Origin of the sequence: Lysinibacillus sp. NPDC093210 (assembly GCF_044753985.1) — a bacterium.
Taxonomy (GTDB): domain Bacteria; phylum Bacillota; class Bacilli; order Bacillales_A; family Planococcaceae; genus Lysinibacillus.
This window is the reverse complement of record NZ_JBIVOE010000002.1, coordinates 538391-596061: the sequence shown is the minus strand read 5'-3', so window position 1 is coordinate 596061 and position 57671 is coordinate 538391. Positions and strand designations below refer to the sequence as shown.

The 57671-nt window shown below is 37.3% G+C and carries 51 protein-coding genes and 1 riboswitch (1 of these 52 cut by a window edge); of the genes, 34 read left to right on the top strand and 17 right to left on the bottom strand.

Features of this window, described 5'->3' with window-relative positions:
• A protein-coding gene (locus ACIP9C_RS08395) for a vWA domain-containing protein (protein ID WP_401009634.1) crosses the window boundary here: on the top strand, positions 1 to 1458 show its 3' portion. It extends 288 nt beyond the left edge of the window; 1458 of the gene's 1746 nt are visible here — the last part of the coding sequence; its start codon lies beyond the left edge, outside the window; it ends in the stop codon at positions 1456 to 1458.
• Positions 1442 to 4039, top strand: coding sequence for a VWA domain-containing protein (locus ACIP9C_RS08390; RefSeq protein WP_401009633.1), 2598 nt, complete (start codon positions 1442 to 1444; stop codon positions 4037 to 4039). Before ACIP9C_RS08395 ends, ACIP9C_RS08390 begins: the two co-directional genes overlap by 17 nt.
• A gap of 59 nt (positions 4040 to 4098) precedes the next feature.
• Here ACIP9C_RS08390 and thiW read toward each other — a convergent pair whose 3' ends face one another.
• The 7 genes from thiW to ACIP9C_RS08355 all read right to left on the bottom strand — a co-directional run bounded on the left by thiW (position 4099) and on the right by ACIP9C_RS08355 (position 10844).
• A complete protein-coding gene (gene thiW, locus ACIP9C_RS08385; RefSeq protein ID WP_401009632.1) occupies positions 4099 to 4590 on the bottom strand; it encodes an energy coupling factor transporter S component ThiW in 492 nt (163 codons plus the stop codon).
• A 220-nt stretch (positions 4591 to 4810) separates the two neighbouring features.
• Positions 4811 to 4918, bottom strand: a riboswitch (TPP riboswitch).
• A 55-nt stretch (positions 4919 to 4973) separates the two neighbouring features.
• Positions 4974 to 6170, bottom strand: a complete 1197-nt coding sequence (locus tag ACIP9C_RS08380; RefSeq protein ID WP_401009631.1) for an MFS transporter — start codon at positions 6168 to 6170, stop codon at positions 4974 to 4976.
• Between the two features lie 344 nt (positions 6171 to 6514).
• Entirely contained in the window at positions 6515 to 7588 is a 1074-nt protein-coding gene (locus ACIP9C_RS08375) for an ABC transporter substrate-binding protein (protein ID WP_401009630.1), read from the bottom strand.
• Positions 7585 to 8382: an ABC transporter permease gene (locus tag ACIP9C_RS08370; RefSeq protein WP_401009629.1), complete on the bottom strand. Its 798-nt coding sequence runs from the start codon at positions 8380 to 8382 to the stop codon at positions 7585 to 7587. The genes ACIP9C_RS08375 and ACIP9C_RS08370 overlap by 4 nt, the downstream gene beginning before the upstream one ends.
• The gene (locus tag ACIP9C_RS08365; RefSeq protein ID WP_401009628.1) at positions 8379 to 9188 is read right to left on the bottom strand and encodes an ABC transporter permease; all 810 of its coding nucleotides are present in this window, start codon (positions 9186 to 9188) and stop codon (positions 8379 to 8381) included. Before ACIP9C_RS08365 ends, ACIP9C_RS08370 begins: the two co-directional genes overlap by 4 nt.
• The gene (locus ACIP9C_RS08360) at positions 9178 to 10284 is read right to left on the bottom strand and encodes an ABC transporter ATP-binding protein (RefSeq protein WP_401009627.1); all 1107 of its coding nucleotides are present in this window, start codon (positions 10282 to 10284) and stop codon (positions 9178 to 9180) included. The genes ACIP9C_RS08365 and ACIP9C_RS08360 overlap by 11 nt, the downstream gene beginning before the upstream one ends.
• A 17-nt stretch (positions 10285 to 10301) precedes the next feature.
• Positions 10302 to 10844 carry a helix-turn-helix domain-containing protein gene (locus ACIP9C_RS08355; RefSeq protein ID WP_024362223.1) on the bottom strand — a complete coding sequence of 181 codons (543 nt, stop codon included), beginning with the start codon at positions 10842 to 10844 and terminating at the stop codon, positions 10302 to 10304.
• A gap of 403 nt (positions 10845 to 11247) precedes the next feature.
• Between ACIP9C_RS08355 and ACIP9C_RS08350 the strand changes: the two genes are divergently transcribed.
• From ACIP9C_RS08350 to ACIP9C_RS08325, 6 genes are all read left to right on the top strand, one after another.
• Positions 11248 to 11790, top strand: a complete 543-nt coding sequence (locus ACIP9C_RS08350; RefSeq protein ID WP_401009626.1) for a peroxiredoxin — start codon at positions 11248 to 11250, stop codon at positions 11788 to 11790.
• Between the two features lie 234 nt (positions 11791 to 12024).
• Positions 12025 to 12477 carry a TlpA family protein disulfide reductase gene (locus ACIP9C_RS08345; RefSeq protein ID WP_340826099.1) on the top strand — a complete coding sequence of 151 codons (453 nt, stop codon included), beginning with the start codon at positions 12025 to 12027 and terminating at the stop codon, positions 12475 to 12477.
• Between the two features lie 299 nt (positions 12478 to 12776).
• Positions 12777 to 13439, top strand: a complete 663-nt coding sequence (locus ACIP9C_RS08340) for a potassium channel family protein (RefSeq protein WP_024362220.1) — start codon at positions 12777 to 12779, stop codon at positions 13437 to 13439.
• Between the two features lie 66 nt (positions 13440 to 13505).
• Entirely contained in the window at positions 13506 to 16028 is a 2523-nt protein-coding gene (gene mprF / locus ACIP9C_RS08335) for a bifunctional lysylphosphatidylglycerol flippase/synthetase MprF (protein WP_401009625.1), read from the top strand.
• Positions 16029 to 16212: 184 nt separating this feature from the next.
• On the top strand, positions 16213 to 16779 hold the full coding sequence (locus ACIP9C_RS08330; protein WP_401009624.1) for a GNAT family N-acetyltransferase: 567 nt from the start codon (positions 16213 to 16215) through the stop codon (positions 16777 to 16779).
• A 191-nt stretch (positions 16780 to 16970) separates the two neighbouring features.
• The gene (locus ACIP9C_RS08325; protein WP_401009623.1) at positions 16971 to 17468 is read left to right on the top strand and encodes a GNAT family N-acetyltransferase; all 498 of its coding nucleotides are present in this window, start codon (positions 16971 to 16973) and stop codon (positions 17466 to 17468) included.
• Between the two features lie 359 nt (positions 17469 to 17827).
• Here ACIP9C_RS08325 and ACIP9C_RS08320 read toward each other — a convergent pair whose 3' ends face one another.
• Positions 17828 to 20917, bottom strand: coding sequence for an efflux RND transporter permease subunit (locus ACIP9C_RS08320; protein ID WP_401009622.1), 3090 nt, complete (start codon positions 20915 to 20917; stop codon positions 17828 to 17830).
• Positions 20918 to 21016: 99 nt separating this feature from the next.
• On the opposite strand from ACIP9C_RS08320, the gene ACIP9C_RS08315 reads away from it, so the two are divergent.
• The gene (locus ACIP9C_RS08315; protein WP_401009621.1) at positions 21017 to 21850 is read left to right on the top strand and encodes a TetR/AcrR family transcriptional regulator; all 834 of its coding nucleotides are present in this window, start codon (positions 21017 to 21019) and stop codon (positions 21848 to 21850) included.
• 405 nt (positions 21851 to 22255) lie between these two features.
• Here ACIP9C_RS08315 and rnjA read toward each other — a convergent pair whose 3' ends face one another.
• Both rnjA and ACIP9C_RS08305 read right to left on the bottom strand, forming a co-directional pair.
• On the bottom strand, positions 22256 to 23923 hold the full coding sequence (gene rnjA, locus ACIP9C_RS08310) for a ribonuclease J1 (RefSeq protein WP_401009620.1): 1668 nt from the start codon (positions 23921 to 23923) through the stop codon (positions 22256 to 22258).
• Between the two features lie 5 nt (positions 23924 to 23928).
• Entirely contained in the window at positions 23929 to 24138 is a 210-nt protein-coding gene (locus ACIP9C_RS08305) for a DNA-dependent RNA polymerase subunit epsilon (protein WP_173477924.1), read from the bottom strand.
• A 438-nt stretch (positions 24139 to 24576) separates the two neighbouring features.
• On the opposite strand from ACIP9C_RS08305, the gene ACIP9C_RS08300 reads away from it, so the two are divergent.
• Complete coding sequence (locus tag ACIP9C_RS08300) at positions 24577 to 25347, top strand: Cof-type HAD-IIB family hydrolase (RefSeq protein ID WP_401009619.1); 771 nt, start codon at positions 24577 to 24579, stop codon at positions 25345 to 25347.
• 178 nt (positions 25348 to 25525) lie between these two features.
• Here ACIP9C_RS08300 and ACIP9C_RS08295 read toward each other — a convergent pair whose 3' ends face one another.
• Positions 25526 to 26290 (bottom strand): DeoR/GlpR family DNA-binding transcription regulator, encoded by a 765-nt coding sequence (locus ACIP9C_RS08295; protein WP_401009618.1) that lies wholly within the window; start codon positions 26288 to 26290, stop codon positions 25526 to 25528.
• A gap of 147 nt (positions 26291 to 26437) precedes the next feature.
• Here ACIP9C_RS08295 and ACIP9C_RS08290 point away from each other — a divergent pair, with 147 nt between their 5' ends.
• Genes ACIP9C_RS08290 through phnX form a run of 5 tightly spaced genes read left to right on the top strand, consistent with a single transcriptional unit; the run spans position 26438 to position 31687 of the window.
• Positions 26438 to 27190: an ABC transporter ATP-binding protein gene (locus ACIP9C_RS08290; protein WP_401009617.1), complete on the top strand. Its 753-nt coding sequence runs from the start codon at positions 26438 to 26440 to the stop codon at positions 27188 to 27190.
• Positions 27183 to 28811, top strand: a complete 1629-nt coding sequence (locus ACIP9C_RS08285; protein WP_401009616.1) for an ABC transporter permease subunit — start codon at positions 27183 to 27185, stop codon at positions 28809 to 28811. Before ACIP9C_RS08290 ends, ACIP9C_RS08285 begins: the two co-directional genes overlap by 8 nt.
• The gene (locus ACIP9C_RS08280) at positions 28811 to 29794 is read left to right on the top strand and encodes an extracellular solute-binding protein (RefSeq protein ID WP_401009615.1); all 984 of its coding nucleotides are present in this window, start codon (positions 28811 to 28813) and stop codon (positions 29792 to 29794) included. Before ACIP9C_RS08285 ends, ACIP9C_RS08280 begins: the two co-directional genes overlap by 1 nt.
• Positions 29795 to 29808: 14 nt before the next feature.
• Complete coding sequence (gene phnW, locus ACIP9C_RS08275) at positions 29809 to 30909, top strand: 2-aminoethylphosphonate--pyruvate transaminase (RefSeq protein WP_401009614.1); 1101 nt, start codon at positions 29809 to 29811, stop codon at positions 30907 to 30909.
• Positions 30899 to 31687: a phosphonoacetaldehyde hydrolase gene (gene phnX / locus ACIP9C_RS08270; protein ID WP_401009613.1), complete on the top strand. Its 789-nt coding sequence runs from the start codon at positions 30899 to 30901 to the stop codon at positions 31685 to 31687. The genes phnW and phnX overlap by 11 nt, the downstream gene beginning before the upstream one ends.
• A 319-nt stretch (positions 31688 to 32006) precedes the next feature.
• Here the strand turns inward: phnX and def are convergent, their stop codons facing one another.
• Positions 32007 to 32564 (bottom strand): peptide deformylase, encoded by a 558-nt coding sequence (gene def / locus ACIP9C_RS08265; protein WP_401009612.1) that lies wholly within the window; start codon positions 32562 to 32564, stop codon positions 32007 to 32009.
• 395 nt (positions 32565 to 32959) lie between these two features.
• Here def and pdhA point away from each other — a divergent pair, with 395 nt between their 5' ends.
• From pdhA to ACIP9C_RS08230, 7 genes are all read left to right on the top strand, one after another.
• Positions 32960 to 34075 (top strand): pyruvate dehydrogenase (acetyl-transferring) E1 component subunit alpha, encoded by a 1116-nt coding sequence (gene pdhA / locus ACIP9C_RS08260; protein WP_401009611.1) that lies wholly within the window; start codon positions 32960 to 32962, stop codon positions 34073 to 34075.
• Between the two features lie 3 nt (positions 34076 to 34078).
• Complete coding sequence (locus ACIP9C_RS08255) at positions 34079 to 35056, top strand: alpha-ketoacid dehydrogenase subunit beta (protein WP_401009610.1); 978 nt, start codon at positions 34079 to 34081, stop codon at positions 35054 to 35056.
• A gap of 47 nt (positions 35057 to 35103) precedes the next feature.
• On the top strand, positions 35104 to 36450 hold the full coding sequence (locus ACIP9C_RS08250; protein WP_401009609.1) for a dihydrolipoamide acetyltransferase family protein: 1347 nt from the start codon (positions 35104 to 35106) through the stop codon (positions 36448 to 36450).
• 4 nt (positions 36451 to 36454) lie between these two features.
• The gene (lpdA, locus tag ACIP9C_RS08245; RefSeq protein WP_401009608.1) at positions 36455 to 37870 is read left to right on the top strand and encodes a dihydrolipoyl dehydrogenase; all 1416 of its coding nucleotides are present in this window, start codon (positions 36455 to 36457) and stop codon (positions 37868 to 37870) included.
• A gap of 122 nt (positions 37871 to 37992) precedes the next feature.
• Entirely contained in the window at positions 37993 to 38775 is a 783-nt protein-coding gene (locus ACIP9C_RS08240; protein ID WP_401009607.1) for an SDR family NAD(P)-dependent oxidoreductase, read from the top strand.
• A gap of 232 nt (positions 38776 to 39007) precedes the next feature.
• Positions 39008 to 39451: a CidA/LrgA family protein gene (locus tag ACIP9C_RS08235; RefSeq protein WP_401009606.1), complete on the top strand. Its 444-nt coding sequence runs from the start codon at positions 39008 to 39010 to the stop codon at positions 39449 to 39451.
• Positions 39444 to 40121 (top strand): LrgB family protein, encoded by a 678-nt coding sequence (locus ACIP9C_RS08230; protein ID WP_401009605.1) that lies wholly within the window; start codon positions 39444 to 39446, stop codon positions 40119 to 40121. The genes ACIP9C_RS08235 and ACIP9C_RS08230 overlap by 8 nt, the downstream gene beginning before the upstream one ends.
• 66 nt (positions 40122 to 40187) lie before the next feature.
• On the opposite strand, the gene ACIP9C_RS08225 is transcribed toward ACIP9C_RS08230, so the two are convergent.
• Positions 40188 to 40784 (bottom strand): class I SAM-dependent methyltransferase, encoded by a 597-nt coding sequence (locus tag ACIP9C_RS08225; RefSeq protein WP_401009604.1) that lies wholly within the window; start codon positions 40782 to 40784, stop codon positions 40188 to 40190.
• 190 nt (positions 40785 to 40974) lie between these two features.
• On the opposite strand from ACIP9C_RS08225, the gene ACIP9C_RS08220 reads away from it, so the two are divergent.
• The gene (locus ACIP9C_RS08220; protein ID WP_401009603.1) at positions 40975 to 41763 is read left to right on the top strand and encodes a helix-turn-helix domain-containing protein; all 789 of its coding nucleotides are present in this window, start codon (positions 40975 to 40977) and stop codon (positions 41761 to 41763) included.
• A gap of 310 nt (positions 41764 to 42073) precedes the next feature.
• Here ACIP9C_RS08220 and ACIP9C_RS08215 read toward each other — a convergent pair whose 3' ends face one another.
• Positions 42074 to 43543 (bottom strand): aminotransferase class I/II-fold pyridoxal phosphate-dependent enzyme, encoded by a 1470-nt coding sequence (locus ACIP9C_RS08215; RefSeq protein WP_401009602.1) that lies wholly within the window; start codon positions 43541 to 43543, stop codon positions 42074 to 42076.
• Between the two features lie 146 nt (positions 43544 to 43689).
• On the opposite strand from ACIP9C_RS08215, the gene ACIP9C_RS08210 reads away from it, so the two are divergent.
• Both ACIP9C_RS08210 and ACIP9C_RS08205 read left to right on the top strand, forming a co-directional pair.
• Positions 43690 to 44649: an NAD(P)H-dependent flavin oxidoreductase gene (locus ACIP9C_RS08210; RefSeq protein WP_401009601.1), complete on the top strand. Its 960-nt coding sequence runs from the start codon at positions 43690 to 43692 to the stop codon at positions 44647 to 44649.
• Between the two features lie 21 nt (positions 44650 to 44670).
• Positions 44671 to 44958: a UPF0223 family protein gene (locus ACIP9C_RS08205; protein ID WP_340826054.1), complete on the top strand. Its 288-nt coding sequence runs from the start codon at positions 44671 to 44673 to the stop codon at positions 44956 to 44958.
• Between the two features lie 543 nt (positions 44959 to 45501).
• Here the strand turns inward: ACIP9C_RS08205 and ACIP9C_RS08200 are convergent.
• Positions 45502 to 46128, bottom strand: a complete 627-nt coding sequence (locus ACIP9C_RS08200; RefSeq protein WP_401009600.1) for a YktB family protein — start codon at positions 46126 to 46128, stop codon at positions 45502 to 45504.
• A gap of 123 nt (positions 46129 to 46251) precedes the next feature.
• Between ACIP9C_RS08200 and ACIP9C_RS08195 the strand changes: the two genes are divergently transcribed.
• On the top strand, positions 46252 to 46449 hold the full coding sequence (locus tag ACIP9C_RS08195) for a hypothetical protein (protein ID WP_173477904.1): 198 nt from the start codon (positions 46252 to 46254) through the stop codon (positions 46447 to 46449).
• Positions 46450 to 46781: 332 nt separating this feature from the next.
• On the top strand, positions 46782 to 47579 hold the full coding sequence (locus ACIP9C_RS08190) for an inositol monophosphatase family protein (protein ID WP_401009599.1): 798 nt from the start codon (positions 46782 to 46784) through the stop codon (positions 47577 to 47579).
• Positions 47580 to 47637: 58 nt separating this feature from the next.
• Here ACIP9C_RS08190 and ACIP9C_RS08185 read toward each other — a convergent pair whose 3' ends face one another.
• Entirely contained in the window at positions 47638 to 48936 is a 1299-nt protein-coding gene (locus ACIP9C_RS08185) for a hypothetical protein (RefSeq protein WP_401009598.1), read from the bottom strand.
• Positions 48937 to 49084: 148 nt separating this feature from the next.
• Between ACIP9C_RS08185 and ACIP9C_RS08180 the strand changes: the two genes are divergently transcribed.
• The gene (locus ACIP9C_RS08180; protein WP_401009597.1) at positions 49085 to 50611 is read left to right on the top strand and encodes an AbgT family transporter; all 1527 of its coding nucleotides are present in this window, start codon (positions 49085 to 49087) and stop codon (positions 50609 to 50611) included.
• Between the two features lie 13 nt (positions 50612 to 50624).
• Entirely contained in the window at positions 50625 to 51818 is a 1194-nt protein-coding gene (locus tag ACIP9C_RS08175) for an amidohydrolase (protein WP_401009596.1), read from the top strand.
• Positions 51819 to 52042: 224 nt separating this feature from the next.
• On the opposite strand, the gene ACIP9C_RS08170 is transcribed toward ACIP9C_RS08175, so the two are convergent.
• The gene (locus tag ACIP9C_RS08170) at positions 52043 to 52228 is read right to left on the bottom strand and encodes a DUF5325 family protein (protein WP_401009595.1); all 186 of its coding nucleotides are present in this window, start codon (positions 52226 to 52228) and stop codon (positions 52043 to 52045) included.
• 141 nt (positions 52229 to 52369) lie between these two features.
• Here ACIP9C_RS08170 and typA point away from each other — a divergent pair, with 141 nt between their 5' ends.
• From typA to ACIP9C_RS08145, 5 genes are all read left to right on the top strand, one after another.
• Entirely contained in the window at positions 52370 to 54214 is a 1845-nt protein-coding gene (gene typA, locus ACIP9C_RS08165) for a translational GTPase TypA (RefSeq protein ID WP_401009594.1), read from the top strand.
• 30 nt (positions 54215 to 54244) lie between these two features.
• Positions 54245 to 54643: a YlaH-like family protein gene (locus tag ACIP9C_RS08160; protein WP_340826042.1), complete on the top strand. Its 399-nt coding sequence runs from the start codon at positions 54245 to 54247 to the stop codon at positions 54641 to 54643.
• Between the two features lie 287 nt (positions 54644 to 54930).
• Complete coding sequence (locus ACIP9C_RS08155; RefSeq protein ID WP_401009593.1) at positions 54931 to 55923, top strand: ABC transporter substrate-binding protein; 993 nt, start codon at positions 54931 to 54933, stop codon at positions 55921 to 55923.
• Complete coding sequence (locus tag ACIP9C_RS08150; protein ID WP_401009592.1) at positions 55923 to 56690, top strand: ABC transporter ATP-binding protein; 768 nt, start codon at positions 55923 to 55925, stop codon at positions 56688 to 56690. Before ACIP9C_RS08155 ends, ACIP9C_RS08150 begins: the two co-directional genes overlap by 1 nt.
• The gene (locus ACIP9C_RS08145; protein ID WP_401009591.1) at positions 56683 to 57477 is read left to right on the top strand and encodes an ABC transporter permease; all 795 of its coding nucleotides are present in this window, start codon (positions 56683 to 56685) and stop codon (positions 57475 to 57477) included. The genes ACIP9C_RS08150 and ACIP9C_RS08145 overlap by 8 nt, the downstream gene beginning before the upstream one ends.
• Positions 57478 to 57671: the final 194 nt, after the last annotated feature.

The window sequence follows — 57671 nt, the reverse complement described above, 5'->3', positions numbered from 1 at the left end:
TCTGCTACAATGCTAGCCGGTAAAGAGCAATCCACATTTGATGCACATAAAAAAGAAATGCAATCATTAGTGGACCAACTTGACGGACGACCTGTCACATTGATAACATCTGGCAATACGCCACAAGCAGTACTACAGCAGGAAACGAATGTGAAAAATATTGAAAAAGCGATACAAGATTTACATGTAACATATGAAACTGCGCAAATGAATAAGGCACTTGATGTTGCACAAGCATTTGTTGGTGATTCGCAAACATCGATTTATGTCTTTACAGATTCACTCGATAAAAAACAATTACCAATGGAGAAAGATTCAGTGAAATGGCTCGTTTATGGTTCTGAAAAGGGATTAGCAAATGTTGCGATTACACGCTTTGCTGCAACCACAGATGGTAAATCTACGATGGCGTTAGTGCAACTACAAAACGATACCGACCAGGAGCATGAGCTGACAATTACCCTTCAAAATAATCAAGGTGAAGTGATAATAGACGAGCAAATATCTTTAACAGCGAATGAGGCTACGACTAAAACATTTAAAGATTTACCCTTAATGGATACTATAACAGCGAAGATTGATGTGAAAGATGATTATGCTGTGGATAATACACAATCGGTTGTGCTTCAAACTGCTACCTCCAATATCGTTATCGATCAAAACATGCATCAACTTATTCAAAAGGGCTTTCAATCTATTAACGATAATGTAAAGATTGTGCCGTCATTACAACTAGCGGATAACCAAAATGCTACCATCGTAACAAATCAAACATCATTACTTCAAAAAATACAGAGACCGTTAGTGTTAATTGGACGTGATGATGTTGAAAAAAAGGAAATCAATGGTGAGGTAAAAACAACGAGCGATGCTTTATTTGCATTTAGTGAGTTAAATGATATTTATGTAAGTGCTCTGTATCCGTCTTTTGATGGTTATAAAACAATTGCTACAGTAGGTGATAAACCGTTTATTCAACGATCACCACAAGGGGATATTATCGTTCTAGCTGATATTGCAGATACGGATTGGCCATTATATCCTTCGTTCCCTTTATTTTTATGGAGTGCGGAACAACAATTATCTGAAACAGTAGGATCTCTTGGCATTTTCGCACCAAATGAGCAACGTTCAGTTGCGTTAGCACAGGGAGAATGGAGTGTCTATTCTCAGGACGATGAATTTTTATCGACAATCACTAACGGTTTATTAACTGCACCGATGCAGCCAGGTATTTACATGGCTCGTTCAAGTAATGAAGAAAAACGTCTTATCGTGCAACTACAGGCACCTGAACGTGTGATAGAAGAAGGGACAAGCTATACGCTTGGAGAGCTTCAACAAAATGGCAAAGAAGAAGTATCAAAGGCTTCATTTGTCCCTTGGTTAATACTTATTATTTTATGTTTACTTGTAGCAGAGTGGGAGGTGCAACGACGTCGTGGATTTACGAATTGATACGCCATTAGCCTTATTGTTATTAGTGCCATTGTTTATGTACTTTGGGTGGACTTATTGGCAAGAGCGTATGCGCTTGAAGAAAAGCCATCTTGTTGTAATGAGCATTCGTGTAATAGCAATCGGTTGTTTGGTCTTTGCACTCGCAGCGCCCTATATTTTATTACCAGTAAAGGACGAGCAAGTATTATATTTAGTTGACCGTTCTGCTTCGATGAATAATACAGAAGCGGAAATGACTAGTTTTATAGAGGAAAGTTTGAAAACGAAAAAGGATGAACAACTTGCAGGGATTTACTCTTTTTCATCAACTCTCCAAACAGAAGCGATTTTATCGAAATCATTAAAGGAAGTTCCAAAATTTACTGAAGTCAAAGGAACAGACCAAACGGATATTGAGCAAAGTCTTCAACTTGCTACAGGTATTGTCGATCCTAAAAAGGCAACAAGACTTGTTTTACTAACAGATGCCAATGAGACACAAGGGAGTGCGCTAGATTTTGCAACGAAGCTAAAGGGCTCCAATATTAGTGTAGATGTCGTTCCATTTCATCAAAGCGTGACGAATGATGTGTCGCTAAAAAGCTTTGTCACACCACAAGTAGCTTACGTAGGTGAACAGCAGCAGCTTGTTACGGAAGTAAATGCAACAGCTCCAGGACAAGGGGAACTATTACTGTACGAAAATGACGAACTCATTCATCGCGAGTCTGTGGAACTTGCACAAGGTTCAAATGTTTTCACATATAAACATACGGCAACTGCAGAGGGGCTTGTAAAATATGAGGCACACGTGCAAGTTGGACAGGATGCGATTTTTGAAAATAATAAATTAACAAGTATTACAATGGTGCAAAGTGAGCCACATTTACTCATTGTTAATGGCTACGATACGGCATCACCAATTGCTGCAGCTCTAGGGGCGAATTCAATCTCCTATGATGTGATAGATGCAGCAAGCTTGCCAAATGAACTATCTAGCTATTTGCAATATAACGCTATTATCTTCGATAATGTACCTGGACACTTAGTCGGTGAAGCGAAGATGAGTGTTATTGAGCAGGCAGTCAAAAACTTTGGTGTTGGCTTTACAATGGTCGGTGGTGAAAATAGCTTCGGCTTGGGTGGCTATTTTAAAACTCCAATTGAAACATTATTACCTGTTGAGATGGAGATAAAGGGTAAAGAGCAATTGCCATCGCTAGGACTTGTCATCGTACTTGACCGTTCAGGAAGTATGTATGGCTCAAAATTAGAGCTAGCGAAAGAGGCGGCCGCGCGATCAGTTGAAATGTTACGCGATGAGGATTCGCTTGGGTTTATTGCCTTTGATGATCGACCTTGGGAAATCATTGAAACTGGACCGCTTGGTAATAAAGAGGAAGCAGTCGATACGATTTTATCGGTGACTCCTGGTGGTGGTACGGAAATATATAGCTCACTTGCAGCAGCATATGATAGTTTGGCAGATTTAAAATTGCAGAGGAAGCATATTATTTTATTAACTGATGGACAGTCGCAATCAGGCAATTATGAGGATTTAATTGAAAATGGTAAGGAACAAGGAATTACACTTTCTACAGTGGCGATTGGACAAGATGCAGATGGCAACTTACTACAGTCATTAAGTGAAATGGGTAGTGGTCGTTTCTATGATGTCATTGATGAACAAACAATTCCTTCAATTTTATCACGTGAGACAGCAATGATTTCACGTACTTATATAGAAGACAATCCATTTTACCCTACAATTTATAATGCAGCTGGATGGAATGCACTCTTTGCAAATGGTGTGCCACAAATGAATGCATATATTGGTACGACAGCGAAGCAGGGAGCTGCTGTGATAGCTGAAAGCGAGAAGGAAGACCCTGTATTGGCACAATGGCAATATGGACTTGGTAAAACTTTTGCTTTCACATCAGATTCGACAGGGAAATGGGCTGGTGACTGGGCAAGGTGGCAAGAATGGGGATCATTTTGGCAAACTATCATTTCGCAAATGCTACCAAGTTATAATGATGTAGCCTATGATGTACGTCTTGATACAGATGGCTCATTTATCATCACGGACCCGACAAATGAAGCTGCATTTTTAGATATTGTCGCTGTCGATGAATCTGGCGAGGAGCTTGATTTGCAGCTTGAAACGATTTCTGCCTCGCAAGTACGTGCAGTTGTCAAAGCTAAACCAGGGTTGATTTTTTTCCGTATTGCTGACGAAGAGCAGGCCATTTACCAGGCTGGTCTAAGCGTACCGTACAGTGCAGAATATGAATTACGTCCCGTGAATGAAACACTTGTTGAGCAACTAACGATGCAAACTGGTGGCTCTGTCTTGAAAGAACCACAAGACGTGTTCCGTAAGTTCACTAACAAAGGAGCAGAGCGCCAAAATATTGCAACATGGTTACTATTAACAGGGATGCTATTATTCTTCGTAGATATTACGATTCGACGCTTTGGATGGAGCTTCATACCAAGGCATAAGCAAAAAGAAAAGTCTATAGAAGAAGCAACCGTACAGGCGGAGGACACGAACGTTGCACAGTTATTAAAAGGAATGAAAAAACGCTCTTAATCAAAAAGACGATGGCACATTGCTCAAAGCATGTGCCATCGTCTTTTTTATAAACAAAGCTATTTCGTAAAAAGAATATGCGATGCGGTTTTCCGTAGATTGCTAGCAATCAAAATACCAAGAAATGCCCCAATTAAACTAGATGTCAAAAATGCAGGCATAAAAAATAAAGCACCTACAGATGTTCCCATTAATAATTGCGCATATGGTACAGCGACTAATGAGGCAAGGATACCTGTGCCAAATACTTCACCAACACCAGCTAGCCAGTTGTTGCGACTGTATTTATAAGCAAAAGCTGCACATGCTGCCCCGATGACACTGCCTGGAATCGCCAAAAGAGAGCCTGTACCTGTTAATATACGAATCAATGCTGTAACTATAGCAACGATGATAGAAGGCATAGGACCTAATAAAATGGCACAGATGACATTGATCGCATGTTGTACAGGATAAGCACGAGCAATGCCAGTTGGAATGGAGACAAAAATAGAGCCTGCTACTGCAATAGCTACTAATAAAGCCATAGTAGTTAGTTTTCGAATAGACATGATAGTTACTCCTTTTAGTTTTGTGGGATGAATCGCCGATAGAACAAAGTGAACCGCCGGTGAAATGCTAGAAATCGCCGATAGGCATCCCGAAATCGCCGATAAAACCGGACAAATCGCCGGTAGTCCTCGCAAAATCGCCGTTAGCACTGTCTAATGAATACAAAAAAGCCGCTCCCTTGTACGAAAGGAAGCGGCCTTGCAATTTAAAATTACACGAAAGCAAGCGTCGCCACTTCCCTCCGCTAGTATGAACTAGATCAGGTTCAAAGGGTTCGTATATGAGTATATACGTCTCAGCCTTGTAAAGACTCCCCTAGTGGTGTTAAACGATTTAATTTTTCGATAATAAATGTACCATATTACAAATAATTGTCAATGGACTAATTTGAATCAGGTTGCATAAGATGCGGCGCCTTTTTCAATGTCCAAATGAGCGCTAGTAAGAAGCATGTCATTAAAATAATTGCCCCAAATATATACGGACTGTTCATATTCCAATCGAATAAAAGACCCGCAAGTGCAGGACCAATCATATTTCCAAGACTCATATAGGCATTGGTAAGTCCAGCCGCTAAACCTTGTTCATTGCCAGCAAGTTTAGAAATCAGTGTGTTGACGGCTGGGCGAATAAGTGTTGTTGCCGTTGAGAAAATCGTTGCGACAACTAAAATAAGTGCAAAGCCAGAAACAAATAATATTAGGAAAATAGCTACAGCAGCAATAAATAAATTGACTAATACAACTTTCATTTCCCCAAAGCGCTTAAAGAGTGGTGTGATGATGAACATCTGCACCACAACACCAAATGCACCACCTACAGTTAAAATTATCGCAATATCGGTAGGTGTATAGTTAAATTTGTCTGTCACAAATAATGATAATGTCGTTTGGAAATTGGCGATGCCGAACGAGAACACTAGCATAATAATCAACATGACAAAGTATGGCATTTGGACTGAACGTGCCATCTGCCTCACAAGATTATCTTGCTTTTGTGCTTTCTGAGCTGCACTTGGTTTTGTAGAAGGTAATAACAACAATGAAAGGATAGAGGCAATAATAGCTGCTCCTCCAGCCATAAAGAATGGGAAATGCAAACTAACTTTAGATAAGAATCCACCAATACCTGGTCCAATCATAAAACCAAGAGACATTGCGGCACCTAACATGCCCATTCCTTTACCTCGTTCTTCATACGTTGTGATATCTGCTACAAACGCCATAATTGGAGGTGCTACAAAGGCAGAACCTAAACCTCCTAAGAAACGAGCAACAAAAAGCATCCATACGTCTGTAGATAGCCCGAACGATATTTGCCCAATACCAGTTACAATCAGACCAAAAACAATCAAGTTTTTTCGACCATATCGATCCGAAAGATTCCCAGCAATTGGAGAAAAAATGAATTGTGCAAAGGCGAACGTTGCAATTAACATGCCAAGAACTTGTCCTGCTGCACCAAATATGTGTAAATACTTTGGCATAACAGGAATAATAATTCCGATACTCCCCATTGCGATAAACATATTAAACATTAAAATATACAAAGCCGCCTTGTTTGACTTCTGCTGGGTCATTGAATCCCCCCCTTTTTTTTATATTGAAACATTATTCCAGTCTATCATAAAGAAATATTGCTTGGCTATTGGATTATAGTCGTAGATGAATGACCTGATCATTCATCTACGAAGACATTGTTTATCCTCTAAATAATACCGTTGATTTCCACTACTGGTGTCGCTTTCCGCGGGCACACCGTAAGCCGCAACCCTCCGCTCCAATCAACTGAACACATCGGAAGTGAAATTCTATCTTAGTACTATCAAAAGAAAAAATGACAAAAGACACCAAGTGTTTTGAACTCTTGATGCCTTTTGTCGACTCTCTAAGAGAGAAAAATATTGTTTTTTCTCATTAGTATTTATCGAATACTCATTTTAAATTCTAAAAACAACTCATTGTATTTGCCTAAATAATCTGGCCCTAGGTTTTTATATACTTCTAATGTTTTACGTTGCTCCTCGGAAGGGTAGAAGCGCTCATCAGTAACAACTTCTTTATCCATTAAGTTCATTGCTGCAATATTAGGAGTAGAATAACCTACATAATCAGCATTTTGAGCACCAGATTCCTCTTTCAACATAAAGTTAATAAAAGCATGTGCACCATCAACATTTTTCGAAGTTTTCGGGATAACCATATTGTCAAACCACAAGTTTGAGCCTTCTTCTGGAACAGCAAAGTCTAAGTCTTCATTTTCAAATAACATATCTGCTGCTTGACCAGACCATGTGAGAGCAACAGCCGCTTCATTATTAATCATTAAAGGTGTAATTTCATCTCCGATAATTGCTTTAACGTTTGGAGCAAGTGTAATTAGCTTATTTGTAGCCTGACGTAACTCATGGTCATCTAACGAGTTAAGAGAAAGGCCAAGACTATTTAAGCCCATGCCAATAACTTCACGTGCACCATCCACTAAAAAGACTTTACGTTTTAACGATGGGTCCCATAAATCTTCCCAAGAAGAGAAATCTAAGTCACCGACCAAATCTGGATTATAGACAATACCTACTGTGCCCCAGAAATAAGGAACAGAGTATTCATTGTTATCATCAAATGGTAAATCGAGAAAATACGGATCGATATTTTTAAAATTAGGTATTTTCGTTTTATCTAACGGAAGTAGTAAGTTTTCTTCCTTCATTTTTTCAATCATATATTCAGATGGCACTGCAATATCGTAAGCCGTACCACCTTGTTTAATTTTCGTCATCATTGCCTCATTTGAGTCAAATGTTTCGTAAATAACATGGATACCCGTTTCTTTTTCGAATTGCTTTAGCAAATCAGGGTCGATATATTCTCCCCAGTTAAAAATAGTTAATGTATCTTTACCACTTTTACCACCGTTCGCACTCATTGCGTCAGCAGCGTACATTAAAAGGGCGGACACGACAAGAATAGCGATGGTAGCTTGAATTAAAGATTTCATTGTTGTCCCCCCGTTCTTTTACTTGTACGGCTTGTAAAGAAATAATAGCCGACTACAACTAATATCGTTACGAAGAATACTAAACCAGAAATTGCGTTAACCGTTAACGAAATACCTGCACGTGCCATCGAGTAAATTTCAACAGATAATGTACTAAAGCCATTTCCTGTTACGAAAAATGTTACGGCAAAGTCATCCAATGAATAAGTTAAAGCGAGAAAGAAACCTGCAAAAATACCAGGCTGAATATATGGTAAAATAACGCGCATCATGACATCTTTTTTCGTAGCACCAAGATCTAAAGCTGCATCAATTAACGACTTATTCATCTCAAGCAACTTCGGTAAAACCATAAGTACTACAATAGGAACACTAAACGCAACATGGGCTAATAATACTGAAGCAAAGCCTAGTTTAATGCCAACCATTGTAAATAATATTAAAAAGCTTGCACCGATAATAACATCTGGACTAACAATTAACACATTATTTAAGGAAAGTAGGGTATTGCGCATTTTCGAATCTTTTACCGTAACAATACCGATTGCTCCTAATGTGCCAATAATCGTCGAGATAAGGGCAGAAAGCAATGCAACAATTACCGTATTAATTAAAATAACAAGTAGTCTTGAATCCTCGAATACTGCCTTGTAATGGTCCAATGTAAAGGATTGAAAGTTAGTCATGGAATCCCCACTATTGAATGAGTAAAAGACTAAGTAAAATATAGGTGCATACAGGACGAGAAAAACAATCGCTAAATACACTTTTGCAGAAGTTGAAAGTTTGCTCATCGTACGCGACCTCCTTTATCCTTTTGACCTGTAATAAGCATAATAATCACCATGAATAAAATTAAAAATACGGCAATCGTTGAACCCATACCCCAGTTTTGCGTCACAAGGAATTGCTGTTCAATTGCTGTACCAAGTGTAATTACACGATTCCCTGCAATTAAGCGAGTAATCATGAATAGTGATAAAGCTGGAATAAATACAACTTGAATCCCTGATTTAACGCCATCCATCGTTAATGGTAATACGACGCGACGGAATGTTGTAAAAGCAGATGCGCCTAGGTCGCGGGCTGCGTATATAAGCGTTGGATTTAGACGATCCAATGAGTTGAAAATTGGTAAAATCATAAATGGTATAAAAATATAAACAGATACAAAGACAAAGCTAATATCTGTAAATAACATTTGCTTCGGATCAAAGCCGAATACTTCAATCGCTGCGTTAATCGGACCATATAAACCAAAAATCCCTATAAACGCGTATGTTTTTAACAATAAATTAATCCAAGATGGAATAATAATGAGCAATAGCCATAGCTGCTTGTGTTTTGTCTTTGTTAAAAAATAAGCAGTCGGGTATGAAATAAGCAGTGTAAAGAATGTTATTAAAAACGCATACCAAAACGAACTAAGAGTCATTTTTAAATAGACAGAAGAGAAAAAAGCTTTGTAGTTATTAAGCGTAAAATTGCCATGTAAATCTAGTAGGGAGTAGTAAACAACGAGAGCAATCGGCGCAATAACAAACAGTGCAATCCATAAAACGTATGGAAATAACGCGGATTTCGAAGTTTTAGTTTGCATCTTCGTCATCTCCATAAGATTCTAGACGTTTATCGAACTCTTCCTCAGTTTCATTTAAGCGCATTACATGAATGGCTTCTGGATCAAAGTCTAATCCGATTTCTGTCCCTACATCAGCTTTTTTCAATGAATGTACGAGCCATTCATTGCCAGCCTTGTCATATGTGGAAAGCTCATAATGTACCCCACGGAATAATTGAGTATCTACCTTAACAATTAATTTTCCTTTGTCGACTGTTGTAATTTCTAAATCCTCTGGACGAATGACAATATCAATTTTCTCATTTGGTTTCATCCCTTGGTCAACACACTCAAACACTTTACCTGCAAATTCAACTGTAAAATCTTCTATCATAACACCGTTAACAATGTTTGATTCTCCGATAAAGTCGGCAACAAAACGGTTAATTGGTTCATCATAGATATCTACTGGTGTACCTGATTGTTGAATTTGACCTTCACTCAGTACAAATATTTCATCACTCATGGCTAAAGCTTCCTCTTGGTCATGTGTAACAAATACAAAAGTTTTACCAAGTCTTTGTTGTAATTCACGTAGTTCATACTGCATTTCTGTACGAAGTTTTAAGTCTAGTGCAGAAAGAGGCTCATCAAGTAAAATTACCTCTGGATCATTCACAATGGCACGAGCGATAGCCACTCGTTGACGTTGACCACCTGACATTTCAGAAATTTCACGATTGCCATAACCTGCTAAATTGACAAATTTAAGCGCTTCTGACACACGTTCTTTAATGTTGCTTTCAGGAAGCTTTTTAATGCGTAGTCCAAATGCTACGTTTTCAAAAACGTTTAAATGTGGAAATAACGCATAATCCTGAAACACTGTGTTAACTTGGCGTTCATTTGCTGGAACAGTATTAATTTTTTTATCGTGGAAGAATACATCACCTGTAGTAGGTTCTGTGAAACCAGCAATAATACGTAATATAGTTGTTTTACCGCAACCAGAAGGACCGAGTAACGTATAAAACTTCCCTTTTTCAAGCTCTAAGTTAATATTTTGTAGGACGACTGTACCGTCACTATATGATTTTGAAACATTTTCAAATCGGATAATTGAATTTGTTGTCATAGAAGCGCCTCCTTAAGCTATAAATAAGAATCAGTTGCGACGAGTAAAATTTTCGTCTCATCGTCATGTGCATTAAAAATTTGATGATGATCGGCTGCGTCAAAATAGAGCGCATTACCTTCACTAGCTATATATTGTTCATTCCCTAAAACGAGACGAATACGCCCTTTGACAATATAAATAAAAGTTTCTGAAAGAGATGGTTCAAATTGTTTAAATTCTCCATCAGCAGCAAGTGTCAAGAAGATGGGTTCCATTTCTTTCTCATTTGAAGTAGGGATGAGCCATTGAATTTCATATTTTTTTTCTTCATCTGTATAGGTCGATTGATCTTCCTCAGTGTAGACAACTTTTTGTTCTGGTGCATCATCATCAAAAAATTCCTTTGGCGTCGATCCTAAAACTTCTAATAATGAAAAAAGCGTTTCAATAGAAGGCGAATTCAAATCTCGCTCCAGTTGTGAAATATAGCCTTTACTTAAATCAGTACGTTCTCCAAGCTCTTCTTGGGTAAGACCTTTTTTCAAACGAAGTGCTTTAATTTTTCCTCCAATTTGCATCCTTTCCCTCCTAGAAGAAGTTTAGCAATCATAAACTTTTAGAAAATGAAGTTTACTTTAACGAAACTTTTAGTTTACTAAAAACATTACTATTATACATAATAATAAAAAATTTGCAATCGTTTTAGATGAAAAAAAGCACAAGAAATATATAGAAAAAATGCATATGAATTTTCGTGCAAATTTTTGAGTTTTTCCAGAATAAATTTGCGAAAAGTAGCAAATAACTAATGTGTAGACAGGATTATTTTTGGGTATTTGACAAATATTTGTCAATGCATATGCGTCGATTAGCGTGGAGAAGTGAACTTCGTTGAAAAACTGTGCTTTCTTTGCTATCGTAGAAGACGGTTCGCATGTGCGAATAGAATATAAAACTACATATTATTCGGAGGGATTTATAATGGCAGAACGCATGGTAGGTAAACAAGCCCCAGATTTCACAATGGAAGCAGTACTTGCAGACAAATCTTTTGGTAAAGTATCTTTAGAAGAAATTAAAGCACAAGACAAATGGACTGTATTATTCTTCTACCCAATGGACTTCACTTTTGTATGTCCAACAGAAATTACTGCAATGAGCGATCGTTATGACGAGTTTGAAGACTTAGATGCAGAAGTAATCGGTGTATCAACTGATACAATCCACACACACTTAGCTTGGATTAACACAGATCGCACTCAAAATGGGCTTGGCGATTTAAAATATCCATTAGCAGCAGATACTAACCATGCTATTTCGAAAGAATATGGCGTTTTAATTGAAGAAGAAGGTATCGCACTACGTGGCTTATTTATTATTAATCCAGAAGGCGAATTAAAATATCAAACAGTATTCGATAATAACATTGGCCGTGATGTAGATGAAACTTTACGTGTACTACAAGCTTTACAAACTGGTGGTCTTTGCCCAGCAAACTGGCGCCCAGGTCAAGCAACACTTTAATTTGATTTAGCAAAAGTCCACTACCTATATAAGTACGGGATGAATGTTAGCTCATTCAGATGGGGGTGACCCCCATCTGAATCGAGCGGATGTCACAGATTTTATGAGGTGATTTTCGAGCGTGCTCGGAAAAAATCTGGACGCAATTACGCCAAGACGTGATTGATGCATAAAATAAATAATGGGTCCCCACGATACGCTTGTGGGGATATTTTTTTCTAGGGAGGATTTTTTATGAAACTTCGTGAACAAATGCCTGAACTTGTAGGCGCAACAACGTGGTTAAATGGTGAAGTAACAAAAGCAGAGCTAGTTGGTGAAAAACCAACATTAATCCATTTCTGGTCAGTTAGCTGTCATTTATGTAAAGAAGCAATGCCAGATGTGAATAATTTCCGTGATCAATATAAAGATGAACTAAATGTTATCGCTGTGCATATGCCTCGTTCTGAAGCAGATACTGATTTAGAGACAATTAAAGCTGTTGCGGCAGAGCATGATATTACGCAACCAATTTTTGTTGATAGTGAAATGAAGCTAACGGATGCATTTGAAAATCAATACGTTCCAGCGTACTTTGTTTTCGATAAAGATGGTCAGCTTCGTCATATGCAAGCTGGTGGAAGCGGCATGAAGATGCTAGAAAAGCGTGTGAATCGAGTTCTTGATGAAATGCGTAACGCGTAATATTAATATTTGAAAGACGAGGATATGCAAATCCTCGTCTTTTTTTATCTTGCTTCAACAGTCCTTCAAGAATGTAGGAACTGGCGGATGTCACGAATTTTAAGAGGGACTTTTCGAGCAAGTTTGAATAAATTGTACGCAGTTATGCTGAGGTGTAAATAATTAGTAGTTGTATGATAGAATGTCGAAAGATATAGATAGAATATATAAAATGGGGAATCGTATCCTGTTTTGACGATACATATGAGTAAATATAAGTTAAAATAAAGTAATTGTAGTTTTCGGAGGGATTTTTAATGATGAAAAAAGAATTTGCTGTCATTGGACTTGGACGTTTTGGGGGAAGCATTGTTCGTGAACTAATGAGTCAAGGAGCGCAAGTTATGGCGATAGATCATTCATCTGAACGGGTGGATGAATTTGCTGCGATTGCTACTCAGGCCGTTATTGCAGATTCAACAGATGAATCGGTATTAAATTCATTAGGCATTCGTAATTTTGAACATGTGATTGTCGCGATAGGCGAAGATATTCAGGCAAGTATTTTAACGACAATTATTTTAAAAGAAATAGGTGTGCAGCAAATTACAGTAAAGGCTCAAAATGACTATCATGAAAAAGTGCTAAGAAAAATTGGGGCAGATTTTGTTGTGCATCCTGAGCGTGATATGGGCATTCGTATTGCTAATAATATGCTGTCTAATACGGTACTCGATTATTTAGAGCTTTCAGATGAACACTCAATCATGGAGCTAAAAGCAAATGATGCCATTGCAGGCTACTCTATTATGGATTTAGATATTCGAGCAAAATATGGTATTAACATTGTAGGTATAAAGCGAGGATCAGATATTATTGTTTCCCCACAAGCGAGTGACAAAATTTTACTTGGGGATATTATGCTTCTTATAGGTGCAGATGTGGATATAAATCGTTTTGTGAAAAAAGCGATGAAAGAATAAAAATTGGGTGCCAGGCACGCACACAATTTTAAATTTTTAAGAAAGCTTGGGGAGTAGGTTTAGCACATGTTCAAAATAAGGAAAGAACCATTAATGCGGTTTCTGAAAATTTTATTTCCAGTCATACTGTTAGCGATAGCTATTTATGAAATCCAGCAATCACTAAGAGGAGTAGATGTTAATTTACTTCGGAATGAAGTTAGTCAATTGCAAATATGGGAACTGTTATTGATTTTTTTCATCGCATTTTGTGCGATTACTCCGATGATTTTTTACGATGTTATTTTAGCTAAACTACTGGGAATCAAAATGAACAAGCGCACGTTGCTGAACAATTCATTTATCGTCAATACATTTTCCAACCTCATTGGCTTTGGTGGTTTAGTAGGCGTTTTTCTACGAAATTATTTTTATTCAAAATATAAAGAGGATCGAGAAGGCTTGTTGAAGAGCATTGCCTCCGTTACTCTTTTTTATTTAACAGGTATCTCCTTGTTAGCATGGCTCATGTATGTATTCTTTTGGGACTTCCCATTGCTAAAAGAATTTCGGTGGCTTTCAATTGCCGTAATTCTTGTCAGCTTATATGTTCCAGCCTTTATTGGGATGCACCTTATTCGTTATAAAAAAGGAAGTTCCTTAACAATAAAAGTATCTCTTCAGTTAATAATTACTTCCGTAGCAGAATGGCTTGCAGTTTTTCTCGTTATTTGGCTGTTAACGTTAATCTTGCATATACCTATTGAGTTATCGACCCTTATACCAATATTTTTAATTGCCTCATGTGCTGGCATAATTAGTATGATACCTGGAGGGGTTGGCTCATTCGACCTCGTTTTTCTATGGGGGACGCAAAGTGTTGGAATCGGTGAAGAAAAAGTACTTTTCTTATTAATTTTGTACCGTGTTGGCTACTTTGTATTACCATTTTTAGTATCTGTACTATTATTTATTAAAGATTATTGGGAACGCTGGAATCGATCTTGGGATGACTTGCCAAATGTTATTTTTCAAAAAATTAGTCATATGTTGTTAACGATTTTAGTATTTATCTCAGGCATTGTATTATTGCTATCGGCATCGGTGCCTGGCGTTTTAAGTCGGCTAAAAATAGCTCAGGAGTTTTTATCATCACCAATTATGAATATCTCCCATCAACTGACTGTTGCAGCAGCCTTTATCCTTTTAGGTTTGTGTAGGGGAATTAAATATAAAGTGAAAAAAGCTTATCAGCTTGCAATCGTCGTGTTGAGTAGTTCGGCTTTATTCTCGATTATTAAAGGCTTTGATTATGAAGAAGCGATCTTTTTACTAATTGTCGCAGTGTTGCTCATGGCATCGAAAAAACAATTTTATCGTGAAAGTTATGTCCTCACATGGGGTGTCATCTTATTTGACCTTGCTGCCGTTCTTTTTATTACTGCAATGTATTTATTCATTGGATATGTCAACTTACCTACCGCAAAAATTCATATTCCGACAGCGTTACAATACTATATCCTTACCGACTATCGGGATTTATTTTATAGTGCAATTATTGGTATCCTCATAGCGTTTGTCATTTTTTACTTTGGTTATTTTACGCGCGGAACGAAAAAAATGGAGAAACTTCTATCAAGAGAGCACGAAGATAAAATTAAAAATCACTTAATGGAATATAAAGGGACTGAGTTTTCTCATTTAATATTTTTACATGACAAATTCGTGTATTGGAATGAAAAGAATACAGTGCTATTTGCATATCAAATATTTGCAGATAAAATCGTTGTGTTAGGAGATCCAGTAGGGCAAGAAAGTGATTTTTTATCAGCTATTCAAGAGTTTTTGGAATTGGCAGATAAACATGGGTATACACCTGTTTTTTATGAGATAAACAACAATATTTTCCCTTCTTTACATGAGCATGGCTATAGCTTTTTTAAACTTGGTGAGGAAGCATTTGTTGATTTAGATAAATTCACGTTTACTGGTAAAGAAATGAAGAGTAGTAGGGCGGTAAAAAATAAGTTTGAACGAGAGAACTACACGGTAGCATTATTAAGTGCGCCATATTCACAGGAAGTAATGAATGAATTGGAAGAGGTATCAAGTAAATGGCTGCAAGGAAGAGCTGAAAAGGGATTTTCTCTTGGCTTTTTCGATGAAAACTATTTGAGCAAGTCGAACATTGCTGTGTTAAGAGGAGCAGAAGGTGTGATAGGCTTTGCTAGCCTTATGCCGATGTATGACAATGGCGAAAGGATTTCAGTCGATCTCATGCGTTTCAAGCCAGGTGCACCGTCTGGAACGATGGATTTCATTTTTTTATCGCTGTTTGAATGGGCGAAAGAACAAGGTTATCGAGTGTTCAATATGGGCATGTCGCCGTTATCAAATGTTGGGCAATCGAGATATTCCTTTTTAAGTGAAAAAATTGCAGCACAAATATTTTTACATGGACATTTCTTCTATCATTTCAAAGGATTAAGAAATTTTAAATTAAAATATGCTGATTTTTGGGAACCTAAATATGTGGCGTATCGCAAAAAATCTTCATTACCATTTACAATGGCACAAGTAACGCTATTAATCGGTCGAAAAAGGAAATAAGTGACTTTCAAATTGCAAGTAAGACATACTATAAATGGGAATATGCTATAATTATCCTAATTACAATAGAAGGAATGATGAATATGAAACAGATATGGAATGTGATTGAGAAGTAGCATATAGAGGATATGCCACTTTTCAAGCAATTTAAAAATATTAAATGAAAATTGAAAAGAGGCTGCTTATGTACACAGATCAAGAATTGAACATTCGTCCTATCATTGAGTCTGATTTAGAGCGTCTTTGGGAGCTTATTTATAAAGACGAGCAACCAGAATGGAAAAAATGGGACGCTCCCTATTTCCCTCACCAAGCTAAACCATTCCATGATTTTATGTTAATGTCACAGCAATTTATCAATCAAAACAACTTTTGGGCAATTGAGGTTGATGGCGTTATTTGTGGCGTGATTTCATATTATTGGGAGCATGAGCCTTCTAAGTGGTTAGAATTGGGCATTGTTTTTCATGAGTCGCATAATTGGAGCAAAGGACTTGGCACTAGAGCAATGACACTATGGATGGATCACTTATTTTCAACGATGCCACTTGTTCGCGTTGGGTTTACGACATGGTCTGGAAATAAACGGATGATTCGCGTCGGAGAAAAATTAGGTATGCAATTGGAAGCGAAAATTCGTAAAGTGCGTTTATATGAGGGGGTCTATTATGATTCCATACGTATGGGCATGCTAAGAGAAGAGTGGGAAGCTAGAAAAGAATGCTTAAAGAAGCTTTCAACAACGAAATAACATGCTAGTCATTATGAAATGAAAGATAAACATAGTGATTTTGAAAAAAGTTTTAGCCTGTATTCGATATTGTATCGGACGCAGGCCTTTTATTTTCTTTGAGAGGGCTAAAACAAATTAATGTAAAATTGTGTTTGATTTCCTATTGTAGCTTTGTCATAATAAAGAAAATTCAAATAGCGAGGCATGTTATGTTAATTACCGAAAATTGTATTATACAGTCTTTAAAGCCAAACCATGTTGAAGATATTTATTCATTGTATTGTAATGATGAAGTCAGAGCCTTTCTAGGAGGGGTACCGGAAAAAACCTACATCTATTCATCCTTTGACAGTATGCTACAAGCACCTTTTCCTAATTCATATTTTTATATTACATTAAAAAACAATAATGAGTTTATTGGTTTAGTGTCGATTGATGAATATCATGAAAAAACGACGTATGAGCTGAGCTATCAATTTCTACCTCAATATTGGGGTAAGGGTTATGCGTTTGAAGTATTATTAGCCATCATACATTATGGATTTTACAGCCTAAATTTATCAAAAATAGTAGCAGAAACGCAAACCGCAAATATTGCTTCCTGCCGTGTACTAGAAAAGTTAGGTATGCAAAAAGTAAAGGTTTTAGAAAGGTTTGGTCATGAGCAAGCTGTCTTTCAGTTATTGAAAACGATAGAAAAAGAATAGGGGTAGCCAAATGAATAGCTGGATGGATTCGTAATACGGTACTTTAAGGGCAACTCGCTTTTAAAAAATGAGTAGCAAATTCCCTAATTTAAGTTTATTAATGTAAAGCGCATGTATAAAAAAATCAAAAACCCTCGGCATAAATTTTACGAGGCTAAATCAAGCTATTCGTTTTTAGCAATCGATGAGGGCAGGTATTTAATAAATACTCTTTGCCTCTATAGAAGTTTCCACTATTCCAAATGGACCTTAGTGTCTCTACGTGAAAAGGGAGCTTCTAGAACGGAAATCAAGGTTACGAAGACGATAAAAAAGGGCACTCCATTTATGGAGTGCCCTTTTAGCGTTGCGAGTATTAATTAGTTTTCTTCGATATCTTTACGGTTTTTCTTTAACATTTTTGATAGCATCTCATACACAATTGGTACGACTACTAATGTTAATAATGTTGAAGATAATAAACCACCGATTACTGTAATTGCAAGGTCTTTAGAGATTAATCCGCTACCACCATTACCTAGTGCCATTGGAATCATCGCGCCAATCGTTGCAATGGCAGTCATTAAAATTGGACGTAGACGCGTTGCACCTGCCTCTAAAATTGCTTCACGCATACCCATTCCATCACGTTCCATATGGATAATGCGGTCGACAAGTACAATGGCATTTGTGACAACGATACCTATTAACATCAATAGACCCATCATAACTGAAACAGAAATCGTTTGATTCGTTACATATAAGCCAACAAATGCACCGATTACTGCAAACGGTAATGAGAAGAGGATAGCAAATGGCGCTAAACCTTCACCAAACGTTACGACAAGAATAAAGTAAACAATGGCAATTGCTGCTAACATAGCAACTCCAAGTTGTGTGAATGTTTCTTGCATATCTGCTGCCACACCTGATACGCCTGTTGTCACACCTTTAGGTAAATCTAACTTATCGATTTTTTTATCAGCTGCAGAAGTTGCTTTTGAAATATCATCGCCAATAATTGTGGCAGATACTGTTGCGAAGTATTCACCTTTTGAGCGTGATAATGAATTAAGCGTTGTTCCTTCTTCAACATCTACTAATTCACCGATTGTCATTGTTGTCCCTAAAGCTGTTTTAATTTCTGTTTTTAAAATATCATCGATTGATAAAGCTGCTGTCTTTGCATCGCGTTGGACAATGACGTTAATATCTTTACCGTCACGTTCTACTGTTGTTAACACTTCTTTAGATGCTGTAGAATTTAATGCCATGACGATTTGAGCTGTTGTTAATCCATATTGTAAAACATTTTTTTGCTCTACTTTTAAAACATGCTCTACATAAGGGTCTTCATAATCAGATTTAACATCCTCTAAGCCCTTAACTTCCTTTAATGTTCCTTCAACGTCTTTTACTGCGCTACGTAGATTATCTAAGTTTTCACTGTATAATGTGTAGCTAACTTCATTTGAGGACATAGACATTGATGAGAAGTTTTGGCTTTTCCATTCACCTGATTGCTCTAGATTAAATACATAGTCTTCCACTTCTTCACGTGCTGCAGGGAAGTCCTTCATATCTGGGTCAAAGATGAGGTACATTAATGCACCACCAGCTCCGCCACCCATCATCATTGCTGATGGATCAGCATTTGTAGCATCTGTAATGGAAACTTGTAAAATATCAACATCTTTACGTTTCATTAATTCTTTTTCGACTGTTGCAACATTTGCTTCTGTTTCATCATTTAACTCACCAGTTCCAGGTGTATATGTTAAATACATCACCTTTTCTTCTTGAGATCCCATGAAACTAAAGCCGATTAATGGTGTTAAGGCAAGTGAGCCAACAAGCATTAAAATCGCAATCGTAGAAGTAATTATTTTATGATTTAACGCTTTTTCTAGTACACCTCTGTACCAAGTAGCTAGTTTACCAACTTCTTGATGTTGGCTTTCTTTTTTCTCTCCATATATTTTTTTACGGAATAAGAAATGAGATAAAGCTGGTACAATTGTAATCGCTACTAATAATGAGGCGCCTAATGCAAATGTCATTGTTAATGCAAATGGCATGAATAATTCACCAACCATACCGCCTACAAACATAAGTGGGGCAAATACCGCTACCGTAACTAATGTAGAAGACAAGATTGGTTTAAACATTTCAATTGTCGCTTCACGAATAAGTGCGCGACCTGTTAATTTTTCTTGTTTCAAATGGATACGTCGATAAATATTTTCTACTACGACTATGGAGTCATCAATAACGCGCCCAATGGCAACGGTGATTGCACCAAGTGTCATAATATTTAACGTAATATCCATCCAGTTCAATAATAGTAAAGCCATGAAAACAGAAACTGGAATAGAGATAATTGAAATAATTGTTGATTTGAAATCGCGTAAGAATAGTAAAATAATTAAAACAGCGATTGCGCCACCGAATACTGCTTTTTCAATCATTGTGAAGACTGAATCTTCAATTGGAGCGCCTTGGTCAAGTGAGATATCCACTTTTAAGCCGTCAATTCTTTTTTCTTCATCTTTAATAAGGTCTTTTACTGCATTTACAACAGTTACAGTATTTGCATCTTGACCTTTCACGATTTGAATCGCAATTGCATCTTTACCATTTGTGCGTGAAACGGATTGTACTTTACCTTCAACTTCAATCGTTGCAATATCACTTAAGCGAACGAAAGGAGAAGGTTGTGTAGCTGAAGGTGTAACTGGTATTAATAAATCTTTTAATTCGTCGATAGTTTTAACTTTACCATCAACAGAAACCGCCTGTTCACCAACTGTAAATTGATATAAACCAAGCGATAATGACATATCACTTGCTTGGATCATTTGCTTAACTGTATCCTCTGTTAAGCCGAGAGCAGCCATTTTTTCTTCGTCATATTTAAACGAAACTTGTTCAATATGCTGACCAGTAATAGTTGCCGAAGCAACACCGTCGATTTTTTCGATTTTAGGAAGTAATAAATCTTCTACTGTTGATGTCAGTTCAACTATATCTTCTTTAGAGCTACTTACAGATAATGCGACAACAGGCATCATGTTCATACTAATTGCCATAATTGTAGGTTCTTGTGCACCATCTGGAAGTTTCACATTATCTAAAGCTGACTCTAACTGGCGTTTTTTCTCATCCATATCAATGCCGTAGTCATATTCAACTTGAACTTGTGCAATGTTGGATGAAGAAGTAGAATAAACTGCCTTAACATCCTCTAAACTTTCGATTGATTTTTCAAATGGAATGGAAAGTTCATTCATGACTTGTTCAGGCGTTGCACCTGGATAAACGCCCATTACAATTAAGTATGGAATCGATATATCAGGGATTGATTCCATTTTCATTCTTGTACCTGAATAAATACCTGAGACAGTGATGATAATTGTTAATAACCACACTGCCAATTTGTTCTTCAATACAAAATTAACTAAACCTTTCACCTTCACACCTACCCTTTATTGACTTACTAGATTCAATTATTTATAATAATGACTAATCGGTCATTTGTCAATGAAATGCATTAGGAGAGATTTGAAAATATGTCAAAAAAGCAACTGATTATGGAGAAAGCATTAGAACTGTTTTCTGAACAAGGCTTTGAAGCAACATCTGTACAGCAAATTACAGAGCGCTGTGGGATTTCTAAAGGGGCATTTTATTTGTCTTTTAAAACAAAAGATGAACTTCTTTTTTCAATGGTTGACTACTACCTACAGCAATTTATAGCGGATATTGACCAAGTAGTCAGAAGCACGAACAAAAAAGATGTAGTGTTGGTAGATTTTTATAAAGGTATTTTTCAAACGTTTAAAAAACATGCAGCTTCTTCGCGTGTGTTCTTTAATGAAAAGGTATTTCTTACAAAAAAAGAGCTGTTTCATAAAGTAAGTGCCTATGAAGCAGATATGTCGAAGTTTATCGTCCAAATGCTTGAGCAACTTTATCGAGAAGAGCTGCAAGAGACAAAATATGATGTTATGTATTGTGTAAAAGGATTTGTGAAAGGCTATGCCGAGCTGTTTATGTTCTCAAATTTGCCGCTTGATCTAGATCAATTGGCAAAATCATTAGCGGAAAAGACAGATATTATTGCACGTCATACAACAATCCCTTTTATTACTGAGGAACTCGCTCAAATTGTAGCAAGACCCTGTGCAGAGGTAGTTACGCAACAATCGCTATTGCAGTTAATCGAACAAAACATCCAGAACATAGAGCCATCTATTGAACGCGAATCGTTAGAGCTGTTAAAAAATCAAGTAGAGCACCAAACATACAGTAAACCGATTATAAAAGGACTAATTGAAAACATCCGCCTTCAGCCAGGATGTCAATGGATTGCATATGTATTAGAGAAATATTTCCAATTTTAAACATTGAAATAGAATTGTTCACAAGTAAGTTATAGTGGGCGATTCTATTTTTTTGAAATTGTATTGAACAGGATGTTTCATTTCAAAAAGGGGGGAAGGAATTATGTTGTTATTACTATATACGTAAATTGTTAAAGGAGGTTTCAATATTTTAGAAATTTATTAAATCAAATTTCAACTGAAACGAAAAAAGCTAACTCTAGCTTGCAGAAGTAAAAAACACATCATGAAATAATGCTGGTGAGTTTGTTTGTCCTAAATTTAAGGAGGTTAAACTACATCTTCCAAAATTAAAGTGGCAGAGCTTAGCATATTACGAACGCTAGTAATTTCATGCAAATAAAATAGAATGTATATACATAAAAGAAGCTACGCAAATAATGCGTAGCTTCTTAATTTGAAAGATTATACTTCCATAATAATCGGTAAAATCATCGGACGACGTTTAGTTTTCTCAAATAAGTAAGGACCTAAAACATCAGTAATTTCATTTTTAAGCTCAGTCCATTGTGGCGTTTTGCCTTGAATTGTTTCGTTAAGATGACGGTTCAGCATTTTTTGTGCTTCATTGATCATTGTGCCTGATTCACGCATATAAACAAAGCCACGTGAAATAATGTCAGGACCTGAAACAATTTTTTGGTTTTCCATATCTACGCTTACAACAACTATTACTAAGCCTTCTTCAGATAGTATACGACGGTCGCGTAGTACAATATTGCCAATATCCCCTATACCGTTACCATCAATGTAGACATCACCAGAAGGGATGCGACCTGCAACATGTGCTTCATTTGCACTTAATGCCAGTACATCACCATTTTCCATAACGAAAGTATTTTCAAGTGGAACATCACAATCTTCTGCTAAATGCGTATGCATTTTTAACATACGGAATTCACCGTGGATAGGCATAAAGAATTTTGGCTTCATTAAGCGTAGCATCAGTTTTTGTTCTTCTTGCGAACCATGACCAGATGTATGGATATTATTTAATGCACCGTGAATTACTTCAGCGCCAGCACGGAAAAGTAAATTAATGATTTTATTTACGCTAACCGTATTACCTGGTACAGGTGAAGAAGAGAAGATAACAGTGTCCCCAGGCTGGATTTGAATTTGACGGTGTGTACCATTGGCAATACGAGATAGTGCTGCCATTGGTTCACCTTGTGAGCCTGTACATAAAATCATCACTTCGTTGGCAGGTAAACGGTTAATGCTTTGGGCATCAATAAAAGTATCTTTTGGTGCGTTGATGTAGCCAAGTTCACGGCCGATAGTAATGGCATTATCCATAGATCGACCGAATACAGCGATTTTTCGTCCGTACTTAATGGCAGCATCTGTTGCTTGCTGTAAGCGGTGAATATTTGATGCGAACGTTGCGAAAATAATACGACTATCAACCTTGCGGAAGATTTCGTCAATACTTTTCCCAACTGTACGTTCAGACATCGTGAAATTTGGTTTTTCAGCATTCGTACTATCAGATAGTAAGCACAGCACACCGTCACGACCTATTTCAGCCATTTTTGTTAAGTTTGCTGGCTCGCCTACTGGAGTAAAGTCGAATTTAAAGTCACCTGTATGCACGATATTGCCAGGAGGTGTTTTTACGACGATACCATAAGCATCTGGAATACTATGCGTTGTTCTAAAGAAGCTAACAGATGTTTTTCTAAATTTAATAACATCATCTTCTTTAATTTCGATTAGTTTAGTTGTACGTAGTAAACCATGCTCTTCAAGTTTGTTGCGCAATAAGCCAAGTGCAAGCTTACCACCATAAACAGGAACATTCACTTGACGTAGTAAATAAGGGATACCACCAATATGGTCTTCATGTCCGTGCGTTATAAATAACCCTTTAATTTTATCGACGTTTCGTACTAAATACGTGTAATCAGGAATAACATAGTCAATTCCGAGTAAATCGTCTTCTGGAAATTTTATTCCGGCGTCAATTAAGATGATTTCATCTTGAAATTGGACGCCGTAAGTGTTTTTGCCGATTTCGCCCAGTCCGCCGAGCGCGAAAACAGCTGCTTGGTCATTTTTAACAAACTTCATGTTTGTTAAATTTCCTCCAAGACGAAGTTCGGACTTGCTTGTTCGTAGTCTAAATAGTTACCTTCAAGCAATTGAATGAACTCAATGTTGTAATGACGGTCTTGTAACTTTTGACGTACTTCACGTTCTGAAGCAGCTTCAAGGTATAGACTTTTAGTGTTTTCGCGAACTGGAATCTCATTTGCTTTTTCTTGATAATAAACTTTGTAAATCATAGTTTGCTCTCCTTTAATTGCGTACATTATTATTGCAGATTTGGCTATTACCACACACGTACTACAAGAAAAAACCGCGAATTTCAAGTATACTTCAAACTAATAAAGAAATGAGCGTTTGAATTTCTTGTATCTCAATACTTTAATCTTGCACTTTTCATAAAGGTAATGAGACAGTGGTTGCGCATAGACAAATAAATGCATTTCCTTTATATTATCACGCGGCTACTTTAAAATAAAGAAAAGCCCTTCAAATAATGAAGGGCAAATGTTAGGCAATTGATTTTTTTCCGAGTACGCCGCGAAGTTGCTTCAACAATTTTTGCTTTAGTTTCTTCAGCATGGCACATCACTCCTTAGGATCATTATAATTAAAAACGATACCTGTGTAAAGTATTTTGCCTTTGCAACATAATACATAAAGAAAGGAAGTATGGAATGAATAAAATTTTATTTTTTGATGTAGATGGAACACTTTATAACAGTGAAAAAATACTGCCAGCTTCAGCAAAGGAAGCGTTATTAGAAGCACGTCGTAGAGGCTATGAGATTGCAATTGCTACTGGACGTGCACCGTTTATGATTCAATCATTGTTAGAAGAGCTTGATATTAATACGTATGTGACCTTTAATGGACAGTACGTTGTTTATCGTGGCGAGGTTGTCTATACAAATGGTGTCGAAAAAGATGAGTTAGCGAAAATTATTGCCTTTGGTGAAGCGCGAAACGAACCTGTTGTTTTTTTAGACGACAAGCGAATGATCGCGTCAGTTGGAGGGCATAACATGGTATCCGAAAGTCTCGATACTTTAAAATACCCATATCCAGAACTAGACTCATCTTATTATATGCAGAACGATGTTTATCAAACACTGATCTTTATGGAGGAGAAAGATGAACATTTGTATTGCGAAGCTTTTCCAAATGTCCAGTTTGTACGTTGGCATCAATATTCTTGTGATATTTTGCCTAAAGGAGGCTCAAAGGCTGCTGGAATCGAAAAAGTGCTCACAAAAATGGGCCTAACATTAGATGATGCAATTGCTTTTGGGGATGGTATTAATGATATTGAAATGTTAGAGGCTGTTGGTACGAGCATAGCGATGGGGAATGGCCATGAAAGAGTAAAGGCAGTTGCCTCACATATTACAGACCATGTAGATGCGGACGGTCTTGCGAAAGCGATGCGCTATCTGAAGATTATATAAGTGCCAGGCACCCAAACAATTCTGAATTTTACCTGTAAAATATATTTAAAATTCCAATAAGACTTCTGCGGGAACGCACGTAACGTAAGTCGCAACACTCTGCGCATTGGCGAGGGTTGCGGCTTACATCGTGCCCGCTAGAGTGTCAGGCACTCGAACAATTCTGAATTTTTTTCACTTAGGACCCAGCTTCAACAACCTCTAGTTTAATTCCTGCCTCAGTATACTGCTTTAGCGTATCTTTAGAAAGTTTGTTATCGGTAATAATCATGTCGACCTGATCTAACGGGCACACTTGAATCGCGACATCTTTATTAAATTTAGAAGAATCCGTTACAACATAAACTGTTTGCGATATATTAATGAGCTGTTTCCTCGTCATCGCCTCTTCTATACTGAAATCGGATATTCCTTTTTCAAGCGTTACACCACTTGCACATATAAACGCCTTATTAATATTCAAATGATCGAATCGGAAAAGAAAATCATTAGAAGTGACCGACTTTTCTGAATGACGTATCTTCCCACCAATAATCATTACTTCAATATTGGAGCCGATTAAATCAAATGCCACAGGTAGAGAATTCGTAACAACTGTTAGTTTTTCCTTTCCTAAAAGAAAGGGCGTCATCTGATAAGTTGTTGTGCCACTATCAATAAATATACAATCACCATCCTCTACTAAAGAAGCACAAGTTTTTGCGATAGCGATTTTTTCTGTTAGTTGCTGCGTTAATCGATTGTCCATTAGCCCTTCGACAGGTTCAATATATTTTACGCCCCCATAAAACTTCTCAATTTTCTTCTCTTGCACAAGTAATTGAATATCTCTTCGGATAGTTTCCATTGATACATTGAATTCTTTTGTCAAGGTAACTAATTTCACTACCTTATTATTGCGTACGTATTGCAAAATATGTTGCTGCCTTTCTAATGTATACATTTAATCACCTCTATTAGTTATTTACTCAAAGTGGTAGTGACTTTGTCAACAGTTGGTCAGAATTTACTCAACATTTACACAAATATGTTATTTCCCTTTACAAATTGCCACTATACTGTGAGTAACAACTCAAAAGGAGTGAGCGATTTGTTGGAACTGAGAAATATTTCAAAAAGCTATAAAAATAAAAAAGTTTTAAAAGATATAAATTTAACGATTGGCTCTGGTGAAATAGTTTCTTTATTGGGGCCGAGTGGTTGTGGCAAAACAACATTACTCAACATTGTTCTAGGTCTTACAGAGCAAACGAATGGGCAACTTTTTTACAATGGACAAGATATATCGAAACATTCCATGCAGGAACGGGGATTTAATATCGTTTTCCAAGATTTCGCGTTGTTCCCACATTTAAATGCTTACGACAATATCGTGTATGGCTTAAAAAATAAAAAACAGCAAATGACAAAAGACGAGATACAAGAGTATGTTGATTTTTTAGAACTAACTCCACATTTACATAAGAAGATTCACGAATTATCAGGAGGGCAGAAACAGCGTGTATCAATTGCTAGAACACTCGTGATGCAACCGAAAATATTATTACTAGATGAACCATTAAGTGCTCTTGATGGGGTAATCAAGGAATCGATTAAAGAGCGCATTAAGTCGATTGCACGGCAATTTAATCTAACGACAATTATCGTGACCCACGATCCTGAAGAGGCGCTTACGTTATCAGATAAAGTACTAATTATTAACGAGGGCACTGTTTCACAATATGGTACACCTCATGAAATATTAAAAACACCAAAAAATCAATTTATCGAAGATTTTATCTTAAGGCAACTTCATATTAAACGTCATAACATCTACCAACTGTTTGGAGAATCCTATGCTTAGAACTAATAAAATGATGAAAATTTTGTTTATGCCCATTGCCTTCTTTTTTCTCTTCTTTTTAATTGTGCCTTTACTTTATATGTTTTGGCAGTCCTTGAAAAAAGGCAATAGCATAACGTTACAAAACTATGTAGAAGCATTACAGAGTGTTGAAATACGTGAAGCTTTTCTCAATAGTTTTCAAGTGTCATTAGTAGCTGCTATTATCACAACCGGTTTAGCGTTTGCATTGGCTTATGCATTACATTTTACGACGATGAATCAGCACGTTAAAAAACTTGTACATGTAGGCATAACATTGCCGATGTTGTTGCCGACAATCACCTATGGTTTTGTATTAATTTATACATTTGGCAATCAAGGCATTATTACAAAATTAGTAGGTCAGCCTATAGTGACTATTTATGGATTTAATGGATTGTTAATTGGATATGTGCTCTATACATTACCTGTTGCCTTTATTTTGATGCAAAATTCCATGCAGTACATCGATAAACGGTTTTTGCTCGTTTCCATGCTGATGCATGATAGGCCTTCACGTCGATTTTACCATACCGTACTTCGTCCAATGCTAGGAACAATTGGTGGAGCTTTTATATTAACCTTTATTTTAAGCTTTACCGACTTTGGTATTCCAGCTTCGGTAGGAGGAAGTTATAAAGTAATCGCTACAGAGCTTTATCAAGCAATGCTTGGCTCTATTGTACGATTTGAGCAAGGGGCAGTAATTTCTGTATTGATGCTCTTGCCTGCTGTACTTGGTATCGTGATGCTAAGTTTGCTAGATCGATTTAATTTTCAATACAAGCACGCTAGTCAAAGTGAGCTAGTAGTACATCGTCTGCGCGATAGTACATTTACAGTTCTTTCATTAATATGTGTGAGTTCGATTTTTCTCATCTTCTCGACAATGTTCATTGTGCCATTTACAAAAGGGTATCCATATGACTTTAGCTTCACATTTGAACATATACAAAATGTTTTAGCAGAAAAAAATTTAACTAGAGTATATTTGAATTCACTTATCGTTGCCTTCTTTACAGCTGTTTTAGGTGTTTGTATAGCATTTGTTTCAGCTCTTCTAAATGTCAGAACGCCACTGAAAGGAAGAAAAACGATAGATATTATGTCAATGGTTACGAACACCGTGCCAGGGATGGTTCTTGGTCTTTCTTATTTGTTTTTCTTTAATGGAAGTTCGCTAAAGGGGACCTTCTTTATTATTATTGCCTATACTGTCGTTCATTTTTTCACAACACCGTATTTGATGGCGAAAAACTCCTTGCAAAAAATGGACCCTACATGGGAAGTAACGGGGGAATTGTTAAAAGACTCCTGGATTCAAACGGTGGTGCGCGTTATTTTACCGAATATCCGTCCTACTATTTTTCAAATGTTTAGCTACTATTTTTTAAATGCCATGGTGACTGTTAGTGGGGTAATTTTCCTTGTCAGTACGAAAACAATGCTTGTCTCGACGCGCATAAAAGAACTTCAGCATTTTGCAAAGTATACAGATATTTTTGTTCTCTCCATTTTTATTTTATGTACAAACCTCATTGTGAAATTAGGTTGTGACTATATAACAACAACTAAAGAAAAGGGTAAGGAGATGGAATGATGAAAAAGTCAACAATCATGATGTTAGGTACTGTTAGTTCTGCAATTGTATTAGCTGCATGCGGCAGTGCAGAGGCTGATGCAAACAAACAAGTAATTATTTACTCGAATGCAGATGATGAAGCAATTGAGGTAATGCAAGCGACATTAGATAAGAAAGGCTATGAAGGCAAGTATATCATCCAATCATTTGGGACATCTGAATTAGGTGGGAAAATGATGGCGGAAGGTACTGATATTGAAGCGGATGTTGTAACGATGGCTTCGTATTTTATAGAAAGTGCTCAAACATCTAAATCAATGTTTGTTGATCTTTCCTCGGACTTAAAGCCAATAGATGGTGGGTCTACCTATGCATTACCGATTTTAGGGAATGTGGGATCTATTTTTATCAATACAGATTTATTGGCACAAAAAGGGCTACCTGTGCCGAAAACAATAAAGGATTTAACGAACCCTGAATATAAAGATTTAGTTTCATTTCCTAATATTCTAGACTCATCTACAGGTTGGTTATTAGTACAAGCGATTATGAATAAATACGGAGAAAAAGAAGGAAAGCAAGTATTAGCGGATTTAATTAAAAATGCTGGTCCTCATATTGAAAGCTCTGGCTCTGGTCCTATTAAAAAGGTGAAAACAGGTGAAGTGGCAGCTGGGTTTGGTTTACGTATTCAAGCAATTGATGCAAAAAATGAGGGCTTACCAATTGACTATATTGACCCAACTGAAGGCAATTTTACGTTAACAGAATCTGTTGCTGTTGTAGATAAAGAGGGCGATGAAGCGTTGGCAATAGAAATGGCAAAGGTAATTGCGACAGAGTCACGAGCAGATTTGTTGAAACAATATCCGGTAGCGCTTTATGAAGGTGAGCAAGTAGATGATGAATACGTTCCGCAGTATTTGAAAAAGTGGGACACGACTTTAACGGTCGATTTATTAGAAAAACATCAAGCATTCTTTAAAGAAGCACAACAATAAAGGAGCATAATGACATGAATAACTACAAATTATTAACACCGGGTCCATTAACTACAACAGAAGCGGTAAAAAGGGAGATGTTAATAGATCGCTGTACATGGGATGACGACTATAAGCAAGTTACGCAAACGATACGTAAACAGCTAGTTGAATTAGCGCAAGTTGATGAAACAAATTATACAGCAGTTTTAATGCAGGGAAGTGGTAGCTTCGTTGTTGAATCTGTACTAACAACTGCTATTAGTGAATTAGACAAAGTCCTGATATTAACAAATGGTGCCTACGGGGAACGCATAGTAAAAATGGCAAAAGCCCTTCAGTTACAGCATGTCGTTTATTGTGTGCCGTATAATGAGCAACCATCACCATTAGAAGTGCAAGCGATACTAAAAAATGATGCTAGTATTACCCATGTAGCTGTTGTCCATTGTGAGACGACTACAGGCATATTAAATCCAATTAATGAAATAGGCGAAGTTGTTCAAGCGTTTGATAAAACATTTATTGTCGATGCGATGAGTAGCTTTGGTGGTGTACCGATGGATTTGTCAAACGGTCAAATCGACTTTTTAATTAGTAGTGCAAACAAATGTATTCAAGGCGTTCCAGGTTTTGGATTTGTCATTGCGAAAATTGAAGCGTTAGAAAAATGTAAAGGGATAGCTAAAAGTGTTGCATTAGATTTATATAGTCAATGGCAAGTGATGAAAGTAGATGGGAAATGGCGTTTTACATCCCCGACACATGTTGTAGCGGCTTTTGCCAAGGCATTAGAGGAACTGGTGGCTGAAGGTGGAGTAGAGGCGCGTTACAAACGCTATGCTAAAAATAATCTAATGCTGCGTGAAAGATTGTCGCAATGTGGATTTAAGGCTTATATTACGGAGGATATGCAATCACCTATTATTACGACGTTTGTATATCCATATGAAGCATTTTCTTTCGATCATTTCTATCATGAGATCAAACAAGCTGGCTTTGTTATTTATCCAGGGAAATTAACTGAATTCGATACATTCCGAATTGGGAATATAGGGGATGTTCACGAGGAAGATATGAATGCATTATGCAATGTAATTGAAAACTATATGGCGGTGAAAAATAATGAAAATTGAAGCGGTAATTTTAGATTGGGCAGGTACTGCGGTAGACTTCGGATGTTTTGCACCAGTAAATGTTTTTCTTACAATTTTTGAAGATGCAGGTGTAACGGTGACGCTGGAAGAAGCGCGTAAACCTATGGGGATGTTAAAAATTGATCATATTCGAACAATGCTTGAAATGACTAGAATAAGTGAGGCTTGGGAACAAGTGTATGGACGTGCATATACGGAACATGATGTACAAGCGTTATATTCGCAGTTTGAAACGAAGTTAATGGAATCACTAGCACTGTACACCGATCCAATCCCACATGTAACAGAAACGGTTAATCATTTAAAACAGGCAGGAATAAGCATAGGCTCTACAACAGGCTATACTAAATCTATGATGGAAGTAGTGACTCATCACGCTCAGGAAAAAGGGTATAAGCCTGATTTTTTAGTCACGCCAACTGACGTAGGAGATAAAGGGCGCCCGTATCCTTATATGATTTTTAGAAATATCGAGGAGTTTGGTGTAAAATCAACAAAGCAAATTGTTAAAGTTGGAGATACTACTTCAGATATTCAAGAGGCGCTAAATGCTGGCGTTTGGGCTGTCGGTGTCATCATCGGTAGTTCAGAAATGGGTTTAACGGAACAGGAATTTAAAGGCTTATCTGATGAAGAGCAAGTCACTGTTATTGAAAAAACCAAAGCTATTTTTGAAGAAGTGGGCGCGCATTATACTATCCAAACAATGGAAGAACTACCTGCACTAATAGAAACGATTAATGAGCGATTAGTTTAAAATAAGCTGCTAGAAAAATATAAAAGAAAAAAGTGTTAGATTGATCGCAGTCAATCTAACACTTTTTGCTATTGATGTCCGCTACGGCGGTTGCTTTCCGCGTGCATACACGTAAGCTGCAACCGTCGCTATCGCGTCGACTGTTGCGTCTTAAGCTGCGTGCGTTCCCGCAGGAGTCACCGCCTTCGCTACCATTAACTAATGCCCTCTGCAAAATATTATCTATTGCAAAAGAGAGGAACTAGCTAAGTTCTTCTTAATAATATTTAATTAACGAACACTTTGCCTTTGATAAGTCAGCGTTACGAAGAAGCTTATCTTAGTCACGTTCATAAGGAATAGCGTTTGGAATTTCTGCAAACGGATTTTTTTCATTGATACGATCATAAAACATGACGCCGTTTAAGTGGTCTAATTCATGCTGGAATGCAATAGCTGGTAAGCCTGATAGACGCATTTTTTTCTCTTCACCGTCGATTGTTTTAAATTTAACTGTAATGCGTGCATGACGAGGCACATAACCAGGAACATTACGATCAACAGATAAGCAACCTTCGCCAGTTGGAAGGTAGGTATTTTCAACAGAGTGGCTAACAATTTTAGGATTGATAGCAACAAAGCTAAGTTGTTCGCCGTTTTCGTCTTTCAAATGAAGAGCGAACATTCGATGGAGGCTGTTTACTTGATTAGCAGCTAAACCGATGCCACTACGCAAATCATACTTATCAGCTATTTCCGGATCTTGGCTGTTAATTAAAAATTGAAGCATATCTGTAGCGAGCTGTTTTATTTCATCAGTTAAAGGGAATAGAACTTCCTCTGTTTTTGTGCGGAGAGTCGGATGGCCTTCGCGAATAATATCATCCATTAAAATCATGAGTAAATCTTCCTTTCAATCTTTGTATTACCTTATATATAAGTATACATCACACATTAAAACATGCACATGAAAAAAGACTTTATTTGAATAAACTTAAAAATATTTTATGTTGCTATTAGATTATAGAGAACTGGGGTATTCTACTATTGGTAATTATGTATTGAAACGTAATGTTTGTGCGCTTGATGAATGTTGTTGTAATACAGATTTTTGTAGTTAGTAATACAGTATGGGACAGTCTGTAATAATCGTTTTTGTAGAAAAATTCTTTGGTATTAGGCGTAATATATGATTGACCGACGGTATTTTATTCAGTATACTGAGTGCTAAGAATAAGTTGTACTAGTTTGAAAGTGATTTATTTTAATACAGTTGAAAGGGAGATGTGACAAATGAGCAAGAAAAACAATAATATTTTTGATCCAAAACAAACGCTAACTGAAATCGAAGAAAAGTTTGAAATGTTTCAAATTTTGAACGAAGAAGGCGAAATTATAAATGACGAGGCAGATCCGAAATTATCAGATGAAGAGTTAGTTGAGTTAATGACGCGTATGGTATATACACGTATTTTAGATCAACGTTCCATTTCTCTTAACCGTCAAGGTCGCTTAGGCTTCTATGCACCAACAGCAGGTCAGGAAGCATCACAACTTGCTTCTCATTTCGCATTAGAAAAAGAAGATTGGATTTTACCGGGTTACCGTGATGTACCACAAATTGTGTGGCATGGTTTACCGTTAGATAAAGCATTTTTATTCTCACGTGGTCACTTCTTGGGGAATCAAGTTCCTGAAGGCGTAAACGTACTAGCTCCACAAATCATTATTGGTGCTCAATATATCCAAGCTGCTGGGGTGGCACTTGGTATTAAAAAACGAGGTAAAAAAGCAGTAGCAATTACTTATACAGGTGATGGTGGTTCATCACAAGGTGATTTCTATGAAGGTTTAAACTTTGCTGGTGCATTTAAAGCGCCTGCAATTTTCATCGTACAAAATAACCAATTCGCGATTTCAACACCACGTGAATTACAAACAGCTGCAAAAACAATTGCACAAAAAGGTGTTGCAGCAGGTATTCCAAGTATTTTAGTTGATGGTATGGATGCGCTTGCAGTTTATGTTGCAACTCGTGATGCACGTGAACGCGCAATTAATGGTGAAGGTCCAACTTTCATTGAAACAATGTGTTACCGTTATGGCCCACATACTATGGCTGGGGATGACCCAACTCGTTACCGTACATCAGATACAGATAACGAATGGGCTCAAAAAGATCCACTAGTTCGTTTCCGTAAATACCTAGAGGGTAAAGGTTTATGGGATGAGCAAAAAGAAGAGGCTGTTATCGAGCGCGCGAAAGAAGAAATTAAAGACGCAATCAAAAAAGCTGATGCTGCACCTAAACAAAAAGTTACAGAGTTAATGGAAAATATGTATAAAGGCGAAATGCCATCTAATTTAAAAGAACAGTATGAAATCTACAAAGAGAAGGAGTCGAAATAACCTATGGCACAAATGACGATGATTCAAGCAATTACAGATGCTCTTCGCACAGAATTAAAGAATGATGAAAACGTTCTTTTATTCGGAGAAGATATAGGCGTCAACGGTGGGGTTTTCCGTGCAACTGAAGGCCTACAAAAAGAATTTGGTGTTGACCGTGTATTTGATACACCATTAGCAGAGTCAGGTATCGGCGGGTTAGCGATCGGTCTTTCTCTTCAAGGTTTCCGTCCAGTTCCAGAAATTCAATTTTTCGGCTTCGTATATGAAGTAATGGATTCTATCAGTGGACAATTAGCGCGTTTAAGCTACCGTAGCGGTGGTGTGTACAATGCACCTGTAACAATTCGTTCTCCATTCGGCGGCGGTGTGCATACTCCAGAAATGCACTCTGACAGCTTAGAAAGTTTAATGACAGCTCAACCAGGTTTAACAGTAGTTGTACCATCAACACCTTACGATGCTAAAGGTTTACTTATTTCTTCTATTCGAAATGATAATCCAGTTATTTTCTTGGAGCATTTAAAATTATATCGCTCATTCCGTGAAGAAGTACCTGAGGAAGCATATGAAATTCCACTAGGTAAAGCTGACGTAAAACGTGAAGGTAAAGATTTAACAATTGTTGCATATGGCTTAATGGTACACGAAAGCTTAAAGGCTGCAGAAGAACTAGAAAAAGAAGGACATTCTGTAGAAGTTATTGATTTACGTACAATTCAACCAATTGATGTTGAAACAATCATTGCGTCAGTTGAAAAAACAGGCCGAGCAATCGTTGTTCAAGAGGCACAAAAACAAGCAGGTATTGCTGCGAATGTTGTCGCTGAAATTACAGAACGTGCAATTTTGAGCTTAGAGGCTCCTGTTCTTCGTGTAGCAGCACCGGATACAGTGTACCCATTCCCACAAGCTGAAGGTGTTTGGTTACCGAATTATAAAGATGTAATGGAAACAGCGAAAAAAGTTTTAACATTCTAATGTAACTTGCATATTTGAAGAAGAGCAAAGAGAAAGGATGGGTACACATGGCATTTGAATTCAGATTACCGGATATTGGCGAGGGTATTCACGAAGGCGAAATTGTAAAATGGTTCGTTAAAGCTGGGGATACAGTAAAAGAAGACGATATCCTTTGTGAAGTCCAAAATGATAAAGCAGTCGTAGAAATTCCTTCACCTGTTGAAGGCAAAGTAGAGGAAATACTAGTAGCAGAAGGTACAGTTGCTGTTGTTGGCGATGTATTAATTCGTTTAGATGCTCCTGGTTATGAAGATTTGAAGCTAAAAGGTGACGATCATGCTGAAGCGAAGACAGAGGCACAAGTACAGTCAACTGCTGAAGCAGGTCAAGATGTAGCAAAAGCGCCTGCTGCTAAGGAAGAAGCACCAAAAGCTTCAGCAACAGCGGAGGTAGCAGTAAAGCAAGAAACAACTGATAGTTCGAAACGCGTCATTGCTATGCCTTCAGTTCGCAAATTTGCTCGAGACAATGATGTGAATATTCATGAAGTACCGGGTACTGGCAAAAATGGTCGTATTTTAAAAGCAGATATTGAGAATTTCCTAAATGGCGGTGGAGCAGTACAGCCTGAAGAAGCTTCAGTTGCAAATGAAGAAGCAGTTTCTCAACAAGAAACTGCACCAGCTGCACCTGTTGTTCTTGAAGGCGACTTCCCAGAAACACGTGAAAAAATGTCTGGCATTCGTAAAGCAATCGCTAAAGCAATGGTGCATTCAAAACAAACTGCGCCACACGTTACACTAATGGATGAAGTTGATGTAACAGCTCTTGTAGCACATCGTAAAAAATTCAAAGATATCGCTGCTGAAAAAGGTGTGAAATTGACGTACTTACCATACGTAGTGAAAGCACTTATTTCAACTTTACGTGAATTCCCAGAATTTAACCGCTCATTAGATGATGCAACACAAGAAATCGTTCAAAAGCATTACTACAATATTGGTATTGCGGCAGATACTGAAAAAGGCTTGCTAGTTCCAGTTATTAAGCATGCAGATCGCAAATCTGTATTTGCGGTTTCAAATGAAATTAATGACTTAGCAACAAAAGCACGTGATGGTAAACTTGCACCACATGAAATGAAAGGTGCATCAATGTCTATTACGAATATCGGTTCTGCAGGTGGTCAATGGTTTACTCCAGTAATTAACCACCCTGAAGTAGCGATTTTAGGTATTGGTAGAATTGCAGAAAAACCTGTAATAAAAAATGGTGAAATTGTAGCTGCACCTGTGTTAGCATTATCATTGAGCTTTGATCATCGCATGATCGATGGAGCCACTGCGCAAAATGCTTTAAATCACTTAAAGCGTTTGTTAAGTGAGCCAGAATTATTATTAATGGAGGCGTAACAAAATGGTAGTAGGAGATTTCCCAATCGAAACAGATACTCTTGTCATTGGTTCAGGTCCTGGAGGATATGTAGCAGCAATTCGTGCAGCTCAAACTGGCCAAAAAGTAACAATCGTTGAAAAAAATGTACTTGGTGGTGTGTGCTTAAACGTAGGTTGTATTCCATCAAAAGCATTAATTTCAGTTGGTCACCGCTTTGAGCATGCTAAACATTCAGATGACATGGGTATCATCGCTTCTGATGTGAAACTAGACTTTTCAAAAGCACAAGCTTTTAAAGACAGCGTTGTTAAAAAATTAACTGGCGGTGTTGAAGGCTTACTTAAAGGTAATAAAGTTGAAATTGTACAAGGTGAAGCATATTTCGTTGACGCTCATTCAGTGCGTATCATCAATGGTGAATCTGCTCAAACTTACACATTTAACAATGTGATTATCGCAACAGGTTCTCGTCCAGTTGAAATTCCAACTTTTAAATTCTCTGATCGTGTCCTAAACTCTACTGGCGCACTTTCTTTACAAGAAGTACCTGGTAAATTAGTTGTAATCGGCGGAGGCTACATCGGAACAGAACTTGGCTCAGCTTATGCAAACCTAGGTTCACAAGTAACGATTATCGAAGGTGGCAAAGACATTTTAGCTGGTTTCGAAAAACAAATGACACAAATCGTGAAAAAAGGCCTTAAAAAGAAAGGCGTTGAAATTGAAGTAAACGCATCTGCAAAAGGCGTTGAAGAAACAGAAAACGGCGTAGTTGTAACATATGAAGTTGGCGGAGAAGAGAAAAAAGTCGAAGCTGATTATGTATTAGTAACAGTTGGTCGTCGTCCAAATACAGATGAAATGGGTCTTGAAGGTGTTGGAATTGAATTCGGCGAACGTGGTCTAATTAATGTTGACAAACAATGCCGTACAAACATTCCAAACATCTATGCAATTGGTGATATCGTAGCGGGTCCACAGCTTGCACACAAAGCTTCTTATGAAGGTAAAGTTGCTGCTGAAGCAATCGCTGGCGAGAAATCAATCGTAGATTATTTAGCTGTTCCTGCTGTATGCTTCACTGATCCAGAAATGGCGACAGTGGGCTATAACGAAGATCAAGCTAAAGCTGAAGGTATTGAATATACTGCAGCAAAATTCCCATTCGCAGCAAATGGTCGTGCGCTTGCATTGAACCAAACAGAAGGTTTTGTGAAACTAGTTGCGCGTAAAGAAGATGGCTTATTAATCGGTGCTCAAATCGTAGGTGCAGGTGCATCTGATATGATCGCTGAAATGGGCTTAGCAATCGAAGGCGGCATGACTGCTGAAGATATCGCGTTAACAATTCATGCTCACCCAACATTAGGTGAAATTACGATGGAAGCTGCTGAAGTATTACTAGGCAACCCAATCCATATTGTAGCTAAAAAATAATTTATCACATATAAACGACTATAAAGCCTACATGCTTTATAGTCGTTTTTTTGTATAATTCTACTAACTTTGATACAGTAAAACTATTGAATGACTATTCGAAAAAATAGGGGTGGGTCGAAATGGAATTAGGCTTAAAAGGAAAAGTGGCGATTATTACTGGGTCAAGTAAAGGTATAGGCTATTATACGGCGATGCAGCTAGTGAAAGAAGGAGCGAAGGTAGTTATTAGTGCACGTGGCGAAAAACAGCTACAAGTAGCCGCTGGATGCATTAAAAATGAAACGGGCGAAGAAGTGTTATTTGTTCCGACGGATATCACGAAGGAGAAAGATTGTAAGAGACTTATAGAGCGTACAGTAGAGCATTTTGGCCGTATTGATATAGTTATTAATAATGCGGGTACAGCGTCAGCCAATCCATTTGAAACGGTTAGCAGTGAAGTGTGGCAAGCAGATATTGATTTAAAAGTATTTGGTGCTATTAATTGTTCCAAATATGCAGTACCACATATGCGAAAAGTTGGCGGTGGGGCAATTGTTAATGTAACGGCAGTAATGGCTAAAACGCCTCCTGCCAGTTCACTTCCTACAACAGTTAGCCGTGCAGCTGGACTAGCTTTAACGAAAGCGATGAGCAAGGACTTAGGGAAAGATAATATCCGTGTGAATTCAGTTTGTATTGGCTTAATTCGAAGTGATCAAATTGAGAAGCTATGGAAAAAAGAAGCACCAGAATTAACTTGGGAAGACTACTCGCAAAAAGTCGGTAAAACGATACCACTTGGCCGCGTAGGGGAAACACAAGAAGCAGCCAATGTCATTACTTTTTTAGTATCAGATGCAGCGAGTTATGTGACAGGTACTGCTGTTAATATAGATGGTGGTTCAGGACACGCCTTATAGTTTAACGACAAATACCGATAAGCAAAATGCACTAAAATATTTACGTTTTTCATCCCATAATGTAACATAAAATGCAGAAAAAGAATGCGCTATGAAGACGATATTAAACGAAAAGGAGCAGCCTATTAAGTTTTAGGTTGACTCTTTTTTTCTATTGTTTTTCTAAAATTATAATAGACAGAAAATTCCTGCAGTTGTAGAATAAGCGTAATAGGAGGTGAAAAGAGGCGAAATGTTGAACGAAAAATTTACTATGATATTAATGCGTGCTGTCCGTATTATTGTTCAAATTGGGATTCTCAATATTTTTTATTACATTGGTGTGGGCATTGTTTCGTACTTGCACATTCCGCTTCCTGGAAGTGTAATTGGATTACTGTTATTAGCACTTTTACTCAATTTTAAAATAATTAAAGTAGAATACATTCAAGATGGTGCTGGTTTTTTAATTGGCGTTTTAACATTGTTTTTTATTCCAGCAACGGTTGGTATTATTGATTATCCAGAATTAATGTCCACAACGGGTCTGTTCATTATTTTAGCTGTAATTGCCAGTACATTAATTTCTATTTATTTAACAGGAGTGCTGACCCAACTGATTGAAAAAAGAGAAATAGCGAAGAAAGAAAAAGAAGTAAATATTGAAGAGGGGAAGGGAGAATTATCTGTTGATTGAACTTATAGTTGTACTTGGTACGATAGGGCTGTTCGTTTTATTTACGAAGCTTTATCAACGGTTTCCACATCCTATCATGATTCCTTTAGTGACAACAACTATTGTCAGTGCCGTTATTTTAGTTGTCTTTAATATTCCGTATTCAACCTATATGGTAGGTGGGGAATGGCTACAAAAAATGCTAGGTCCAGCTGTTGTTGCACTTGCATACCCACTCTATAATCAAAGAGCCATTATTATGAAATACAAGTACTCAATTCTTTCAGGAATAATGCTAGCAATGGTTACCGGATTACTTACAATTTTTATAATGCTAAAATGGATCGGTGTAAAGGATAGTTGGATGCTAACAGCCTTGCCTAAATCTTTAACAACACCTGTAGGTATGCAGGTAAGTGAAACGATTGGCGGAATTCCTCCTTTAACAGCAGTTTTTGTTATGATTGCAGGATTTGTAGGAGCTATTATTGGACCGTTAGTTATTAAATATGGAAAAATTGACTCTCCTGTTAGTAGAGGCGTAGCGATAGGAAGCGCCTCGCATGGTGTAGGGCTTGTTAAACTTAGAGAGTATGGTGAACAAGAATTATCCGTTGGCTCGCTTTCTATGGGGTTAACAGCGATTATAGGGGCGTTTCTATGTCCGCTCTTTGTTTATCTATTTATGTAATAAAAGGCCCTTTACAAGATATAATGTGCTTGTAAAGGGATGTGGTCTTTTCGAAATGTAGCTTGTTTAATCTTTTTCAATTATAAATTGAATGGTATGTGCTAGACCAGTGTGTAAGCTACCTTCATTTCGTATTTGTTCGCCTGTAAAGAAATGTATAATTTTATAGGGCTGACACCAAGTAAGAACAGAAATAGGATTATATAATAAATTTACATTCTGTGGGCCTCCTGTGGCATATGGTAGTTGATATGTGGAGTATAATTCCATCATTATGCGGCCGCCAGGTTTAACAGAATGGACTATACGTTTAAAAACGGCATACTGCTGTTCTACAGGAAAATGACCAAAAACCATGACCGCAGCATCAAATTTTTCTATTGGTAATTCATCTTGCAGTAGATCAATAAGTTGAGTGTTAACAGTAACACAATGCTTTTTCGCTAGTTGTGCTGTTTTCTCAAGACCGCTTTTAGCATAATCGAAGGCAGTTACTGCATGGCCATTAGATGCTAAAAAAGCCGCATTTCTACCTTCGCCTTCAGCATATGCTGCTACATTTACATACCCCTTTAAATAATCTACATAGTTTTCTATAAAGGCATTTGGTTGTTCTCCATAAACATATTCCGCCGTTTTAAAACGTTCATCCCATGTATTCATTCAATTCACTCCCTTTTTAAATATTGTAAGTAATGTCTAATACTTAATCTAATTTTTCGCTTTGTAACATAGAAATTGCGCCAAATAACACAGTTGCAACCTAAAGTTGACAAAGTGCACTCCTAGAAATATGGAATTAGAGGAATTGTTTTTATAAAATTTAATTAATAACAGAAAGGGGAGTCCATATATGACATTTAGTGAAAAACTTTTTAAATTAAGAAAAGAGAAAGGTTTATCACAAGAGGCACTAGCTGAAAAATTAAATACTACTAGGCAGGCTATTAGTAAGTGGGAAAATGGTCAAGGTTTTCCTGAAACAGAGAAACTTTTAATGCTTGGTAATGTTTTCGAAGTGTCAATAGATTACTTGCTAAAAGATACTGTTGAACATAGTCATGAAGATAGCAATGGTTATTATGTAAGTAAAGAAATGGCAGAAGGTTATGTATTATCACAACGTAAAATTTCCAAATATTTTGCTATAGGTTTTAGTCTACTTATCCTATCCACTATACCTTATTTCCTTTTCAAACAAGATCCATTAATTTATACCATTCTCATTACGATTATTGTTGTTCTTGGAATTGGATCGATTACAGCTGGCTTTATAGAGGAAGATCGTTATTCAATTCTTAAAAGAGAAGCATTAATATTTGACCAAAATTATCTAAAAGAATTGAATATAAGGTATGAAGACGTTAAGAAAAAGAATACGGTGATAATGGTAGTAGGGGTTTGCTTGATTGTAGCAGGTGGTATTTCCTTTTTATTAGTAAAAAAAGAAATTGTAGCATCATATGTTTTAATGCCTTATTATCCATTGTTAATTGCTTTCATTGCAGTTGGTGTTTATATGTTAATTCGTACATTATCAATAATCGATTCTTATCGAATATTGGTGAAAAATAAGGAACATATTCAACACTTAAATAATACAGTACTGACTAAATTGAGAAAAAAATTAAATAACCTCTAATCATTACTATTGAACAGGTTTAGTAGACATAATTTAGGTTTATGAAGAATGGGAACTGGATACTATAAAAAATAAAAAAGCTACCTCTTCTGTAGTTACATGGGGTCAGCGTGTTGACAAAGGTATCAAAAATTATAACTTGATACCTTTTATCTTGTTGATTGGAGTGGGGGCGGCGTCTCCTACTCAGTACGCATAAACCGCGCGCTAGCAAGAGTTGCAGCCTACAGTGTGCTGAGCGGAAAGCCGTAGCACGTAACTGAAATCAACAGCACTTAAGACTGTATTTAGAAGAGGTAGCTTTGAAGTTTTAAATAATCGCTCTGCGTTCTTTAATAACACGAATCGTTTTTAATGTTGTATCTTCAGGTCCTTGAACTGGTAAACCAGCTTCAATATTCATTTGAATATAATGAATATTTTCTTGCGTAATTATTTCCCCGGGAATAAAAATTGGAATTCCAGGAGGATAAACCATTATGAATTCAGCGCAAATACAATTATCCGCATCTGCAAGAGGTACTACCTCTGTATCTGCATAAAATGCATCACGGGGTGACATTGCTAGTGCTGGGATTTCAGGTACATTGACTACTGCTTCAGTAATGGCAGCTTCTGAATCGAATGCTTTTGACATACGACTTAATGCATTAATAAGAAGATTAATTTCTTTTTTTGTATCTGCTAATGTTACTAAACATAAAATGTTATATAAGTCTGATAATTCCACTTCGATATTAGCGTTATGACGAAGCCATTCTTCAGCTTGATGGCCTGAAATACCTAGGTCTTTTACACTGATTAATAGCTTCAATGGATCCATATCATATGTTGCTGATGAGTGAAGCTTTTCCTTACCTGCACATTTTAAATGTGGAATTTGGTTAATGCGTTTACGTGCATCTTTTGCTAAACGCAGTGCATCACCAATTAAATCATAGCCATGAATTGCTAGCTGACGACGTGCTGTGTCAAGCGATGCAAGTAATGGGTAGGATGTTGACGTTGTTGTGAGCATCGAGAAGACAGCTTGTACACGTTTGGCAGAAACTAGCCCCTCACGTACATTTAAAATTGAAGTTTGCGTCATAGAGCCCCCAAGCTTATGTACGCTTGTTGCAGCCATATCTGCGCCAGCCTCCATTGCAGAGTAGGGCAGCTCGTCATGGAATTTAATGTGAACCCCATGAGCTTCATCGACAATGACTGGTATATTACGACGATGGACAATTTCGACAATGCGTTTTAAATCCGCAGAGAAGCCGTAATAAGTTGGATTAATAACAAGAACAGCCTTTGCATCTGGATAAGCATTTAATGCCTTCTCAACCGCTTCCGCTGAAATACCATGAGAAATGCCATATTCACTATCTACTTCAGGATGAATAAAAATAGGAATGGCACCAGCAAAAACAATTGCTGACATAATGGATTTATGAACATTCCGTGGTACTAGAATTTTATCACCTGGACCGACGACGGTCAGGATCATCGTCATAATGGCGCCACTAGTACCTTGTACGGAAAAGAATGTATAATCAGCACCAAAGGCTTCTGCAGCAAGTGCTTGTGCATCCTTGATTGCACCTTTTGGTGAATGTAAGTCGTCTAGTGGAGCAATGTTAATTAAATCGATTGATAAAACGTTGTCGCCGACGAATTCTCGGAAAGCAGGATCCATACCGTGCCCTTTCTTATGGCCTGGAATATGGAACTGAATTGGATGTCTGTTCCGATGTTTTAGTAATACGTCGAACAATGGAGTCTCTAATTGTGACAACGCAGGTACCACCTCACTTTTATAATATCTAAGAAAACAAATGAATTATAGCACCTAACGACATGAAAAAATAGACTTTAATTAAAAAAATAAAGGGATTTTTTCATGATTACGAGAAGTTAGTATGGTACGAAAGGAGAGATTCGATGAATTGGGAGACACGTATCACCGAACTTTTAAAAATAAAATATCCAATTATTCAAGGGGGATTAGCCTATTTAGCTTATGCAGATTTAGCGGCCGCGGTGTCGAATGCTGGCGGTCTAGGGCAAATAACTGCAATGAGCTTACGAGATCCAGACTTATTGCGTGCAGAAATCCATAAAGTAAGAACATTAACTGATCATCCATTTGGAGTGAATTTTGCTATCGGTATGCATGGTACAGGCTATGAGGATATGGTACGAGTAGCTGTTGAAGAAAATGTACCCGTTGTCACAATGACAGGTGGAAATCCAGCACCGATATTTGATTTACTTGCAGGAACAAATATAAAAAAACTTGTACTTGTTGCAGCTCGTAGACAAGCGCAGAAAGCGGAAGAGCTTGGTGCGGATGCAGTAATGGTAGTTGGGCAAGAAGGTGGTGGACATCTTGGCCGTGACGATGTAGGGACTATGGTGCTTGTACCTCAAGTTGTGGATAGTGTGAAAATTCCTGTCATTGCGTCTGGTGGTATTGGTGACGGTCGAGGCTGGATGGCAGCACATGCACTCGGTGCAGAGGGCATTGAAATGGGTACACGCTTTATTGCGACAAAGGAATGTGTAGATGCATCACAAGCATATAAAGAGGCGTTACTCACTAGTTCAGAGGCAGATACAACTGTTATTAAGCGTTCCATTGGGGCACCCGCAAGAGCGTTACGCAGTAATTTCACAGAGAAAATTTTAGAAATAGAGCGTGAGACACCTACTTATGAAGCATTGAAAGATTATATTAGTGGGAGTGCTAATAAGCGTTTTATTTATGATGGAGAAAAGGATGCGGGCATTGGTTGGGCAGGACAAGTTACTGGAATGATTCAAGATATTCCAACAGTGGACGAGCTCATTACACGAATGGTTGCAGAAGCGGAAAGTATCCGGGTAAAATGGGGACAGTAATGTAAAGGTGGTAATGTCCAAATGGAATATTCTTATCCGTTTTCAATTGATTGGTCGACTGAAGAGATTGTTGATGTTGTTAAATTTTTTGAAGGCATCGAGCTTGCTTATGAAAAGGGCATTAAACGAGAAGTGATGATGGCAAAATATCGTCGCTTTAAAGAAATTGTTCCTTCACAAGCTGAGGAAAAAACAATTTTTCGAGAATTTGAAGAGGCTAGTGGCTATGTAAGCTATCCAGTTGTGAAACAAGCAAAAGAAGCAGCTGATGGAACGTTAATTAAAGTAGTTCCAAAGCAACGACGTTAAAATCGTCACGGTCAAAAGTGAAAATGGTGTGCTAGGGTATTTCCTAGCATGCCTTTTTAGTTAAGGAAAAAACCCGCAAAGCTTTCTGTAGGAACCGTTATTAACGATAATACAACTAACAGTGCAAAACAACGGTCTGCTTTGGCTGTGCCTACGGAAAGCAGCGGATTTCATATAGTATTTTTATTTAAAACATAATTAAATCATTAAGTGAAATATTGTGTTAATTAATGTTAATTTGCATAAACTACAGCAATATCGATTTCTGTAACAAAATGTTCACGGACGATGGTTCAACACCTCGTCCACACTACCAATGTGATAGAAAAAATGACGAATGATATAAAAATTATCATACCCTCATTATGCATCGTCAATACATCTTCAAGATGTGCTGAGCATTTCCTCAAAAGACCTACATTAAGACCTCGTCCAAATGTGTAAACCTTATAAAATTCGGGTTTCACGATCTTTCATTATTAAAGAACTATTAATGTTCAAGTAAGGTTTTTATCCCACATTTTTATGATGAGACTCAATAAATTATTTTCCTTGAATAATTTTATAAATAGGAAGTAATGTTTGGAATGTTTCTTCTGTCAGTTGTTGGAATTGTTTGGCAGTCATTTTTATCGCTTCTTCTTTTGAGATATGACGACCAACTAAAAACTCCCCTTTTTTCACATCGCGCAGACGTATAAGCAATTCTTCTAGTTTTTCTTCTTTAGCGTCTTGTAAGGAAATCGCAGCAGGTGACATATGATCCCCAGAAACAATAAATTCATCTGGAAGCTGTTGTAGCAAGGTTTTGTTGGCTAGTAAACGCTCTGCCATTAAATTTTTTTGCGGTGCTTCATAAATAATAGCCAAGACGATGAATAAATGTGTGCTCCAAAGACCAATCTGAAAGTGAGGCAACGCTTTATAACCTCTTTTATAAGGAGCGAATGCAACCCAACTGTCATTTGGTGGATTAACCGTTCTGCGGGCGTGTTTTGCTACATGGGGATAAAATTCTTCCCCAAGGTGGCTGGAAAAGAAGGCGGAGAAGTTTTCTCCTAGTTTACTGAATTTTGGTCGTACACAGGAATCTAAAGCATCCATCCGTTGTTCTAAACCGTTTATTTGAAAAACATTGAAATCTTTATTAGTCCATTTTAAGGTAGACATTTTTAGTAACTCCTTTCGATTATAAGGTTTATTTTATTAAAAAAATGGGAAAAAATCTTATAACAAGAACTTTATCGAATAGTATAAGGTTTTGTAAAAAAATAAAAAAGGGAAGTGACTTTTATGAAACAAGTCGTAAAAATTATACGTAAAGTTGACATTGAAAAGCAATATGAACGCATCCTACAATTAGAAATTGATTATGAATTAGCCTCACTATTTTCAGCGATGAATGAGAAAGATGAGGGTGAAATAGCAAAAAGTAAAAAGCGACTAGCCGAAATACAGATGGAGCTGGAAAGTTTGCACGCCTATGCGTAAAAAAAAATTAACCCCCATATAAAATCACTTGCTGAATATTCTGACAGCAGGTGATTTTTGTTGTTATAAAGGTTAAAATAGACAATATATCATTATAGAATTAATTGTTTTCATTTTTTAGTGAGTGTCATTGCACATTAAAAGGTCTGAAAGGTGTAATATAATACATAACTCACGCTTTCTGTTAATGGGTATACCATTTTGATGACTAGAAACGGGGTAATGTATGGATTGCGTAGCGTACAGTAGCTATGTCGCTCGAATGCCAAGGACTAGCAAAATGCGTGTGTGAACGAGCGTGAATGTTTTCTATATTCGAGGGGTGGGTTTTTATGGATTTAAAGCAAATCGATCAATACGCGAAAAGTATCATTGTTGAAGCAGCTAAACGTATTCGTAATGCATTTTCGTATAATTTAGTGATCGAGACAAAATCGAATGCGAATGACCTTGTTACAAATATAGACCGAGAAACAGAATTATTTTTCATTGAAAAAATTAAATCTTTTGACCCTACCCATAAAATTTTAGGCGAAGAGGGAATGGGAGAAAAAGTCGAATCATTAGATGGTGTTGTATGGATTATTGATCCGATTGATGGAACAATGAATTTTGTAAAGCAACATCGTCACTTCATGATTTCTATTGGAATATTTATTGATGGTGTAGGGAAACTTGGTTACATATATGACGTAATGCGTGAAGACTTATTCAATGCAATTGCAGGAGAAGGAGCTTGGTATAATGCGTCGCCATTGCGCAAGTTACAGCCTGTAAAAATTGAAGAATCTGTTATTGGCATTAATGCACATTGGGTTGCACCAAATCGACATATACATCATGAAAAAGTAATAGAATTAGTTCGAAAAGTGCGAGGTACGCGTTCTTATGGCTCCGCTGCCATGGAAATTGCCTTTGTTGTCAGTGGGAAACTAGATGCTTATGTGTCGATGCGACTATCTCCTTGGGACATCGCTGGAGGAATAATCATTGCTCAGGAAGTTGGAGCTATCGCAACGAATTTACATGGGGAAGGCTTTGATTTCCTGCATCAGGATACATTTATTATTGCTAACCCTGCCATTCATCAGGAATTATTAGGAAAATATATTGTGCCTTATGATGTTTAGCTTTTACATAAAAAACTGTTTAGGAATAGCTTTTTCCTAAACAGTTTTTTTGTTGACGCTAATATAAATTGAGTTGATAGTATTTTTTCGGACGTCCACGTGTGGTTGAAGTAAGACTTGGCAATTCGACTGCTAGATTCTTTTCATGGAGTTGTTTTAAAATGCGGTTTACAGAGCGCACAGTAATGCCTAAATGTGTGCTTAACAGTTCCCCGTTGACAATAGTTGTTGCTAATCTTTCCATAACAGCCTCAATTTTTTGCAATTGCAATAAAGGGATATCATGGTCAGCGCTTATTTTTTTCAAGCGCTGCTGTTTTTCGTTATCAAACTGTAATAAGGCTCCGTAAAGTAACGGACCAATTTCTTTTGCATTTTCAATAATAAAGCTCTGTGTTTCCTTTGAAGAACAGAGTGTTGCAGCCTTTTTTGCAAATTTTTGACTTTCGGTTAGAGAGTTGCCAATACCCCATCCTATTTTTACAGGAAATTGTAATTTATCATCTAAAAAATCTACGAGTTGACAATGTGTATAATCATTGGTTGTCATTAAAAATTGCTTATATGTTGTGATAATTGCGATATAGGAAGCTTCTCGATGCACTATAAAGGTGCTGGCATACAGTTGCTTAAAATCTAAAATGGCTTTGTATAAAGCAATTTGTCGATACTCTAATTCATCTATATTTGATTTATCTATTGGAATTAAAATATGTACAACGACTACTTTATTTTGCTCCAGTTGTCGAAGGTGTAGCTGATTCACCAACTGATCCAATGTTAATTGCATAGCATGGAGTGATGGATGAAAAGCGATAAACGGAATATTTTGGTGTGCCAATCGCTCCCGCATTTCTGCAATACGTGTAAAACTTAAATCTACTTTATTGTCGCGATGTAACTGAACATGCCAGTTCGCAACTTTATCAACAATATCATTACTTGCGTATTCGTTCATAGTTTGACTAAAAAGATAAGGCTGTCTTCCTATTGACCATTCATGAATGCCGAGGTATTCGTTTTCCTCATAACAAAAATCAATGGCAATTCGATTCATAGCAATTTTGTTCTCGTAAAATAACTCAGTTAAGACACGGTAAAAATCACGTTCTGAAATATCAAAATAAAGCATAGGTATAGCCATGTTTGGAAAATTTGTTTGTGTAAAAAAATATGGAATTTGCCCGCTAAAAAGTGCACCGTCTCCTGCTGTTAAATGTTGCTCTAACAGTGTATATAAATGTTCAAAATCTGTGTAGGAATGGTAATGAAATTCACAAAAAGATGGCTTAATTTTTTCGAGTTGCTGTACCCATGAAAGGGACAATTTTGCAGTGAAAACATTAATTTTGTACATAGTGTTATCTCCTTAATTTAAAATTAAATATTGAAAATATTCTAAAAATATGGTTTCTTTGTATTAAGGACACATGCTATCAATGTCTTAAAATAGTGTTAGATTGAATAGCATAAGTCGAATTTTAAAAATAGAAGGAGAGGGATTTATGCAAAAAAAATCAGACACACTAAAGAAATCTTGGATTGATAAACTGCTAGATAACATTGAAAGGGCAGGTAATAAATTGCCTGATCCAATCACGCTATTTATTATGTTAGCAGGTATTGTGCTAGTTTTATCATGGATATTATCAATGTTTGGTATTTCAGCGGTTCAACCAGGCACTGAAAATGTTATACAAGTAAAAAATCTGCTGAGTCAAGAAGGTCTTATATTAATATTAACGCAAATGGTATCGACTTTTACAGGTTTTGCTCCTTTAGGATTAGTGATCGTGACAATGATTGGTATTGGTTTAGCGGAGCAAACAGGACTTATTTCCGCTGTTATGAAAAAGCTTGTAATGTCAGCTCCTACAAAATTAATTGTGCCATTTATTATTTTCACAGGTTTAGTTGGTAATCTAGCAGCAGATGCAGCATTCATCATTTTACCGCCAATTGCAGCAATGATTTTTATGAGCATTGGCCGAAATCCACTTGCAGGTTTAATTATTACATATGCAGCAGTAGCTGGGGGCTTTAGTGCCAATATTTTAATTAGTTCACTAGATGTTTTATTACTAGGAATTACTGAATCCGCAGCGCATATTGCAGACCCAGAATATACTGGACGAGCAACGATGAACTATTACTTCTTAATTGCTTCGACGTTTTTACTAATCGTCATTGGTACATGGGTTGCGAAAAAGTTTACAGAGCCTCGCTTTGGCCTATTTGAAGGCAAGGTCGAAAAGTTAGAGCCACTAACAGCTTTAGAAAAACGTGGTTTATTATGGGCAGGTATTGTGACAGTCGTTTATATTATAGTAATTGCATTTACGGTCATTCCGTCGAACGGTCTTTTACGTGATCCTGAAACAGGTGGCTTTTTAAATTCACCGTTTATGTCAGGTATTGTACCGATTATGTTATTTTTCTTCCTTTTACCTGGTCTTGCCTATGGTATTGCGGCAAAAGAAGTGAAAAATGATAAGGAAGTTGCTGAGAAAATCTTTAAATCAATTGCTGATATGGCTCCATTTATTGTCTTAGCATTTGCTGCTTCACAAATGATTGCCTTTTTTAACTGGAGTAATATCGGTGCCATATTAGCCATTAAGGGTGCAGAACTTTTACAAGCATTAAACTTTACAGGTTTACCGATGATGATAGGATTTGTTTTAATTTGTGCATTCGTTAACTTATTAATTGCCAGTGCATCTGCGAAATGGGCACTACTTGCGCCAATTTTCGTACCAATGTTCCTATACTTAGGTTATTCCCCGGCTGTAACGCAAATGGCATATCGTGTAGGAGACTCAATTACAAATCCAATTACACCAATGCTACCGTATTTCGCCATTTTGCTCTCGTTTGCCAAGCGTTACGATAAAAATATCGGTATTGGCACACTCATTTCAGCTTTACTACCGTTTTCTGTGTTCTTTGCAATCGGTTGGATTCTACTGTTTGCCATTTGGTTCTTACTTGGTTTACCACTTGGACCTGGAGATTATATATACTTAAAATAAGGAGTGTTAATCTATGACAGTTTTACAGCAAGAGCAGTTAGTTGATTTATTAAAACAAAATGAAGAGGAAATGATTCAGCTTCGTCGTCATTTTCATGAAAATCCTGAACTTTCCTTTGAGGAAGTTGAAACACCGAAAACCATTGCGGCATTTCATCGCGCATTAGGACATGAGGTACGCGAAGGTGTTGGTGGCAATGGTGTTGTGGCGAAGTTAGTAGGCGGTAAGCCCGGAAAAACAGTAGCATTACGTGCAGACTTCGACGCTTTAGCTATTACAGAAGAAACAGGTTTGCCTTTCCAATCAAAAATTAAAGGGCGTATGCATGCTTGTGGACATGATGGACATACAGCTTCATTATTAATTTTAGCGAAGGCATTTAATCAAATGAAAGACAACTTAGCTGGAACAATTGTGTTTATACATCAACATGCAGAGGAGCTTGCACCAGGTGGAGCGAAATCAATGATTGCTGATGGCTGTTTAGAAGGTGTGGATGTTATTTTTGGTACACATTTATGGGCACCAACAGAACTTGGAAAGGTGCAGTCAGCAATCGGACCATTTATGGCTGCGGCTGATGGCATCTACATTAAGATTAAAGGAAAGGGTGGTCATGGCTCAAACCCGAGCGATACGAAGGATTCAATCTTGCTTGCAGCGCAATTTATTACAAACTTACAGCAGCTTGTGTCTCGTCGTATAAATCCATTGCGTCCTGCGGTAGTATCGGTTGGTCATATTGAGGCATTAAATCCTTTTAACGTAATTGCAGATCAAGTCTACATGAAAGGAACTGTACGTACTTTCCATGAGGAGGAGCGCGATTTACTAGAGCGTGAAATTGAGGAGCTATTAAAGGCAACATGTTATTTAACAAAGGCGGACTATGAATATGAGTATCGTCGTGGTTACCCACCAGTTGTTAATCATGCTACAGAAACAGAACATGTCATGGCATCAGCAAGAAAGGTAACAGATGTTGTGGCGGTTGAATTTGTAGACCCAACAATGGGTGGTGAGGATTTTGCATACTATTTAGAGGAAATTCCAGGGGCATTTTTCTTTACGGGAGCAAAAAATCCAGAGTGGGAGGAAGTATATCCCCACCATCATCCAAAATTCGATATTGATGAACGCTCATTGCGCATTGCAGCAAATGTTTTAGGCCAAGCAACATTAGATTACCTAGCAAAAGACCATTAAAGAAAAGTATAACTTGTTTAATCGAAGGCTGGGGAGATAGTAGCAAAGCGTTAAACAAAATTGTTGAGCAATATGAATTACAAACAAACAAGAGTCATTGTCCACGATGGACAATGACTCTTGTTTTCTACAGCATGGCAGGAGCTGTCCAATAATGGGCAGCTTCTACTGTGATATTGTGTCATTTTGGACACATAAATGTTGTTAGAAAGCAAATACTAACATTAAAGTAAGCCTTGTTCTCGCAGTTTACGCTTCATTTTAAAAGCTGTCATGAAAATGACACAAGTAGCTACAATGCCTGCTAATACACCAAATATATTACTTGCTGCTACTGAATACCCGATAGAACACATTGCTAGTACAGCTGCTAGTGCATAAATGGCCATTACGATTTTTCCACGATTCATAACCGAGCCCCCTAATTTATAATAAATTTGTGATTGAAAATATTTTTTTAGAATGATAAAAATTCTAATAAGGACATTTACATCCTTCTTGTGCTATAATATCACAGTTAAACATTCGAAAAAAGAATATGGAGTGGAATAATGACAAACTTACGTCAAGATCTTCGCAATATCGCAATTATCGCCCACGTTGACCATGGTAAAACTACTTTAGTCGACCAATTATTAAAACAATCAGGTACATTCCGTTCAAACGAACGTGTTGAAGAACGTGCAATGGACTCTAATGATATTGAACGTGAACGCGGTATTACGATTTTAGCTAAAAATACAGCAGTAAACTATGAAGGAACTCGTATCAACATCCTTGATACGCCTGGACACGCTGACTTCGGTGGTGAGGTAGAACGTATTTTAAAAATGGTAGACGGCGTTTTACTAGTTGTCGATGCGTATGAGGGTTGTATGCCACAAACACGTTTCGTACTAAAAAAAGCATTGGAACAACGTTTAACACCAATCGTTGTAGTTAACAAAGTGGACAAAGACTCTGCTCGTCCACTAGAAGTAGTAGATGAAGTACTTGAATTATTCATTGAGTTAGGTGCAGATGATGATCAATTAGACTTCCCAGTTGTTTATGCTTCAGGTGTAAATGGTACAGCTTCGTTAGACGCTGACCCATCTAAACAAGAAGAAAATATGAAATGTCTATTTGAAAAAATTATTGAGGCTATCCCAGCACCAGTTGATAACTCAGAAGACCCATTACAATTCCAAGTAGCTTTACTTGACTATAATGACTTCGTTGGACGTATCGGAATTGGTCGTGTATTCCGCGGAACAATTTCTGTAGGTCAACAAGTTGCTCTAATGAAATTAGACGGTACAGTGAAAAACTTCCGTGTAACAAAAATCTTTGGTTTCTTCGGCTTAAAACGTGAAGAAGTTGAGACAGCAAAAGCTGGTGATTTAATCGCCGTTTCTGGTATGGAAGATATCAACGTAGGTGAAACAGTTTGCCCTGTTGAACATCAAGAAGCGCTTACACCTTTACGTATCGATGAGCCAACTTTACAAATGACTTTCTTAGTAAACAATTCTCCATTCGCAGGTCGTGAAGGGAAATGGGTTACTTCTCGTAAAGTAGAAGAGCGTTTACGTGCTCAATTACAAACAGACGTATCTTTACGCGTTGAAGATACTGATTCTCCTGATGCTTGGACAGTTTCAGGTCGTGGTGAGCTTCACTTATCTATCCTAATTGAAAACATGCGTCGTGAAGGGTTCGAATTACAAGTATCAAAACCACAAGTAATCGTGCGCGAAATCGATGGTGTAAAATGCGAACCATTTGAACGCGTTCAAATCGATGTACCTGAAGAAAATGTTGGTTCTATTATTGAATCTATTGGTACACGTAAAGGTGAAATGCTTGATATGGTGAACAACGGCAGTGGTCAAGTTCGTTTAACGTTCTTAGTACCTGCTCGTGGATTAATCGGTTATACAACTGAGTTTATGTCGATGACAAAAGGTTTCGGTATTATCAACCATACGTTTGATTGCTACCAACCATTATTACCAGGGAAAATTGGTGGTCGTCACCAAGGCGTACTAGTTTCAATGGAAACTGGTAAATCAACAACTTATGGTATGATGCAAATCGAAGACCGTGGTACACTGTTCTTAGAGCCAGGTACAGATATTTACGAAGGTATGATTGTTGGAGAAAATACTCGTGACGCTGATATCACTGTTAATATTACAAAAATGAAACAAAAAACAAACATCCGTTCAGCAAATAAAGACCAAACGAATGTTATTAAAAAACCACGTATTTTATCTCTAGAAGAAGCTCTTGAATACTTAGGTGATGATGAGTACTTAGAAATCACACCAGAATCTATTCGCCTTCGTAAAAAAATTCTAGATAAAAACGAACGTGAGAAAGCAGCGAAAAAATTAAAAAACGCTGAACAATAATTTTCCGCTGAAATGAAAGGAAGAGGAGTCTTGGATATAAAGTCCGCTTTATTGGGTGAACTAAATGTTATTCAAGTTGCTACACCTGTAAATGCAGAGGAAACAACAAAGGTTTATGAGAGAATGGCTGGTATAACAAGATTTTTATATGAAAATTTACCGAGCTATGAAGTTGCAGGCTATGTTGTGTTCCTTCTAGTGTTTGCACTTTCTGCAATTGTCTATAAATTAGGCTTTGCAAAAAAGTTAAAGCTATCTCAAAATATTGTCATTTATGTGTTCCTATTTCTGGGATGTATTATGTTGACATTTTTCGCGTTATTCCTACCTATGATTGAAGGCCTCATCGTAGCGGCGTTAATTTTAATTGTATACAAAACACGTATGTGGCGAGAAAAAAGAGAAGAGCAACAAGCTGCCAATCAATGACAGTAGCTTGGCTCCTTTACCGTAAACAGTCTTAGCATTCATTTGCTAAGGCTGTTTTCTTTTTCTATCTTTAATAAAATAGTTCGTTTGTCGTTTGCTAGATTCAAATAAAGGATGGAAAACGATTTGGACAAATATGCATGCTTGAAAGGATTCTTCATTATATATTGCATTCGAAAAGGATTTATTTTCCATAATATTTTTATGAAATATGGTAGGCACCGAAATCTTTGTATGTGAATAAGTTAGTCTCGATAGGCTATTTATTAAATCAAGGAGGAAATGGAATGCGTTGGCTTAAAAAAGGTTTGTTATTTAGTGGTATTGCTTTGTTGCTCCTTTCGTTGGCAGCGTGTAATAAAGCTGAGCTAGAAAAAGTAAAAGTCGGAGAAGTGACGCGCTCGATTTTCTATGCGCCACAATATGTAGCACTTGAAAAAGGGTACTTTGAAGAAGAAGGACTTTCCGTAGAGCTACAAACTATTGCTGGTGGCGATAAAACGATGACAGCGTTACTATCTGATGGTATTGATATTGCTTTGGTTGGATCTGAGACTTCTATTTATGTCACTGCTCAAGGTGCCAATGATCCAATTCAAAATTTTGCGCAATTAACACAGACAGATGGCACATTTTTAGTAGCCCGTGAAAAGATGGAGAATTTTTCATGGGAAGATTTAAAAGGATCAACATTTTTAGGGCAACGTAAAGGCGGAATGCCACAAATGGCTGGCGAATTTGTTCTAAAAAAACATAGTATTGATCCTGCGAAAGATTTGACCCTTATTCAAAATATTGATTTTGCGAATATTGCTACAGCCTTTGCTTCTGGGACTGGGGATTATGTACAGCTGTTTGAACCGACAGCAAGTGTATTTGAAAAAGAAGGTAAGGGCTATATCGTTGCGTCGTTTGGTACAGAATCAGGACATTTACCATATACATCCTTCATGGCAAAAAGTAGCTATTTAAAGGATGATGCTAAAACAGTGCAAGGCTTTACAAATGCGCTGAAAAAAGCACAAGATTTTGTACAGGAAAAAAGTTCAGCGGAAGTGGCAAAAATAATTCAACCTTACTTTGAAAATGTAGACCTTTCTTTAATTGAAACAGTAGTAGAGCGTTATAAATCACAAGGCTCCTACGCAACAGATCCGATTTTGGATAAAGAAGAGTGGGATAATTTACAAACAATAATGGAGGAAGCAGGTGAACTTCCTCAACGAGTAAAATATGAAGACCTTGTGAATACGAAGTTTGCAAAAAAGGCTGCGGAGTAATGGATTTTTTAAAACTAGAACATATTCACCATAGTTATTACTCCAGTACGCAGGCGAAGGAAGTTTTACGTGACATTAACCTAGATATTCGCGAAGGTGAATTTGTTTCCTTTATAGGGCCAAGTGGCTGTGGGAAAACGACTTTATTGTCTATTATTGCTGGGTTGTTTCCTGCAACAGAGGGCAAGGTATTTATTGATGGGGAAATCATCGCACCACACAATCAATCGCTTATTGGCTATATGCTTCAACAGGATTATTTATTTCCGTGGAAAACGATTGAGGATAATGTCACAATTGGTTTAAAAATAATGCAGCGGGATAATAAGACGCATAAAGTAACTGCAAATGCGCTCTTACAAGAAGTTGGTTTACCTCATGTCGGAAGTTACTATCCGAGAGAATTGTCAGGAGGAATGCGTCAACGCGTTGCACTAGCAAGGACATTGGCAGTTAATCCGAAAATTTTACTGCTAGATGAGCCGTTCTCAGCACTTGATTATCAATCTAAATTAAAGCTTGAGGACTTAGTTGTCGAAACATTAAAGGCCTATCAAAAAACCGCGATTCTTGTCACACATGATATTGGTGAGGCAATTGCGATGAGTGAACGAGTTTTTCTCTTCTCAGCCAATCCTGGTACGTTACACAAAGTGTTTGAAATACCTTCTGCGTTACAACAGCTATCCCCATTCGATGTAAGGCAGCATCCAGTGTATTCAGAAGTATTCCAAACGATTTGGAAGGAGCTGGAGAGCCTTGGATAACACATTGTTTAAACAGTATCAACAATTGCTAAAAAAGGAAAAACGCTTTGTTCGATTATATCAAATTATTATTTTAATCGTCTTTTTTGGAGGGTGGGAGTTACTATCAAGGCTTGAATGGATTGATCGTTTAATCTTTAGCTCGCCCACAAATGTATGGCATACGTTTATTGAAAAAGTAAGTGATGGCTCGCTAACATTACACGTTGGTGTGACGTTAATGGAAACAATTATCGGTTTTATTGCTGGTACATTATTGGGGACTTTGATTGCAACCGTTCTATGGTGGTCCCCGATGTTATCAAAAATACTTGATCCATATTTAGTTATTTTAAACGCAATGCCGAAAGTAGCGTTAGGACCGATTTTAATTGTAGCACTTGGCCCAGGATATTTTTCGATTATAGCAATGGGTGCACTAATTTCAATCATTATTACAACAATTGTAGTTTACACCGCCTTTAAAGGTGTTGATCCAAATTATAGTAAAGTATTGCAAACTTTTGGAGCGACTCGTTGGCAAACTTTCAAAGAGGTTATTTTGCCCGCATCCTTTCCAACAATTATTTCTACTTTAAAAGTAAATGTTGGATTATCGTGGGTAGGGGTTATTGTCGGTGAGTTTTTAGTTGCTTCAAAGGGACTTGGCTATTTAATCATTTATGGCTTCCAAGTATTTAACTTTAATCTTGTCCTTATGTCACTGCTCATTATCGCTTTCTTTGCGACAATAATGTATCAAGTTGTCGAATTAATTGAAAAAGTGATTATTAAAAATAATGGATAATTAAAAAACGCAAAACCTGTTAGTGAGGTTTTGCGTTTTGTGCTGTTGATTTCCGCTCCAGGCGTGCGTTTTCCACTGGCACAGCGTAAGCCGCAACCGTCGCTAGCGCGTGGATTGTTGCGTCTTACGTATTGTGCGTTCCCGCAGGAGTCGCCCGCCTTCCGCTCCAATCAACTAAGCATACTGACAGAGAA

Bases quoted from the DNA above. Each gene is read 5' to 3' on its own strand.
- ACIP9C_RS08325 (WP_401009623.1), top strand. From the start codon at position 16,971: ATGTTAATTACCGAAAATTGTATTATACAGTCTTTAAAGCCAAACCAT.
- ACIP9C_RS08340 (WP_024362220.1), top strand. From the start codon at position 12,777: ATGAAAAAAGAATTTGCTGTCATTGGACTTGGACGTTTTGGGGGAAGC.
- ACIP9C_RS08150 (WP_401009592.1), top strand. From the start codon at position 55,923: ATGGATTTTTTAAAACTAGAACATATTCACCATAGTTATTACTCCAGT.
- ACIP9C_RS08155 (WP_401009593.1), top strand. From the start codon at position 54,931: ATGCGTTGGCTTAAAAAAGGTTTGTTATTTAGTGGTATTGCTTTGTTG.
- ACIP9C_RS08190 (WP_401009599.1), top strand. From the start codon at position 46,782: ATGGATTTAAAGCAAATCGATCAATACGCGAAAAGTATCATTGTTGAA.
- ACIP9C_RS08365 (WP_401009628.1), bottom strand. From the start codon at position 9,188: ATGCAAACTAAAACTTCGAAATCCGCGTTATTTCCATACGTTTTATGG.
- ACIP9C_RS08300 (WP_401009619.1), top strand. From the start codon at position 24,577: ATGAATAAAATTTTATTTTTTGATGTAGATGGAACACTTTATAACAGT.
- ACIP9C_RS08355 (WP_024362223.1), bottom strand. From the start codon at position 10,844: ATGCAAATTGGAGGAAAAATTAAAGCACTTCGTTTGAAAAAAGGTCTT.
- ACIP9C_RS08180 (WP_401009597.1), top strand. From the start codon at position 49,085: ATGCAAAAAAAATCAGACACACTAAAGAAATCTTGGATTGATAAACTG.
- ACIP9C_RS08315 (WP_401009621.1), top strand. From the start codon at position 21,017: ATGTCAAAAAAGCAACTGATTATGGAGAAAGCATTAGAACTGTTTTCT.
- ACIP9C_RS08185 (WP_401009598.1), bottom strand. From the start codon at position 48,936: ATGTACAAAATTAATGTTTTCACTGCAAAATTGTCCCTTTCATGGGTA.
- ACIP9C_RS08225 (WP_401009604.1), bottom strand. From the start codon at position 40,784: ATGAATACATGGGATGAACGTTTTAAAACGGCGGAATATGTTTATGGA.
- def (WP_401009612.1), bottom strand. From the start codon at position 32,564: ATGATTTTAATGGATGATATTATTCGCGAAGGCCATCCGACTCTCCGC.
- ACIP9C_RS08210 (WP_401009601.1), top strand. From the start codon at position 43,690: ATGAATTGGGAGACACGTATCACCGAACTTTTAAAAATAAAATATCCA.
- lpdA (WP_401009608.1), top strand. From the start codon at position 36,455: ATGGTAGTAGGAGATTTCCCAATCGAAACAGATACTCTTGTCATTGGT.
- phnW (WP_401009614.1), top strand. From the start codon at position 29,809: ATGAATAACTACAAATTATTAACACCGGGTCCATTAACTACAACAGAA.
- ACIP9C_RS08240 (WP_401009607.1), top strand. From the start codon at position 37,993: ATGGAATTAGGCTTAAAAGGAAAAGTGGCGATTATTACTGGGTCAAGT.
- phnX (WP_401009613.1), top strand. From the start codon at position 30,899: ATGAAAATTGAAGCGGTAATTTTAGATTGGGCAGGTACTGCGGTAGAC.
- thiW (WP_401009632.1), bottom strand. From the start codon at position 4,590: ATGTCTATTCGAAAACTAACTACTATGGCTTTATTAGTAGCTATTGCA.
- ACIP9C_RS08375 (WP_401009630.1), bottom strand. From the start codon at position 7,588: ATGAAATCTTTAATTCAAGCTACCATCGCTATTCTTGTCGTGTCCGCC.
- ACIP9C_RS08255 (WP_401009610.1), top strand. From the start codon at position 34,079: ATGGCACAAATGACGATGATTCAAGCAATTACAGATGCTCTTCGCACA.
- typA (WP_401009594.1), top strand. From the start codon at position 52,370: ATGACAAACTTACGTCAAGATCTTCGCAATATCGCAATTATCGCCCAC.
- ACIP9C_RS08285 (WP_401009616.1), top strand. From the start codon at position 27,183: ATGCTTAGAACTAATAAAATGATGAAAATTTTGTTTATGCCCATTGCC.
- ACIP9C_RS08370 (WP_401009629.1), bottom strand. From the start codon at position 8,382: ATGAGCAAACTTTCAACTTCTGCAAAAGTGTATTTAGCGATTGTTTTT.
- mprF (WP_401009625.1), top strand. From the start codon at position 13,506: ATGTTCAAAATAAGGAAAGAACCATTAATGCGGTTTCTGAAAATTTTA.
- ACIP9C_RS08360 (WP_401009627.1), bottom strand. From the start codon at position 10,284: ATGACAACAAATTCAATTATCCGATTTGAAAATGTTTCAAAATCATAT.
- ACIP9C_RS08305 (WP_173477924.1), bottom strand. From the start codon at position 24,138: ATGATTTACAAAGTTTATTATCAAGAAAAAGCAAATGAGATTCCAGTT.
- ACIP9C_RS08170 (WP_401009595.1), bottom strand. From the start codon at position 52,228: ATGAATCGTGGAAAAATCGTAATGGCCATTTATGCACTAGCAGCTGTA.
- ACIP9C_RS08295 (WP_401009618.1), bottom strand. From the start codon at position 26,290: ATGTATACATTAGAAAGGCAGCAACATATTTTGCAATACGTACGCAAT.
- ACIP9C_RS08220 (WP_401009603.1), top strand. From the start codon at position 40,975: ATGACATTTAGTGAAAAACTTTTTAAATTAAGAAAAGAGAAAGGTTTA.
- pdhA (WP_401009611.1), top strand. From the start codon at position 32,960: ATGAGCAAGAAAAACAATAATATTTTTGATCCAAAACAAACGCTAACT.
- ACIP9C_RS08205 (WP_340826054.1), top strand. From the start codon at position 44,671: ATGGAATATTCTTATCCGTTTTCAATTGATTGGTCGACTGAAGAGATT.
- ACIP9C_RS08250 (WP_401009609.1), top strand. From the start codon at position 35,104: ATGGCATTTGAATTCAGATTACCGGATATTGGCGAGGGTATTCACGAA.
- ACIP9C_RS08380 (WP_401009631.1), bottom strand. From the start codon at position 6,170: ATGACCCAGCAGAAGTCAAACAAGGCGGCTTTGTATATTTTAATGTTT.
- ACIP9C_RS08195 (WP_173477904.1), top strand. From the start codon at position 46,252: ATGAAACAAGTCGTAAAAATTATACGTAAAGTTGACATTGAAAAGCAA.
- ACIP9C_RS08200 (WP_401009600.1), bottom strand. From the start codon at position 46,128: ATGTCTACCTTAAAATGGACTAATAAAGATTTCAATGTTTTTCAAATA.
- ACIP9C_RS08330 (WP_401009624.1), top strand. From the start codon at position 16,213: ATGTACACAGATCAAGAATTGAACATTCGTCCTATCATTGAGTCTGAT.
- ACIP9C_RS08350 (WP_401009626.1), top strand. From the start codon at position 11,248: ATGGCAGAACGCATGGTAGGTAAACAAGCCCCAGATTTCACAATGGAA.
- ACIP9C_RS08280 (WP_401009615.1), top strand. From the start codon at position 28,811: ATGAAAAAGTCAACAATCATGATGTTAGGTACTGTTAGTTCTGCAATT.
- ACIP9C_RS08345 (WP_340826099.1), top strand. From the start codon at position 12,025: ATGAAACTTCGTGAACAAATGCCTGAACTTGTAGGCGCAACAACGTGG.
- ACIP9C_RS08175 (WP_401009596.1), top strand. From the start codon at position 50,625: ATGACAGTTTTACAGCAAGAGCAGTTAGTTGATTTATTAAAACAAAAT.
- rnjA (WP_401009620.1), bottom strand. From the start codon at position 23,923: ATGAAGTTTGTTAAAAATGACCAAGCAGCTGTTTTCGCGCTCGGCGGA.
- ACIP9C_RS08235 (WP_401009606.1), top strand. From the start codon at position 39,008: ATGTTGAACGAAAAATTTACTATGATATTAATGCGTGCTGTCCGTATT.